General features: G+C 69.8%; 53 protein-coding genes (2 of these 53 running past the window's edge). 11 read left to right on the top strand and 42 right to left on the bottom strand.

The window, feature by feature from the left end; all coding sequences use genetic code 11:
* Both CUT39_RS03790 and CUT39_RS03785 read left to right on the top strand, forming a co-directional pair.
* On the top strand, positions 1-172 hold the 3' end of the coding sequence (locus CUT39_RS03790) for a DEDD exonuclease domain-containing protein (RefSeq protein WP_100444636.1). The gene continues 1526 nt to the left of window position 1, outside the view; only the last 172 of its 1698 coding nucleotides appear in the window; its start codon lies beyond the left edge, outside the window; it ends in the stop codon at positions 170-172.
* A gap of 107 nt (positions 173-279) precedes the next feature.
* Positions 280-2013: a RelA/SpoT family protein gene (locus tag CUT39_RS03785; protein WP_100444635.1), complete on the top strand. Its 1734-nt coding sequence runs from the start codon at positions 280-282 to the stop codon at positions 2011-2013.
* Between the two features lie 55 nt (positions 2014-2068).
* On the opposite strand, the gene qcrB is transcribed toward CUT39_RS03785, so the two are convergent.
* The 4 genes from qcrB to ctaE all read right to left on the bottom strand — a co-directional run bounded on the left by qcrB (position 2069) and on the right by ctaE (position 6346).
* Positions 2069-3640, bottom strand: coding sequence for a cytochrome bc1 complex cytochrome b subunit (qcrB, locus tag CUT39_RS03780; protein ID WP_100444634.1), 1572 nt, complete (start codon positions 3638-3640; stop codon positions 2069-2071).
* Complete coding sequence (qcrA, locus tag CUT39_RS03775) at positions 3637-4746, bottom strand: cytochrome bc1 complex Rieske iron-sulfur subunit (RefSeq protein WP_100444633.1); 1110 nt, start codon at positions 4744-4746, stop codon at positions 3637-3639. Before qcrA ends, qcrB begins: the two co-directional genes overlap by 4 nt.
* Positions 4743-5549, bottom strand: coding sequence for a cytochrome bc1 complex diheme cytochrome c subunit (gene qcrC, locus CUT39_RS03770; protein WP_100444632.1), 807 nt, complete (start codon positions 5547-5549; stop codon positions 4743-4745). Before qcrC ends, qcrA begins: the two co-directional genes overlap by 4 nt.
* 152 nt (positions 5550-5701) lie before the next feature.
* Positions 5702-6346 (bottom strand): aa3-type cytochrome oxidase subunit III, encoded by a 645-nt coding sequence (gene ctaE, locus CUT39_RS03765; protein WP_198586857.1) that lies wholly within the window; start codon positions 6344-6346, stop codon positions 5702-5704.
* A gap of 234 nt (positions 6347-6580) precedes the next feature.
* Here ctaE and CUT39_RS03760 point away from each other — a divergent pair, with 234 nt between their 5' ends.
* Both CUT39_RS03760 and trpD read left to right on the top strand, forming a co-directional pair.
* On the top strand, positions 6581-6940 hold the full coding sequence (locus CUT39_RS03760) for a hypothetical protein (protein ID WP_408611099.1): 360 nt from the start codon (positions 6581-6583) through the stop codon (positions 6938-6940).
* A 57-nt stretch (positions 6941-6997) separates the two neighbouring features.
* A complete protein-coding gene (gene trpD, locus CUT39_RS03755; protein WP_100444629.1) occupies positions 6998-8059 on the top strand; it encodes an anthranilate phosphoribosyltransferase in 1062 nt (353 codons plus the stop codon).
* Between the two features lie 47 nt (positions 8060-8106).
* Here trpD and CUT39_RS03750 read toward each other — a convergent pair whose 3' ends face one another.
* The 4 genes from CUT39_RS03750 to CUT39_RS03735 form a co-directional block, all read right to left on the bottom strand.
* Entirely contained in the window at positions 8107-8892 is a 786-nt protein-coding gene (locus CUT39_RS03750; protein WP_100444628.1) for a zinc ribbon domain-containing protein, read from the bottom strand.
* On the bottom strand, positions 8882-9715 hold the full coding sequence (locus CUT39_RS03745; RefSeq protein ID WP_100444627.1) for a Nif3-like dinuclear metal center hexameric protein: 834 nt from the start codon (positions 9713-9715) through the stop codon (positions 8882-8884). Before CUT39_RS03745 ends, CUT39_RS03750 begins: the two co-directional genes overlap by 11 nt.
* 78 nt (positions 9716-9793) lie before the next feature.
* A complete protein-coding gene (locus CUT39_RS03740) occupies positions 9794-11032 on the bottom strand; it encodes a helix-turn-helix domain-containing protein (RefSeq protein ID WP_100444626.1) in 1239 nt (412 codons plus the stop codon).
* A 412-nt stretch (positions 11033-11444) separates the two neighbouring features.
* Positions 11445-12524, bottom strand: a complete 1080-nt coding sequence (locus CUT39_RS03735; protein WP_198586852.1) for a metallophosphoesterase — start codon at positions 12522-12524, stop codon at positions 11445-11447.
* A 148-nt stretch (positions 12525-12672) separates the two neighbouring features.
* On the opposite strand from CUT39_RS03735, the gene CUT39_RS03730 reads away from it, so the two are divergent.
* On the top strand, positions 12673-14718 hold the full coding sequence (locus CUT39_RS03730) for a M3 family metallopeptidase (protein WP_100444625.1): 2046 nt from the start codon (positions 12673-12675) through the stop codon (positions 14716-14718).
* On the opposite strand, the gene CUT39_RS03725 is transcribed toward CUT39_RS03730, so the two are convergent.
* The 3 genes from CUT39_RS03725 to CUT39_RS03715 form a co-directional block, all read right to left on the bottom strand.
* The gene (locus CUT39_RS03725; protein ID WP_100444624.1) at positions 14618-15106 is read right to left on the bottom strand and encodes a DUF6188 family protein; all 489 of its coding nucleotides are present in this window, start codon (positions 15104-15106) and stop codon (positions 14618-14620) included. The two genes, CUT39_RS03730 and CUT39_RS03725, sit on opposite strands and share 101 nt — an antisense overlap.
* Positions 15107-15179: 73 nt before the next feature.
* Entirely contained in the window at positions 15180-16871 is a 1692-nt protein-coding gene (locus CUT39_RS03720) for a stealth family protein (RefSeq protein ID WP_100444623.1), read from the bottom strand.
* Between the two features lie 239 nt (positions 16872-17110).
* On the bottom strand, positions 17111-17728 hold the full coding sequence (locus tag CUT39_RS03715) for a 2'-5' RNA ligase family protein (RefSeq protein ID WP_100444622.1): 618 nt from the start codon (positions 17726-17728) through the stop codon (positions 17111-17113).
* 217 nt (positions 17729-17945) lie between these two features.
* Here CUT39_RS03715 and proC point away from each other — a divergent pair, with 217 nt between their 5' ends.
* Both proC and CUT39_RS03705 read left to right on the top strand, forming a co-directional pair.
* Entirely contained in the window at positions 17946-18752 is an 807-nt protein-coding gene (proC, locus tag CUT39_RS03710; RefSeq protein ID WP_100444621.1) for a pyrroline-5-carboxylate reductase, read from the top strand.
* A 50-nt stretch (positions 18753-18802) separates the two neighbouring features.
* Positions 18803-19246: a GNAT family N-acetyltransferase gene (locus tag CUT39_RS03705; protein WP_198586851.1), complete on the top strand. Its 444-nt coding sequence runs from the start codon at positions 18803-18805 to the stop codon at positions 19244-19246.
* 375 nt (positions 19247-19621) lie between these two features.
* Here CUT39_RS03705 and bfr read toward each other — a convergent pair whose 3' ends face one another.
* The 4 genes from bfr to CUT39_RS03685 form a co-directional block, all read right to left on the bottom strand.
* Positions 19622-20104 carry a bacterioferritin gene (gene bfr, locus CUT39_RS03700; protein WP_100444619.1) on the bottom strand — a complete coding sequence of 161 codons (483 nt, stop codon included), beginning with the start codon at positions 20102-20104 and terminating at the stop codon, positions 19622-19624.
* A 168-nt stretch (positions 20105-20272) separates the two neighbouring features.
* Complete coding sequence (locus CUT39_RS03695; protein ID WP_100444618.1) at positions 20273-20461, bottom strand: (2Fe-2S)-binding protein; 189 nt, start codon at positions 20459-20461, stop codon at positions 20273-20275.
* An 84-nt stretch (positions 20462-20545) separates the two neighbouring features.
* Entirely contained in the window at positions 20546-21556 is a 1011-nt protein-coding gene (locus CUT39_RS03690; RefSeq protein ID WP_100444617.1) for a threonine aldolase family protein, read from the bottom strand.
* Positions 21557-21573: 17 nt separating this feature from the next.
* On the bottom strand, positions 21574-22647 hold the full coding sequence (locus CUT39_RS03685; protein WP_157930462.1) for a TY-Chap domain-containing protein: 1074 nt from the start codon (positions 22645-22647) through the stop codon (positions 21574-21576).
* A 77-nt stretch (positions 22648-22724) separates the two neighbouring features.
* Between CUT39_RS03685 and CUT39_RS03680 the strand changes: the two genes are divergently transcribed.
* Positions 22725-23381: a DUF3159 domain-containing protein gene (locus CUT39_RS03680; protein ID WP_232805564.1), complete on the top strand. Its 657-nt coding sequence runs from the start codon at positions 22725-22727 to the stop codon at positions 23379-23381.
* 32 nt (positions 23382-23413) lie between these two features.
* Here the strand turns inward: CUT39_RS03680 and CUT39_RS03675 are convergent, their stop codons facing one another.
* The 10 genes from CUT39_RS03675 to CUT39_RS03630 form a co-directional block, all read right to left on the bottom strand.
* Positions 23414-24013 (bottom strand): hypothetical protein, encoded by a 600-nt coding sequence (locus tag CUT39_RS03675; protein ID WP_100444614.1) that lies wholly within the window; start codon positions 24011-24013, stop codon positions 23414-23416.
* Positions 24014-24069: 56 nt separating this feature from the next.
* Entirely contained in the window at positions 24070-24297 is a 228-nt protein-coding gene (locus CUT39_RS03670; protein WP_100444613.1) for a hypothetical protein, read from the bottom strand.
* Positions 24294-24974, bottom strand: a complete 681-nt coding sequence (locus tag CUT39_RS03665) for a Crp/Fnr family transcriptional regulator (RefSeq protein WP_198586850.1) — start codon at positions 24972-24974, stop codon at positions 24294-24296. Before CUT39_RS03665 ends, CUT39_RS03670 begins: the two co-directional genes overlap by 4 nt.
* A 98-nt stretch (positions 24975-25072) precedes the next feature.
* Complete coding sequence (locus tag CUT39_RS03660) at positions 25073-27043, bottom strand: beta-galactosidase (protein ID WP_100444611.1); 1971 nt, start codon at positions 27041-27043, stop codon at positions 25073-25075.
* A complete protein-coding gene (locus CUT39_RS03655) occupies positions 27044-28057 on the bottom strand; it encodes an ABC transporter ATP-binding protein (RefSeq protein ID WP_100444610.1) in 1014 nt (337 codons plus the stop codon).
* A complete protein-coding gene (locus CUT39_RS03650; RefSeq protein WP_100444609.1) occupies positions 28054-29064 on the bottom strand; it encodes an ABC transporter ATP-binding protein in 1011 nt (336 codons plus the stop codon). The genes CUT39_RS03655 and CUT39_RS03650 overlap by 4 nt, the downstream gene beginning before the upstream one ends.
* 8 nt (positions 29065-29072) lie before the next feature.
* Positions 29073-30245, bottom strand: a complete 1173-nt coding sequence (locus CUT39_RS03645; protein ID WP_100444608.1) for an ABC transporter permease — start codon at positions 30243-30245, stop codon at positions 29073-29075.
* A gap of 7 nt (positions 30246-30252) precedes the next feature.
* Positions 30253-31248 carry an ABC transporter permease gene (locus tag CUT39_RS03640; RefSeq protein ID WP_100444607.1) on the bottom strand — a complete coding sequence of 332 codons (996 nt, stop codon included), beginning with the start codon at positions 31246-31248 and terminating at the stop codon, positions 30253-30255.
* A 15-nt stretch (positions 31249-31263) separates the two neighbouring features.
* Positions 31264-33234, bottom strand: coding sequence for an ABC transporter substrate-binding protein (locus CUT39_RS03635; protein ID WP_157930461.1), 1971 nt, complete (start codon positions 33232-33234; stop codon positions 31264-31266).
* A 296-nt stretch (positions 33235-33530) separates the two neighbouring features.
* Positions 33531-34130 (bottom strand): hypothetical protein, encoded by a 600-nt coding sequence (locus tag CUT39_RS03630; RefSeq protein WP_100444605.1) that lies wholly within the window; start codon positions 34128-34130, stop codon positions 33531-33533.
* A gap of 112 nt (positions 34131-34242) precedes the next feature.
* On the opposite strand from CUT39_RS03630, the gene CUT39_RS19960 reads away from it, so the two are divergent.
* Positions 34243-34686 (top strand): PH domain-containing protein, encoded by a 444-nt coding sequence (locus CUT39_RS19960; RefSeq protein ID WP_157930460.1) that lies wholly within the window; start codon positions 34243-34245, stop codon positions 34684-34686.
* Here CUT39_RS19960 and CUT39_RS03620 read toward each other — a convergent pair.
* From CUT39_RS03620 to CUT39_RS03540, 17 genes are all read right to left on the bottom strand, one after another.
* The gene (locus CUT39_RS03620) at positions 34683-36242 is read right to left on the bottom strand and encodes an AMP-binding protein (protein ID WP_100444603.1); all 1560 of its coding nucleotides are present in this window, start codon (positions 36240-36242) and stop codon (positions 34683-34685) included. The two genes, CUT39_RS19960 and CUT39_RS03620, sit on opposite strands and share 4 nt — an antisense overlap.
* A gap of 62 nt (positions 36243-36304) precedes the next feature.
* Entirely contained in the window at positions 36305-36577 is a 273-nt protein-coding gene (locus CUT39_RS03615; protein WP_198586848.1) for an acyl carrier protein, read from the bottom strand.
* A 25-nt stretch (positions 36578-36602) separates the two neighbouring features.
* Entirely contained in the window at positions 36603-37574 is a 972-nt protein-coding gene (locus CUT39_RS03610) for a 3-oxoacyl-[acyl-carrier-protein] synthase III C-terminal domain-containing protein (RefSeq protein WP_157930459.1), read from the bottom strand.
* Between the two features lie 40 nt (positions 37575-37614).
* A complete protein-coding gene (locus tag CUT39_RS03605; RefSeq protein WP_100444601.1) occupies positions 37615-38817 on the bottom strand; it encodes a sulfotransferase family protein in 1203 nt (400 codons plus the stop codon).
* Positions 38818-38897: 80 nt separating this feature from the next.
* Positions 38898-40691, bottom strand: coding sequence for an ABC transporter ATP-binding protein (locus tag CUT39_RS03600; RefSeq protein ID WP_100444600.1), 1794 nt, complete (start codon positions 40689-40691; stop codon positions 38898-38900).
* Positions 40692-40762: 71 nt separating this feature from the next.
* On the bottom strand, positions 40763-42583 hold the full coding sequence (locus CUT39_RS03595) for an ABC transporter ATP-binding protein (RefSeq protein ID WP_100444599.1): 1821 nt from the start codon (positions 42581-42583) through the stop codon (positions 40763-40765).
* Between the two features lie 38 nt (positions 42584-42621).
* Positions 42622-43974: a condensation domain-containing protein gene (locus CUT39_RS03590; protein WP_100444598.1), complete on the bottom strand. Its 1353-nt coding sequence runs from the start codon at positions 43972-43974 to the stop codon at positions 42622-42624.
* Between the two features lie 11 nt (positions 43975-43985).
* Entirely contained in the window at positions 43986-45155 is a 1170-nt protein-coding gene (locus CUT39_RS03585; RefSeq protein WP_100444597.1) for a cytochrome P450, read from the bottom strand.
* A gap of 12 nt (positions 45156-45167) precedes the next feature.
* Positions 45168-45830, bottom strand: coding sequence for a 4'-phosphopantetheinyl transferase family protein (locus CUT39_RS03580; RefSeq protein ID WP_157930458.1), 663 nt, complete (start codon positions 45828-45830; stop codon positions 45168-45170).
* A complete protein-coding gene (locus CUT39_RS03575; RefSeq protein ID WP_100444595.1) occupies positions 45827-46999 on the bottom strand; it encodes an acyl-CoA dehydrogenase family protein in 1173 nt (390 codons plus the stop codon). Before CUT39_RS03575 ends, CUT39_RS03580 begins: the two co-directional genes overlap by 4 nt.
* Positions 46996-47610 (bottom strand): hypothetical protein, encoded by a 615-nt coding sequence (locus CUT39_RS03570; RefSeq protein WP_100444594.1) that lies wholly within the window; start codon positions 47608-47610, stop codon positions 46996-46998. The genes CUT39_RS03575 and CUT39_RS03570 overlap by 4 nt, the downstream gene beginning before the upstream one ends.
* Entirely contained in the window at positions 47607-48455 is an 849-nt protein-coding gene (locus tag CUT39_RS03565) for a beta-ketoacyl-[acyl-carrier-protein] synthase family protein (protein WP_100444593.1), read from the bottom strand. The genes CUT39_RS03570 and CUT39_RS03565 overlap by 4 nt, the downstream gene beginning before the upstream one ends.
* A gap of 4 nt (positions 48456-48459) precedes the next feature.
* Positions 48460-48732: an acyl carrier protein gene (locus CUT39_RS03560; protein ID WP_100444592.1), complete on the bottom strand. Its 273-nt coding sequence runs from the start codon at positions 48730-48732 to the stop codon at positions 48460-48462.
* Between the two features lie 10 nt (positions 48733-48742).
* Complete coding sequence (locus tag CUT39_RS03555) at positions 48743-50020, bottom strand: type III PLP-dependent enzyme (protein WP_198586847.1); 1278 nt, start codon at positions 50018-50020, stop codon at positions 48743-48745.
* A gap of 10 nt (positions 50021-50030) precedes the next feature.
* Entirely contained in the window at positions 50031-51356 is a 1326-nt protein-coding gene (locus CUT39_RS03550) for a preATP grasp domain-containing protein (RefSeq protein ID WP_100444590.1), read from the bottom strand.
* Positions 51357-51369: 13 nt separating this feature from the next.
* Complete coding sequence (locus tag CUT39_RS03545) at positions 51370-52341, bottom strand: 3-oxoacyl-[acyl-carrier-protein] synthase III C-terminal domain-containing protein (protein WP_100444589.1); 972 nt, start codon at positions 52339-52341, stop codon at positions 51370-51372.
* Between the two features lie 633 nt (positions 52342-52974).
* Entirely contained in the window at positions 52975-53886 is a 912-nt protein-coding gene (locus tag CUT39_RS03540; protein ID WP_100444588.1) for a 2-hydroxyacid dehydrogenase, read from the bottom strand.
* A 71-nt stretch (positions 53887-53957) separates the two neighbouring features.
* Here CUT39_RS03540 and CUT39_RS03535 point away from each other — a divergent pair, with 71 nt between their 5' ends.
* Both CUT39_RS03535 and CUT39_RS03530 read left to right on the top strand, forming a co-directional pair.
* Positions 53958-55112, top strand: a complete 1155-nt coding sequence (locus CUT39_RS03535) for a PQQ-dependent sugar dehydrogenase (RefSeq protein ID WP_100444587.1) — start codon at positions 53958-53960, stop codon at positions 55110-55112.
* Positions 55112-56524: the 5' portion of a metallophosphoesterase family protein gene (locus CUT39_RS03530; protein ID WP_100444586.1), read on the top strand. 159 nt of this gene lie beyond the right edge of the window; only the first 1413 of its 1572 coding nucleotides appear in the window; it begins with the start codon at positions 55112-55114; the stop codon falls past the right edge of the window. The genes CUT39_RS03535 and CUT39_RS03530 overlap by 1 nt, the downstream gene beginning before the upstream one ends.

Here is a 56524-nt window from a genome sequence, read left to right as displayed (position 1 = left end):
GCGGACCGTCGAACCGGCCCGCGACGTCACCGACGCCGCGCACGCGGCCGAAGCGAGGCTCCTGCTCGAATGGCTCGCCCGGCCCGAGGTCCGGCTGGTGTCGATCGAGGACGAATGGGCCTGCCCGATCGACGGCGCCGAGCGGTGGACCGGAGCGATCACCGCCTCGTAGACCGGATTCGAAACGAGTGCCGAAATCCGACAGTGGCAAGTGTCGATTCTCACGCCGGATCGTTGTACATCTAGAATGCGATCAACCTTGGGCATCGGAGGCTTTCCATGTTGCGCGCATTGCTCTCGGCTACTCGGCCTGCCAAGCAGGACGATCCGTGGGACCTGGCCGGACGCGTCGCGCGGCTCGAGTCCGCCCACCGGGCGCGGTGGGAGACTCCCGACCTGCTGCTGGTCCGCCGGGCCTACCGGATCGCCGAGCAGATGCACCGCGGCCAGGCCCGCAAGTCGGGCGAGCCCTACATCACCCACCCGATCGCGGTCGCCACCATCCTGGCCGAGCTCGGCGTCGACACCGCCACCGTCGCCGCCGGGCTCCTCCACGACACCGTCGAGGACACCAGCTACTCGCTCGAGGCGCTGCGCAGCGACTTCGGGACCGAGATCGCGGTCATGGTCGACGGGGTCACCAAGCTCGACAAGATCCACCTCGGCAGCGACGCCGAGGCCGAGACCTTCCGCAAGCTGGTGCTCACCGCCGGGCGCGACATTCGCGTCATGGTCATCAAGCTGGCCGACCGGCTGCACAACATGCGGACCATCAAGTTCAAGAAGCGCGCCAGCCAGATCCGCATCGCCGAGGCCACCAGGGACGTGCTCATCCCGCTGGCCGACCGCCTCGGCCTCTACGTCATCAAGCGCGAACTCGAGGACATCGTGCTGGAGACGCTCGAGCCGGAGACGTTCCAGCGCATCACCGAGCACCTCGGCTCCGAATCCGACCGGCACCGGCAGGTCGCCCAGATCGTCCCGCAGGTGCGGCGGGCGCTGCGGAGCTACAAGGTGTCGGCCAAGCTGCTCGACCGGCCGCGGCACCCGTACTCGGTGTACCGGGAGATGCAGAAGCACCCCGGCACCGGACCGGCCGACCCGCCGCGCATGGTCGTGGTCGTCGACGGGGAGGTCACCGACTGCTACGCCGCGCTCGGGGCCATCCACGGGGTGTGGAAGCCGATCGGCGGGAAGTTCCGGGACCTGATCGCGGCCAAGAAGTTCAACCTGTACCAGTCGCTGCACACGGCCGTGAACGGCCCCGGCGAGACGAGCGTCGAATTCCTCATCCGCACCAAGGAGATGCACGACACCGCCGAGATCGGGATCATCGCCGGACTCAAGGAGCCGGGCGCCGACCCCGCCAAGGTGCAGTTGCCGTGGCTCCGGCGGCTGCTGGACTGGCAGAAGGAGATCGCCGACTCCGGCCAGTTCCTCGACTCGCTGCGCTGCGACCTGGCCGACCAGGACATCCTGGTGTTCGCCGGGGACGGCCGGCAGGCGATGGTGCCCAAGCACGCCACGCCGGTCGACGTCGCCTACTGCTCGGGGCCGTCGACCGGACACCGGCTCATCGCCGCCAACGTCAACGGGGAGATCGCACCGCTGTCGCAGCCGCTACGCGACGGCGATTCGGTGGAGCTGGTGCTCACCAACGAGCAGCCGTACGGCCCGTCGAAGCAGTGGCTCGAGCACGCCAAGACCCCCGAGGCGCAGCTCCACATCAACGACTGGTTCGACTCGCACGCCGACGGCGACCCCGACGGCACCGGCGAGCTGCCGGTGGTCCCGATGCAGGCGTTCGAGGACGAGCTGAAGTCCGGGAAGAACCGCCTGTGGCGATCGCTCATCCGGCGCGGCAGGGGCCTGGCCGGGGACCAGCCGCTGCACGGGGTGGCCTCCTCGCTCGGCTACCCGGACCTGGACTCGATGTACCTGGCGCTGGCGCGGGAGAAGCTCGACGCCGACGAACTGGCCGAGAAGCTCATCACCACCGTCGACCGGTACTGACACGCCGAACGGGGCGGCACCCGGAGGGTGCCGCCCCGCCGTGCGTCCGGGCCGGTCAGCGGCCGGCCTCGAGCTCGTCGCGCCGGTCGTCGTCCGAGGACTCGACGGACTTGAAGAATCCCTTCTCGGCCGGCGGGAGCGCGCCGACGCGGTTCATCTTCTTCGGCACCGGGGCGCCGGAGTACTCCAGGTCGGTGTGGCCGTGCTCGTCGGGCTCGGCCAGCGGCTGGTGGACCTCGTAGAAGCGGCCCTCCGGGTCGCGCATGAGCACGCCGGTCTCCAGGCCGTGCGCCAGGATCTCCCGGTCGTGCTGCTGGAGTCCCAGGCAGATCCGGTAGGTGAGGTAGTACGCCACGATCGGCAGCACGACGATGCCGATGCGGCCGGCCCACGTCATCGCGTTCAGGCTGATGTTGAACGCCTGCGCGAACACGTCGTTGCCGCCGGAGACCACGCCGATGACCCAGAAGACGATGACCATGACGCCGACACCGGTGCGGGCCGGGAAGTCGCGCGGGCGCTGGAGCAGGTTGTGGTGCGCCCGGTCCTTGGTGAAGCGCCGCTCGATGGCCGGATAGGCCAGCGGCAGCAGGACCGACAGCCCCATGGCGACGATCCCGGGCCAGAACACGCCCGGCAGCGTGAAGTACGGCGGGATGCGCAGCTCCCAGGCCGGGAAGAGGCGTATCAGGCCGTCGAGGTACATGACGTAGAAGTCCGGCTGGGAGGCCGAGGACACCACCGACGCCTCGTAGGGCCCGAACAGCCAGACCGGGTTGATCTGGAACAGGCCCGCCATCGCCGCCACGACGCCCCAGACCACCAGCATGAAGCCGACCTGCTTCATCACGTAGTTGGGGAACATGCGGAAGCCGACCACGTTGTGCTCGGTCCGGCCCGGCCCCGGCCACTGCGTGTGCTTCTGCGCGAACACCAGACCGATGTGGATGGTGATGAGCGCCAGCAGCGCGAGCGGCAGCAGGAACACGTGGATGATGTAGAACCTGGCGATAACCTCGTCGCCCGGGAACTGGCCGCCGAACAGCGCCGCCGAGACCCACGGCCCCAGGAACGGCAGGGACTCGGTCATGCCCTCGGCGATGCGCAGGCCGGTGCCGGACAGGCCGTCGTCGGGCAGCGAGTAGCCGATGAAGCCCTCGAAGAACCCGAGCCAGAACAGCAGGATGCCGATGAGCCAGTTGGTCTCGCGCGGCGCGCGGAACGCGCCGGTGAAGAAGATCCGCATCATGTGGACGAGGATCGAGGCCATGAACAGCAGCGTCGCCCAGTGGTGCATCTGCCGCATGATCAGGCCGCCGCGCACCTCGAAGGAGATGTCCAGGGTCGACTCGTAGGCCTTCGACATGCCGACGCCCTGCAGCGGGACGTAGGAGCCCTCATAGGTCACGTGCGCCATCGACGGATCGAAGAACAGCGCCAGGAAGGTGCCGGTGAGCAGCAGCAGGACGAACGAGAACAGCGCGATCTCACCGAGCAGGAACGACCAGTGGTCCGGGAAGACCTTGTTCATCAGGACCCGGGTCGGTCCCGCGAGCTTGAAGCGGTCGTCCAGCTCGCCGCCGGCCTTGGTCATCATGCTCTGGCTGGTGCCTTTGCGGCGTTTCACTGTTCATCCTCCTCTGGGAGGGACGGGCGGTTCCAGTACGCCGGCCCCGGGGGCACCAGGAAGTCCGAGGTGGCGATGAAGTAGCCGTCCTCGACGTCGAGCGGCAGCATCGGCAGGTGCCGAGTCGCCGGGCCGAAGATCGGGGCGGCGTTGTCCACCACATTGAACTGCGACTGGTGGCACGGGCACAGCAGGCGCTGGCTCTGCTGCTCGTACAGGCTCGCCGGGCATCCGACGTGCGTGCAGATCTTGGAGTAGGCGACGAAATTGCCCCAGAGCGCGTCGACGTCCTGGTACATCGGGTAGAGGTTCTCCCGCAGCGTCGCGGCGTCCTGCTCCCGCAGGTGGATCAGCAGCGCCGGCGCGGTCGGGTACTCGTTGCTCGCCCCGGCCTCGATGGCCGGGAACACCGTGATCTGGCCGCCGACCGAGACCATGTCGGGCCGGACCATCGCGCCGTCCTTCAGCATCAGACGCACCGGGTTGCCGTCGTTGTACCTCTCGGCGTTCCAGCCGGTGACGGTGAGCATGTCGCCGGGGTCCTTGATGAGGCCGCCGAGCGGCGCCACCGCTGCCAGGCCGAGCGGGGCGGCGCCCAGCAGGGCGGCCTTGACCAGGAAGGGCCGGCGCTTGAGGCCCATGTCGTCGGCGACGGTGTCGACCGTGGATTCGGCGATGCGGCGGTCGTCCCGGGCGGAGCCGCCGTCGTGGCGGTCCTGGACCAGTTCCTCCACCGGCAGCAGCTTCTTGGCCCAGGTGAGCACGCCGAAGGCGAACAGCAGCAGCGACAGGCCGAGCGTGATCCCGAGGATCGGCGTGTACCAGGTCTCGGGGTCGCTCAGGGTGGCGGCGCCCTCGTACTCCCACGGCCAGAAGATGTAGGCGGCCACGAACAGGGTCGCGAACAGTCCGGCACCGAGGAACATGCCGCCGACGATGCGCTCCATGCGCTTCTCGGCGCCCGTGCCGGGCCGCCCGAAGCGGGGCTCGTAGTGGATGATCTCGATGCCGTCGCGGCGCAGACCCTCGCGGTAGACCTCGAAGCGGGAGAGCTTCGGGTCGTTCAGATCCGGCTCGCCGGGCTGATTCTCGTTGTGGGCACTCACGATTTACCTGCAATCCAGAGCGTGGCGAGCAGCAGTGCGCTGATGCCGACCAGGAAGATGGCGAGTCCTTCGGTGGACGGGCCGAATCGTCCGAGGTTGAACACCCCGCCCCGGTCCGCGTCGTCGTTGACGATGTACTGGACGTAGGCGATGACGTCGGCCTTCTGCTCGGGCGTGAGCTCGTTGTCGGCGAAGACCGGCATGTTCTGCGGGCCGGTGAGCATCGCCTGGTAGAGCTCCTCGTCGGTGGTGCCGCCGAGCGCGGGGGCCTCGGCACCGGAGGACAGGGCCGCGCCGCCGCCGGCGTAGCCGTGGCAGGACGAGCAGTTGACGCGGTAGAGGTCGTTGCCCGAGCCCACGTCGGCGTTCTCGACCAGGGCGTCGAGGTCGTCGGGAACCGCGCCGCCGCCGCCGAGGTGCTCGATGTAGGCGCCGAGCCACTCGGCCTCCTCCTCGGTGAACACCGGGTCGCCGGGTATGGCCATGGCGCCCTGGTTGGCCAGTGGCATGCGTCCGGTGTTGACCTGGAACTCCACGGCGGCCGAGCCGATGCCGATCAGGCTCGGCCCGCGGCCGTCGACGCCCTCGCCGTTGTCCCCGTGGCAGGTGATGCAGCTCGTGTCGTAGAGCTCCTGGCCCTTGACCACCTCGGAGTCGACGGCGTTGTCATCGGCTTCCTGGGCGTACAGGCTCGGCGCGAAGGCCGAGTAGAGCCCGCCGACTATGACCAACGCGCCGGTGAACCTGGCCAGCGCGCCGAGGCGCTTGCGCCAGCCTCGCCGGCGTTTCGCTGATGCAGCCACGGTTGTTCGCCACCTTTATCTAGCTCGCTGCCGGGGAGGGCTGTGGGGTCCTCGCCCGGCCGGGTGACCGCCTCCGGGTGGCGGTCGCCGTTTCTCTCGGGTTGTCTATCACGGCCGGTTCCGTGATGTGGTGTTCCGGGGCAGCGACTGCCCTACGTGAAGTAGATCGTCAGCGGGTAGATCATCGCGAACAGCGCGATCCACACCACGTCGACGAAGTGCCAGTAGTAGGACACGACGATCGCCGCGGTGGCCTGGGCCGGGGTGAACCGGCCCATCGTCGTGCGGATGAGGAAGAAGATGAACGCGATCAGACCGCCGGTCACGTGGAGGCCGTGGAAGCCGGTGGTGAGGTAGAACATCGACCAGAAGCCGTCGGCTGCGATGGTGTGGCCCTCGATCACCAGGTTGCGGTACTCGTTGGCCTGGCCGAGCACGAAGATCAGCCCCATGACGAAGGTGATGGCGAACCAGCGGCGCAGGCCGTAGACGTCCCCGCGCTCGGCGGCGAAGACGCCGAGCTGGCAGGTGATCGAGGAGGCCACCAGGATCACCGTGAAGACCAGGGCGTACGGGAAGTCCAGGTGGTGGCCGGCCTCTACCCAGAGGTCGGGGGCGGCGGCTCGGATGGAGAAGTACATCGCGAACAGGCCCGCGAAGAACATGAGTTCGCTGCTCAACCACACGATGGTGCCGACACTGACGACGTTGGGCCTCGTCAGCGAATGAATTCGGCTGGGGTCGATAGTTGCTTCGGCGGCAGTCACGCGCACATTATTACGGCCCGCCGGCCGCATCCTGTGCATGGGGTGTGTTTCCGCCACGTGCCGGGGCGCGGTAGGCTCGCCCGGCTTCGGCATCGAGTCCGCAGGTCACCACCGGTTCAGCCACTGTAGGCGATGTCCAGAGCGGAAGTGGCGGCGGCGGGCTGGCTATTTCAGTGTGGCCGGTTTAATATGCGAGGCGTGAGTACCTCAACGACGGAGTACGCGGTCCTGCTTTACAGCCATCGACCCTCCGTGATCGAACAGATGCGATCGGCCATCGGCGAGGCACCGGCCGAGGGCGTGACGGTCGAGTTCGCCGCGACCGGCGACTACGACGAGGCGGTGGCCCTCATCGACGAGTACGAGATCGACCTGATCCTGCTCGACGGGGAGGCCCAGCCGGCCGGCGGCCTCGGGATCGCCCGGCAGATGCGCGACGAATTCGACGAGCCTCCGACGCTCGCGGTGGTCCTGGCCCGGGCCGCCGACCGCTGGCTGGCGGCGTGGTCGCGGGCGGACGCGGTCCTCAGCCACCCCCTCAACCCCGTAACGACGGCGAAGACGGTTGTAGACTTGCTGGTCGAGCGCCGTTCGGCCGACGTGCCTTCGCAGCGTGCCGCCTGAGTCCCGCGGTTCGGCCACGGCCGGGCTTGCGGGCCGCAAATTTGCACTGGAGTTTCCATGATTGATACGACCTGGCCCGATGTCCTCGCGCGCCTCTCGGGCGGCGACCACCTCGACGAGGCCAGTGCCGACTGGGCGATGGCGCGGATCATGGCGGGCGAGGCCGATCCGGCGCAGTTGGCGGCGTTCGCGGTGCTGCTGCGCTCCAAGGGCGAGACGGCCGAAGAGGTGGCCGCGATCGCGGGGCGGATGCTCGCCGAGACCACCCGGCTCGACCTGTCGGACCTGGGCGTCGCGGTGGACGTCGTCGGCACCGGCGGTGACGGTTCCAACAGCGTGAACATCTCGACGATGGCGGCGGTGGTGGTCGCGGCCGCGGGCGTGCCGGTGATCAAGCACGGCAACCGCGCGGCCTCCTCCAGCGTCGGTTCGGCCGATCTGCTCGAGGCGCTCGGCGTCGACCTGGCGGCTTCGGCCGACCGGGTCGAGGCCGCGGTCCGGGAGGTCGGCATCGGCTTCTGCTTCGCCAAGTCCTTCCACCCCGGGATGCGCCATGCCGGCCCCGTGCGGGCCGCGCTCGGCATCCCGACCGTGTTCAACCTGCTCGGGCCGCTGACGAACCCGGCTCAGCCGCAGGCGGGCCTGATCGGCTGCGCCGATCCGAAGCGGGCGGCGCTGATCGCACAGGTATTCGCCGCCCGCGGGGCGTCGGTGTTCGTGGTGCGCGGCGACGACGGCATGGACGAGATCTCGACCTCCTCGACGACCACCGAGTGGGTGGTCTCGGGTGGTCGGGTCTCCGAGGGCACGATCGACACCGAGGAGCTCGGCCTGGTCAAGGCCGATGCGGCGGCGCTGCGCGGCGGGGACATCGAGTTCAACACCAAGGTGGCGCGCGACGTGTTCGCGGGTAAGACCGGACCCGTCCGCGACGCGGTGCTCATCAACGCCGCCGCGGCTCTGGCCTCGCGCGAGGGCCTCGTCGAGGAGGTGGACATGCACGATGTGGCGCGCCGGCGCGCGATGCTGGAGGCGGGCCTGGAGCGGGCCGCCCGAGCGATCGACGGGGGCGAGGCCACGGCCCTGATCGACCGCTGGGCGGAGTTCAGTCGGTCTTGAGGCGAATGTGCTGACGGGGGCGGGGCGCCGCGGTGCCCCGCCCCCGTTCACCTGGTGTACTTGTCGAGCTCCTCGTCGGAGACGACCTCGGTGTCGGCGCCGGGGCCGACGTCGGTGCGGATGAGGATCGCTCCGCACTCCTCGCAGCGCAGGACCTCGTTGATCGCGGCGGCGCGGATGGGGGCCATGTCGGCCGGCGACTTCTCGATCCGGCACGAGCCGCAGCGGCGGCCGACCAGTTCGGCGGCGGCGATCGGCTGGCGGGCGTGGATGCTCTCGTAGAGTTCGACCAGGCGCGGCGGGATCGAGCCGGTCAGGCGGTTCCGCTCGCTCGCGGCCGACTCGGTCTCGGAGTGCAGCTCGCCGAGCCGGCGGTCGCGGTCGGCCTCGGCGTCGGCGAGGGCGGCCTCGGACTCCTCGGTCCTGCGCTCGGACTCGTTCAGCTCGGTTTCGAGGCCCTCGCGGCGCTCCATGAATTCGAGCTCGTCGTCCTCGAGGCTGGACTGGCGCCTGGCGAGGGACTCCAGCTCGCTCTGGAGCCCTTCGAGCTCCTTCGGCGGGGCCGAGCCGGAGGCCATGCGGCGGCGGTCGGCCTCGGCGCGCTTGGTGACCAGTTCGACCTCCTGCTCGATGCGCTTGATGTCGCGGTCGGCGTCGGCGATGTCGGCCTTGAGGGAGGCGGCGCGGTCCCGCAGCACCTGGAGGTCCCGACGCGCGGTCGGGATCGCCTGGTCGTCGTCGAGTCTCCGGCGCCGCTGGTCGAGCTGCGTGAGCGTGGTGTCCACGGCCTGCAGTTCGAGCAGGCGGCGCTGATCGAACAGGTCAGCTTCCAACTCGGTTCACCCCGGCATTCTGATGGATGGTCCACGGATCGGTGTCTAGATCGGACACGGCGATGTCGTCGATGTGCTCCGAAAGCTGTTCTGCAACAGTATCGAGCCAGGGCCGCTCCGTCGCCCAGTGGGCGGCGTCGATGAGCGCCGGCCCGCCGCGGGCGGCGTGCTCGCCGGCCGGGTGGTGGCGGAGGTCGGAGGTGAGGAAGGCGCCCGCCCCGGCGGCGACCGCGTCGGCCAGATAGGAGTCTCCGGCGCCGCCGGACACGGCGACGACGCTGACCTGCCGATCAGGGTCCCCCGTGGAACGCAGCCCCCAGACGGTCCGCGGCAGGGCTCCCGCGGCGCGGTCGACGAGTTCGGCGAGCCGCATCGAGGCCGGCAGGCGCCCGACGCGCCCGATGCCGCGGCCCGAGCCTTCGTGCTCGGGCCCGGTCAGGGGGCGCAGCGGCCGGAGGTCGACCAGGCCGAGGCGGTCGGCGAGGGCGTCGGAGACGCCCGGGTTGGCGACGTCGGCGTTGGTGTGGGCGACGTAGAGGCCGATGCGGCGCTCGATGAGGGTGTGGAGGAGATCGCCCTTGTATTCGGCCGGATCGAGGCTGGAGACGCCTCGCAGCAGCAGCGGGTGGTGGGCGACGATGAGGTCGCAGCCGAGCTCGATCGCCTCGGCGACGGTCTCTGGGACCACGTCGACCGTGCACAGGGCCTTGCCGACGGCGATATCGCCTCGGCCGCAGACCAGGCCGACGCGGTCCCAGTCCTCCGCCCAGTGGCGCGGGTATATCCGGTCGAGTGCGGCGGTGAGCTCGCTGAGCGTTGGCATGACCGGGAGTCTATGGGGAGCGCGATCGGCCGCGCGGGGTGCCCGGAACCCGGGGTAGCCGGGTTCCGGGCGGGTCGTCTAATTGAGCGCCCCCACCGATTCGGCCAGCATGCGCACCTGGGGCACGGGTTCGCCGCGGGTGCGGTGGAGGATCTGGTCGATGAGCTCGATGGCCATCGGGCGGCACCGGATCTCGGCCGGGGCGGCCTGTTCGGCGGTGGCCAGGGCGCGGCCGGCGCGTTCGATGTCGCCGGTCTGGATGCAGGCGCGCGCCATGTCGAGCCAGTGGCGCGCGCGGCGTTCGGCGACCAGTTCGCCGAAGGCGCCCCGGTCGATGCGGTCGTGGACGGACAGGGCGTCGGCGCCTTCGCCGAGCTCGACCAGCGCGGCAGCGCGGTGCAGTTCGACGTTGGTCGGGCCGAACGAGGTGTAGTAGTGGTTGGCGTCGCGGCCGAGGATGGCGGCGGCGCGTTCGGCGCTCTCGAGCAGATCGGAGCTGGTGGCGGCCTCGCCGGCCAGCGCGGCGGCCATGGCGCCCTGCAGCAGGAGCGCCCCGTAGACGCTGATGGCCTCGGGGCCGGCGGACTCGCCGCCGGTCTCGCTGATCAGGCCGTGCGCCACTTGGACGTTGAGGTCGAGGGCGGCCTGGTAGCGGCCGAGGGCGCGGAGGGCGCCGGCGACCCTGGTGGTGGCGATGCCGGCCAGTAGCGGGTCGTTGCCGCGCTGGGCGGCGCTGATGGCGCGGTCGGCGGCGAGCCAGGCGAGTTGGGCCTCGCCGAGCTTTCTGAGCACTGTGGATGCTATCTGGTAGACCTGCGTCATGAGTTCGGCGGCTTCGGCGGCGGTGCCGTCGACCGGGTTCTCCTCGGCGACGGGAGTGTCGCGCAGGAGTTGTATGAGCGAGCGGGCCACGATCGGGTAGTGGCCCTTTTCGAAGGCGATCCATGCATAGCTGACCGCTCCGCGCAGCCGCGGAATCGGGATCGGGTCTATCGGGGCGGCCTCGAGGAAGATCCCGAGGCGTTCGTACCGTTCGAGGGATTGGCGGATCGATTCGACCTCGGACTGGTCGAGGCATCCGCCCAGTCCGGGTCGGCGCTTGGGCTCGCGGCCGAGCAGCTGCCCGGCGTCGATGCTCAGCGCTTCGGCGATCTCGGTGATGACCGAGTATTTGTCGAGGCGGCGCACGCCGCGTTCTATCTTGTCGACCCAGCTTTTGGATTTGCCGATCTGATCGGCGAATACCTGCTGGGACATACCGCGGCGTTGGCGCCAATACGCCACCCGCCGCCCTGTTGGCTGCGTTACCGACTCCATCAGACCCCACCGTCCTTATAGGAGTTACACTTCTTCTTTTGGCACTTCGCGTTCCGAAGCGATGCTCTTGCCGTCGGCGGCGGCCGCTCCCGCGGCCAGACGGTCGCGGCCGCCGCCTTCCTTGGGGAACCGCGGATTCCGGAAGCGGCCAGAAGCCGTCTATCTCACCCACACGATTGCTTCCGGTCGGCCTCGGCGCGTTCGGCGAGGCGTTCGCCCGCGGAGCCCCCGACAGATATGTATCTACAGGTTTTCGGCCCGTCGCACAACGGCCGCGGACTGCCGTTCTCACTCTCCGCCGACGGGATCCTCACAGTATCGCCCCTTGATCCCGAAATGCTGTCGCATATTGACCCGTTTGCCGTGTTTCGACCACCCGAAGGCGGGAAATATGCACATGCAGCGTGTCTCTTCAGGGCGGCGGATCGTTGTGTCGGATATGAGACACAATCGAGTTCACGGACGCCGTCGGATGCGGCACCCGTTCCTCGCGGCCGCCGTGAGCGCGGTCGCCGTGACCGCCGCCGGGACCGGGACCGGCGTCCTGATCGCGTTCTCGCCGCTCGCCGGGTGGGTGGTGGTCGGCGTCGGCGCGGCCGCCGCGCTGAGCCTGTGGCTGGAGGCGCGGCCGGACCGGCATGCCGCTCCCCCGCCGGCCGGGCCGGGACACCCGCTGCCGCACCAGCGGGACGGCGCTTAAGTCGAGCCGCGCCACCAGGCACTTGCCGCCCTGGTAGACGCCGCCGTCGACGTTGAGCACGAGACCGTCGCAGTAGCGGCGGGCCTCGGTCACCCGGCCCGGTTCCAGGCCGGTGGTGTCGGGGATGGTCGAGTGGCCGTGGACCAGCTCCTCGCCGCCGTAGGCGCGCAGCATTCCGCGCACCCTCGCCGGGCCGGCCTCGCCCATGAACTCGTGGCGGCGGGTCAGGTCGCGGAACAGGCGCCACCACCGCTCGGGCTCGCCGGAGGCCAGCACCTCCCGCGCCGCGGAGTTGACCGACTCCTCGGTGTCCCCGTAGTCGAGGTAGCCCTCGGTGTCGGAGTGGACCAGCAGCGACTTGCCGGCCAGGTGGACGATGCGGCGGCTCCGGAGCCAGTCCGCCTCCTCGTCGGTCAGTTCCCCCATGTCGTCCTCGAATCCGCCGTTGAGGACCCACCAGTGCAGGAACTGCCGCTCATGGCCGTCGGCGTCGGTGAACGGCTCCCCGCCGAACCGCCTGGACCCGAGCATCAGCACCTCGTGGTTGCCGATGAGGGTGTCGACCAGCCCGCCCTCGGCGGCCGCCTGGTCGGCCAGGCGGCGCACCAGCCGCAGCGCCGGGACCCCCTGGGGACCGCGGTCGAACAGGTCGCCCAGGACCCAGAGGCGAGCGCCGCCGCCGCACCACGCGTCCTCGCCGTCGACCAGTCCGCGTCCGCGCAGCGCCTCGGCGAGCGCGTCGCGATGGCCATGGACGTCGCTGGCCACGAACAGCGGGCTCGCATCAGACATGGACTCGATGGTAATGCGGCGCGGCCGCATTCGGTGAGGTTGCGGTCCGCGAGCGGTTTGCGGGGCTCTCGGAGCCGGGAATAGGATTCGGCGACCGCCACCCGAACCGGTGCGCGGTTCGCCGCCGGCCACGACGAGAGGGACCCCAGTGACCGAGAACCCGCTGCTGAGCGCATCCGACCTCCCCCACCGGCTTCCCCGCTTCCAGGACATCGCCGCCGAGCACTACCGGCCCGCGTTCGATGCCGGGATGGCCGAGGAGCTCGCCGCCGTCGAGGCCATCGCCTCCAGCGGCGAGGAACCGACGTTCGAGAACACCGTCGTGGCCCTGGAGCGGGCCTCCAGCGGGGTCCTCTCGCGGGTCACCATGGTCTTCTACAACCAGAACGCCGCCGACACCGACGACGAACTCCAGGCCATCGAGGCCGAGTACGGCCCCAAGCTGGCCGAGCACCACGACCGGATCCTGCTCGACGCCGCCCTGTTCGAACGCATCGAGTCCCTGTGGCGGCGGCGCGACCGGCTCGGCCTCGACGAGCAGGACCGGCGCCTGCTCGAGCGCTACCGCAGCGAGTTCGTCCGCGGCGGGGCCGCGCTAGACGAGGCGGGAAAGGCCCGGCTGGCGCGGATCAACGCCGAGCTGGCCGACCACTCGGCGAAGTTCAACCGGCAGCTCCTGACCGACTTGAACGACTCGGCGCTCCTGGTCGCCGAACGCGACGAGCTCGACGGGCTCAGCGACGACCGGATCGCCGCCGCGGCCGAGGCCGCATCCGAGCGGGGGCTCGAGGGTTTCCTGATCGCCCAGAGCAACTTCAGTTGCCACCCGATGCTGGAGAAGCTGCGCAACCGCGACGTACGCGAGCGGCTGTGGCGGGCCACGACCTCCCGCGGGGCCGACAACGCCGGCACGCTGCTGGCGATGGTGCGGCTGCGCGCCGAGAAGGCGCGGCTGCTCGGCTTCGAGCACCACGCCGACTACATCGCCGCCGACCAGACCGCCGGCAACGCCGACGTCATCTCCGAGCGCCTCTCGAGGCTGGCCGCCGCCGCGGTCCGCAACGCCCGCGCCGAGGCCGAAAGGCTCCAGCTCGCCGTCGACGCCGACGGCGGCGGTTTCGAGCTCGCCGCCTGGGACTGGTCCCACTACGCCGCGAAGGTCCGCCGGGCCGAGTTCGGCTTCGACGCCGACGAGCTCAAGCCGTACCTGGAGCTCGACCGGGTCCTGTTCGACGGCGTGTTCCACGCCGCCGAGAAGGAGTTCGGGCTGACCTTCCGCGAACGCGGGGACCTGGCCGGCTACCACCCCGAGGTGCGCGTGTTCGAGGTCTTCGACGCCGACGGCGCGGCACTCGGACTCTTCCTCGGCGACTTCTTCACCCGCGACTCCAAGCGGGGCGGGGCCTGGATGGTCCCGCTGGTCGTCCAGTCGGAGCTGACCGGAGAGCCGCCGGTGGTGGTCAACAACCTCAACATCGTGCCGCCCGCCGAAGGGCAGGCGGCGCTGATCACTCCCGCCAACGTGGTGACGATGTTCCACGAGTTCGGGCACGCCCTGCACGGGCTGCTGTCGGCCTGCCGCTACCCCAAGACGTCGATGACCTCGACGCCGCGGGACTTCGTCGAGTATCCCTCGCAGGTCAACGAGATGTGGATCCAGTGGCCCGAGGTGGTGGCCGCCTACGCTCGCCACCACGCCACCGGGGAGCCGGCGCCGACCGAGCTGCTGGAGCGGTGGGAGGCGGCCGAGAAGTTCGGCGAGGGCTTCGCCTCCACCGAGTACCTCGCGGCGGCCCTGCTGGACCAGGCCTGGCACCGGCTGGCGCCGGAGGAGGTGCCCGAGGGCGGGGACGACCCGGCCGCGGCGGTCGAGGCGTTCGAACGGCGGGCGCTCGAGGAGGCGGGTGTCGCCATGGCCGAGATCGCGCCGCGCTACCGCTCGGGCTATTTCGCGCACATCTTCGCCGGCGGATACTCGGCCGGGTACTACTCCTACATCTGGTCGGAGATCCTGGACGCCGACACCGTCGAGTGGTTCACCGAGCACGGCGGACTGAACCGGGCCGCCGGCGACCGCTTCCGCGAGCACCTGCTCAGCAAGGGCGGCTCGATCGACCCGATGGAGTCCTACCGGCGTTTCCGCGGACGCGACGCCGACATCGAACCGCTCCTGGAGCGCCGCGGCCTGAAGTAGCGGCTAAGGCGGACCTGGTTGCCGGCTCGACCGAGACCTCGCCGCCCGCGGCGCACGCGAACCGCTGACCCTCGGGTCCGGCGAGCCGCCAGGCCCGTTCGTTCGGATCCGGCGGCGCCTCCAGCGTCGAGCCGTCCTCGAACCGGAACCGGAGGTCGCCGGCGTCGCCGACCTCGACCCGGTCGATGATGAGGCCCGACAGCTCCCGGTAGGCGGTCTCGGGCGAGACCTTGTCGTCGCCGGGGTACGTGACGCGGTCGCCGCCGGCGCGGGTCACCGTCATCTCCGAATCGACGGTGAGGACCCAGCCACCGCCGGTGCGCAGTGTCACCGGGGGCTTCCAGGAGACCTCCGTGACAAGCTGGCCGTTCAAGTCGTCGATGCGCATCTTGCTTCCCCCCTGTGCTCGGCGGAGCCCGTGCGGGTGGGATGCCCGCTCGGCCGCCGCGCCACACCTCGGCTCACGGGGCCGCGCGGCGTTCGAACGGCGACGGGACCGGGAAGTACGACTCCAGGAACGACCGCAGCATCGTCGAGCGCTCCCGGGCCAGGTCCGCGGTCAGGCCCGCGTCGTTGATGCAGAAGGTCTCCCGGTCGCGTCCCTCCAGCAGTTCCGCCAGCCGCTCGGCCAGGTCCGGGCGGCCGAGCTCCAGGTAGGCGTGCCGGCTCGTGCCCCAGACGGCGCGTCCGGTCAGGAACGCGTAGTAGTGCTGGAGCGTCACCACCGAGATGTCGGAGATGTCGCGGAAGACGCTGCCGGCGGTCCGGGCGTGGAGGTCGCCGAACTCCTTCTCCACTTCGGCGAGGACGCTGCGCTGCAGCGGATACGGCACGTGCTGCACCATCCGGGTGATGGTGCGGCCGAAGGCGTGCTCCAGCAGCGACCGGTCGTTCTTGAACGCGGCGTTCGGCGGCGTGTCGGCGGCGCTGACCGGGTCGAGGTCGATGAAGGTGTCCGAGGGGAAGAAGCGGGCGAGCCCGCCGGGTTCGAAGAACAGACGCGGCGCGACCGGCCGCCCCAGGAACATGTCGTCGTTGAAGTACAGGAAATGCTCGCTGAGCCCGTCGATGCGGTGGAGCTGGGTCTCGATCGCGTGCGAATTGAACGTCGGCAGGCACTCGGGGTCGTCGAACAGCTCGCGGTGGTCGACCACCGTGACGCCCGGGGCGTCCGAATCGAGCCAGTGCGGGCACTGGGCGTCGGTCACCAGGTACACGTGGCGCACCCAGGGGGCGTTCAGGTACAGCGAACGCAGCGAGTAGCGCAGCTCCTCGCGGTCGATGAAGCGGGACTCGTTGGCCGACTCGGCGTGGTAGGGCGATTCCGCGGCCTCGGCGCGGCGGCGCAGCCAGGCTCGGTCGTCGCCGTCGACCCAGGTGTAGACCACATCGATCGGGAAGCCCACCTCCTCCGGGCCGGTGGCGCCGAACTCGGGGCGGGTGGCCACGGTCGGCAGGCCGGCCCGAGAGCCGGCGGCGAGCGGGGTGAACAGGCGGCCCGGCGCGGCGACCGGTGCCGAGTCACGGCGGACGACCTGGCTGATCCGGTTGCGGCGCGGCGCGACCAGGCGGCCCCCGCCGTCCTCGGTCCAGAACTCGACCTCGCAGCCGTATTCGGCGCCGAAGACGAGATTGCGGGTCGGCTCGGTCCACAGCCAGTCGGCACGGACGACCGTGACGTCGCCCAGGTCGGTGCGCGGTCGCACCGGTGTACCGACCGGCGCCGACTCGAGGCGGGGCGGTTCGGCAGCGGTCAGGCGCCCGCCGGTGGAGTCGCAGAGCACCGCCAGCGCGGCGATCACCCGCCGGCGGTCGGCGTCGGCCACGCCGACCACGGGCCGGGTGAGGCCGAAGCCCGGCACGGCGAAGCAGTCGACGCCGATGGCGCTCAACAGGGCCGTGACGATCTCGAGGTTGCGACGCCACACCTCGAGCGGGGTCGGCTCGGGCAGGGCGTAGGCCGGGCGGACCTCGAGGGCGTGGAGGATGTGGCTGGAGACCAGGTCGGAGAAGTAGCGGTAGGGCTCGGGGATCTCGCCGACGGCGGGGGGAGGGTCGAAGGGGCGGGGGACGCTGCGGTCGGCCGCTTCTCGGAGCGGCGGCCCGAGCTCGGTCTCGCGGGTCGCGATCCGACGCTCGTCGTCTGCGAACATTCGACACCTCCAGACGTTTGGCATGTCGCCGCTCCGGCGCGGGGCCGGAGAATCGAATCAGTGCTGCGGGGCGCGGTTCGCCATCGGTCCCCCGCTTGAACGCCGTGTGGCCGGACGCTGACGCACGTCCCAACAGTAGGCCACAGGGCGGTGACGTAAGAGTGTCAGAAAAGCGTCTCCGGCGCCAGCCGAATGAGGTTTCATTCGGTGTTAACCCGGACTCGTCTGCGAACGTGCCGCTAACGCAACGGGATTCGGGCGATGTGCTCCCAGGTGTAGGCGGCGGCGTTCTCGGACTGCATCACCCGTACGAGGTCCACTCCGGTCACGGTGAGGTCGACCCGGCCCGGGCGGACGTCCCGAAGGTGGTTCTGGATGCTGCCGCGGAGACCGTCTCCGTCGGTCGCCTCTGGACGGTAGGAGAGGGAGACGTGGCCGGGTCCGCCGCAGGGCCGGCCGACGTCGCCGCCGACGATCTCGTTGACGGCTTCGACGCAGGTGTCGACCAGGCGCCGGAATTCGCCGTCGGGGTAGGTGTCGAGCATGATCGCGCTCATGGAGGCGAGGGCGGGTCCGACGGTGAGGTCGAACGGCGGCAGCGCGCCGACGCGTTCGCGGAGCCGTTCGACGAGGGCGGCGCGGGTGGCGGCGGGGATGGCGGCGGCGTCGCATTCGACCGAGGCGACGGTGGCGTGGAGCCACTCGTGCGGTACCGGGACGTCGCCGGCGGCTTCGTCGATGACCGGCCGGTAGGAGTCGGCGACGGCCTTGACCTCCTCGAGGTCGGTCAGATAGACGTGGAGTTTGGTCCAGCCACGGGGCCAGAGCTGCCCGGACGCGGGCGCAGAGTCGTTCACCGCAGATGTGCCTTCAGCGCGTGTCAGGAGGTGCTGCCGCCGGAACGGGCGGCATCGATGTCGTGGGGCACCGTGGTGCAGAGGTGACCATCGTCAACGGAGTCTACACCGGTGCGGCCCCGCATCGACCGGCGACGGCGGCGGAGGCCGCTGGGAGGAGGCGGCCGTGGGTGCTGCTGGCACAATCGGTAGGGCATCCGACGACGAAGGGGGCGGCATGAGGAAGGTCGCGGTACTGGGAGCGGGGAAGATCGGGCAGGCGATCCTGTCGGGGCTGCTGCGAGCCGGCTGGGAGGCCGGGTCGGTGGTGGCCACCGCGCGCAGTGCCGAGCGGGCCGGGGCGCTGCGCCGGGAGCACGGCGTGGAGGTCGCCCCGAACGCCGAGGCGGTGGCCGGTGCGGACGTGGTCGTGGTGGCGGTCAAACCGCAGGACGCGGCGGCGCTGCTCGACGAGCTGCACGGGGTCTTCCCGGAGGGGGTGCCGGTGGTGAGCATCTGCGCCGGTCTGCCGACGTCGTTCTTCGAGAAGCGGCTGCCGGACGCGACGCCGGTGGTGCGGGCGATGCCGAACACGCCGGCGCTGGTGGATGAGGCGATGACGGTGATCTCGCCGGGCTCGCACGCGGACGCCGAGTGCCTGGCGGCGGTCGAGCAACTGTTCAAGCCGCTGGGCCGCACGCTGGTCGTGGAGGAGAAGCACCAGGACGCGGTCACGGCCATCTCGGGGTCGGGGCCGGCCTATTTCTACTACCTCACCGAGGCGATGACCGAGGCGAGCGTCCTCATGGGTCTGCCGCGGGCGGTGGCGTGCGAGCTGGTGGCGCAGACGGCGCTGGGGGCGGCGCGGATGATCGTCGAGGCCGACGCGACCCCGGCCGAGCTGCGCGAGGCGGTGGAGTCGCCGGCGGGGACCACGATCAGCGCGGTGCGGCGGCTGGACGACCACCGGGTGCGTTCGGCGGTCAACGACGCGGTCGAGGCGGCTCGGGACCGGGCGCGACAGATCGCCGACGAGTGGGCTTGAGCTAGACGCTCGCTGGCCGGAATAAACGCTTTCCTGTTGTAATGGCGGGCATGCGCGAGATTCGACAGGGCCGCTTCGCCGAACTCGACGGCGCCACGGTGTTCGGCATAGTCCGATTGCGGCAGGACGTGTTCGTGGTCGAGCAGCACTGCGCCTATCCGGACCTGGACGACAACGACACCGACCCGGCGACGGTGCATTTCTGGGCCGGCGACGGCGCCGCGCCGGTGGCGTGCCTGCGGCTGCTGCGCGACCCGGAGGGGCGGCGGATCGGGCGGGTCTGCTGCACGCCGTCCGAGCGGGGGCAGGGCCTGAGCGGCAAGCTCCTGACCGCCGCGCTGCAGGAGGCGGGCCCGGAGGTCGAGATCGTGCTCGATTCGCAGACGTACGCGGCCGGGTTCTACCGGCGCTTCGGGTTCGTCGAGGACGGCGAGGAGTTCCTCGAGGACGGCATCTTGCATGTGCCGATGCGCCGGGCCGGGAAGCGGGACTGAGCCGGCCGACGCGGAGGGGCGGAGCATCCCGGCTCTGATGCTCCGCCCCTGTTTCCCTCTTCGCGAAAAGTATCGGTCGGGGTCCGGAGGAGTGCCGCCGGACCCCGATCGGAGCGGCACTCGGCCGCACACTTCCGGAAATTTTACTACGCCTCCGGTGGCATCACCCTGGCATCGGCGCGGTCCTGGGGCGAGTCTGATAAAATTTGAGCTGAAACTTTCGCGAAACTTTCATTCGAAGTATCGATATGTTACGATCCTGACGTCGACGCTGTCAAGACCAGCGGCGGCATACCACTGTGGTGGAGATGTGAGGGGCTCTACCGCAAACGAAGAGGGGGCCGACCTGGTCGGCCCCCTCTTCCACCTCCGGGTCTATTCGGCCTCGGGCTGCTCGATGAGCGACTGGAGGTACCGCTCCTCGCCGATCTTGTCGATGACCTCGAGCTGGGTGTCGAGGTAGTCGATGTGGTGCTCCTCGTCCTTGAGGATGCTCTGGAACAGCTCCCGGGAAACGTAGTCCTGGACCGACTCCATGTGCTCGATGCCGCGCTTGAGGCGGTCGATCGCCTCCACCTCGATCTCCCGGTCGCAGCGGAAGGCCTCCGGCACGGACTGCCCGATCCGCAGCGAGAAGAGCCGCTGGAAGTTCGGCAGCCCCTCCAGGAAGATGATCCGGTCGGTGAGGACCTCGGCGTGGCGCATCTCGTCCAGGGACTCCGCCCGGGTGTACCTGGCCAGCTTGGGATAGCCCCAGTTCTCCTGCAACTTGGCGTGGAGGAAGTACTGGTTGATGGCGGTGAGCTCGGCGGTGAGCTGCTCGTTGAGGAACTCGATGACTCTCTCGTCGCCCTGCATTTCGATGCGTCCTTCCCACGGTTCGTGTGCGGCCGGCCGCGCGGACCGGCGAACCCCAGCGTAGGGCGGGACCGGGGCCGGTTACCAGTCAGGAATGCCTAAAGTAGGACAAGCTTGCCTAACCACGGGCAGGCGCATACAGACACAAATGTGGTTGCGGGGCGGGAATCAGGCGGCGGCGGAGACGGCGTCGCCGGAGAAATAGCTCTCGATCATGTCGGCGAGGCGGTCGCGGCAGTTGCCGCAGCCGGTCCCGGCCTGGCAGGCCTCGCCGATCGCGTCCTCGGAGTGCGCGCCGTCGCGGATGCACTGGTCGACCTCGTGGTCGGGCACTCCGTGACAGATGCAGGCGTACATCCGCGCACCTCCGGTAGGTAAGGCTGGGCTCATATAGGTATGCCTAACCTACATCGATGCGCGGATGTTCGGCAAGCTTCGGACCTACCGCACCAGGTCGACCAGGACCTCGATGGCGCGGTCGACGGCGTCGTCGTCGACGTCCAGGTGGGTGAGCAGGCGGCCCCAGTCCGGGCCGAGCACCGAGATCCTCACCCCGCGCTCGGCGGCGGCCTCGGCGATCTTCGCGATGCCGCCGGTACGCAGCAGGACGACGTTGGTCTCCACCTGCGAGGCCTCGCACACGCCGTAGGGCTCGAGGGCCTCGGCGAGGCGGACCGCGCGGGCGTGGTCGTCGGCGAGCCGCTCGATGTGGTGGTCGATCGCATAGCGCCCGGCCGCGGCCAGAAATCCGGCCTGGCGCATGCCGCCGCCGAGGCGCTTGCGGAGGATGCGGCCGCGCCGGGCCCGCTCGGCGTCGGTGATGATGAGCGAGCCGACCGGCGCCCCGAGGCCCTTGGACAGGCAGACCGAGACGGTGTCGAACAAGCGGCCGTAATCGGCCAGCGGCACTCCGGTGGCGACGTGGGCGTTCCAGATGCGGGCCCCGTCCAGGTGCAGCGCGAGACCGTAGGCGTCGGCGAGCTCCCGCAGGGACTCGAGCTCCGGCAGCGGCTGCACGGTGCCGCCGCCCACGTTGTGGGTGTTCTCGACCTCGATCGCGCGGGTGGTGGTCACATAGGGGTTGGGGCGGTTGATCATCGGCTCGACCAGCGAGAGGTCGAGGCGTCCGCCGGGCGCGTTCCAGGTGCGCGTGGAGACCCCGCCGAACGCCGCCGCGGCGCCCATCTCGTAGTTGACGATGTGGGCCTTGGAGTCGCACAGGATCTCGTCGCCGCGGTCGGCCAGGAGCTGCAGGGCGATCTGATTGGCCATGGAGCCGGTGGGGGTGAAGATCGCGGCCTCGTGACCGAACAGCGCGGCGGCCTCGGCTTCCAGGGCGTTGACGGTGGGGTCCTCGCCGTAGACGTCGTCGCCGACTTCGGCGGCGGTCATGGCCTCGAGCATGGCGGGGGTGGGGCGAGTGACGGTGTCGGAGCGAAGATCGGCGACCATGCCCAAACCCTAACGCGTCAGTAGGCGTTCACTCCGCCGCCGATGCCGAGGACCGGGAGGTACATGCGCTCGCCGTCGGCGGTGAACCCGTCGTAGACGATGTCGAACAGGTCCTGGATGCCGAAGGCCCGAAGGGCGTCGACCATCATGTGGGCGGCCTGGGTGGTGGCGGCCCGGTCGGTCGAGGGGAACGAGCGGGACCAGTTGGGCTGGCCGCCGCTCGGAGCCCGGAAGCCCATGCTGGGCAGGTTGGAGAGCCCGGCCCGCCAGGTGCCGTTGACCGCCGCCGAGGCCTCGACGCGCAGGTTGCCGCCGTCGAGGAAGGCCGCGACGTACCGGGCCGACCAGTCACCGGTGCGCAGGAGGACGATCCCGGAGGTGTCGATGGTCGGCACGTCGGCGGCCATGTCGCCGAGCAGGGAGCTGAGCCGCTCGGTGAACTCCCCCATGTCGTGGCAGGCCGGCTCGGGCGGCAGGTTGGACCTGCGGGCGAAGGCCTGCCACCCGGAGACGTCCCCCTTGCCGACGGCGTGGGACTCGAGCTGCTCGAACAACTGGGGCGAGAGCAGCCGCAGCGTGACACCGCCGTGGAAGCGGCGCAGGTGCAGCTCGAAGATGAGGCCGTCGCGGTACCAGCGGACCCACGGGCCGCCATCCCCGCCCCGCACCTCCGGGGCGCCCATCTCGTCCAGCATGACCCGGAGCACCTCGCGGAACACCATCGTCCGGTGGTTCTCGCCCTGCCGACCGCGCTCGGCCGACCGCAACACCATGACCTCGATCGAGTAGAAGTCGGCGTGACCAGTCACGGGGGTCTGCGGCGGGATCGAGTCGGCGATGGCGTTGCCGGTGTCGTAGCCGGTCTCGGCCCGCCACATCCCGATGTCGACCTCGGCGGATCGGACCTTCCAGCCGAGGCCGGCCATGCCTCGCGACAGGTCCTCCTTGCTCCAACGCCCGAAATCGGTCTGTCGGGCACGGCGGAGGAGCTCAACGAGTTGCGATTCGCTGATCCGATGTGTGCCGAGCATCCGGTACTGCGCCAATCCGTCCGTGGTGGGGCCTGGCTGGGCGTCGCCCCAGCGGCTCACTTCGATTAGGGTAGCCTTGCCTTGTCGTAGCGGCTCTCTCGGGTAAGGGTTGGCAGTTGTCTACAGCGTCCGATACTGTGCGGCAAGACACGCTTGTCAGCCTACTAGGCGGCAAGCGCGGCGCGTTCGATGCCACCGCCCCGCTTGTCGTGTTCATCCTCACTTGGATGCTGACCGGCCGCTCCATCCCCTGGGGCGTGGCGGCCTCGCTCGCGGCGGCGGCGGTGATCGCCGCGGTCCGCCTTCGGCAGGGCACGAAGCCGCGCGCGGTGATCCTGGGCCTGCTGAGCGTCTGCGCCGCCGGGTTCATCGTCCTCTACACCGGCCGGGCCGCCGACATCCTGCTCCCCCGCATCCTCTCCAACGCCGCCAGCGCCCTGGTCTGGGCCGGCTCGATCGCCTTCCGCCGCCCGCTCCTGGGCCTCATCGTGGGCGCGGTCCTGGGCCAGCGGACGCGCTGGCGCGCGGACCCGGCGCTGCTGCGCGCCTACGCTGCGGCCTCCTGGGTCTGGGTGGCGATGTACGCCCTGCGCGTGGCGGTCCTGACCCCGTTCTGGCTCACCGACAGCGAGTCTCTGGCGGTCCTCGGTGGAGGCGCGGCCCAGATAGCCCTCTCCTGGCCCTTGCTGGTGGCCTGCCTGGCGGTCTCCGGTTCGGTCATGAAACTGACCCTGCCGAGGGATCACCCCGGCCTCCGCCATCCGCGGATCGCCGAGTGCAACGGGAATCGGTGAACCCTCACTCTGCGATCGCCGTGCGACCGTGGTCAAGGCCGATCGGCGCTCGCCGCGGGTGCGGCCGCCGGAGCACGCTCGACCAGGGATCGATCCCGGAGCCGCTCGATCGGGACCGCGTGCTCGAACTCCGGGGGCGCCTGCTCCGGGCGCTGCGGGGACTCGACGCTTCCGAAGGCCCTGTGCCGCAGTCGCCGCAGGTCTCCGCGGTCCTTCGGCCGGTCCAGGACGCTCTTGTACGCCACCACGTCGGCCAACGTCATGTGGGGCAGGTCGCTGATGATCTCCGCGTGGTCGATGAGGGCGTCGGCGTCCTTGGAGAGGCAGGGCCAGGATCGGCACACGTCGATGCGCCGACCGTAGAGCTGAGCGACGGGTTCGCCGGTGTTCTCGCCCTGGTATATGCCATTGTGGAGGGTTCGGTTCTCCGCCAGCCTCAGGGCCCGCTGCCAAGTCCCGCCGCGGGCGACGATGTCGATGTCGGCGAGGCGCGGAATGACTCCTTCCAGCCAGAGTCTGGCGCTTCCCGCGAGAACGAAGTCCCGCGGATCGAAACCCTGGTCCCTGACCAGGCGCCATACCAGCTTGTAGAGCGAGACGCCATCGTAGGAGGCTGCCCGGTCGACGGCCACGCGGCGATTCCCCGTTTCTTCGGTGCTTTCAAGCGAAGGCGGCAGCGGTCGACCGATCAGGAATGATCATCTTTCCGCTGTTGGCCGAGCGCTCGCAGAATCTCGGCTCGGGACTGCGGGTCGGTGCCTTCGAGACTGCGGGTCAGTCGCTCGAGCCTGGACCGCTCCCGGTTCCGCTCGGCCAGGTAGGCGAACAGGTGCTTGGTGACCACCACCAGCGGGATCACCGCTAGGAAGTAGGTCAGGTGAGGGAGGAGGTGGGGTAGGATCTCCGCGGCGTTCATAAGGGCTCCGCGGTCCGGTAATTGCGCTGCGAGACCCGCTCGAGATCGTCCAGATCGTGAACGAGGATTCTCGACCGCCCGGTGGTGACGGCGCCTCGCTCGCGGAGCGAACGCAGGCCGATCGACACGCTCTCGCGCGACATCCCGTTGAGATACCCGAGGTCCTGCTGGGTGATCCCGCAGATCAGGTGGCCGTCGGTTCCGGACTCGCCGAGGCCGCTCTTCAGCAGCAGCAGCAGGCTCGATGCGACCTTCATCTCCGCCGTGGGCACGGACTCGGACTTCGACGGATCGCGGGATTCGAGGCGGTTCAGCGAGTCGGCGTAGAGCCTCAGCAGCATGCCGGGGTGCCTCTGAATGAACTCGTACCAGTCCCGACCGCTCACCATGATCGCTTCCACCCGGTTGACGGCGACGAGGTCGGCGCTGCGCGGGTGGCCGGTGACCGCGGCACGTTCGCCGGCCACCGAACCGGGCCGGTACAAGCGGACGATCGCGGGCGGGCGACCGGTGACCACCTTGAGGTGCCCCGACAGGAGGTAGAGCACGAAATCGGTGCGCTCCCCCTCCCGCACCAGCACGGACTTCGGCGGGTACCCGACGCGATGGCCCAGGGCCACCAGCTCTTCCAGCTCGGCCTCGTCGACCAGATCCGGTTCCCGTGTAGCGATCTCCATAGACCTAAGTGTATTTCTACACACATGATCATTGCGAACCCGACGCGCTGTCTGTCGGGAACCCGACTCCATGGGCGGTACTCGACGGTACCGCCCGATCACCGCTCGCGGATCACGGCGGCGGAGTTGCTGTGCAGGTGGGTCCTCGGGGTCCAGGGGGTGCCGGTCAGCAGGTCGGTGCCCTCGGACGGGATGGTCACGGCCTTGTGGGTGTGGTTGATGGCGAACAGGTACGTGCGGCCGTCCTCGTGGTCGCGGCGGACGGCTTCGACGCCCGCCGGGAGGCCGGGGACCTCCGGGGCCAGATCGAGCCGGTCGAGGAACGGGTCGAGGTCGGTCGGGCGGGTCGTGAGGTACCAGACGGCGCCGTCGCCGAGCTCGCGGCGGAAGATCGCTCCGGTGGAGGGGTAGTCGATGTAGCCGGCGACCACCTCGGCGCCTTCGGCGTGGGCGGCCTCGGTCCAGACCGCTCCCTCGGTGCCGTCGTCGAGCGCCGCCCGCTCGCCGTCGCGGAGGGGGTGGAACTCCTCGATGCGGACGCCCAGCAGGTCGCGCAGGGCGCCCGGGAGGCCGTCGTGGACGTGGTCGTTGCGGTCGACGATGCCCGAATTGGGGCCGACGACCAGCGTGCCGCCCTGTTCGACGTATCGGCGCAGGTTCGCGTCGTCCTCGAGCATGTACAGCGACGGGGCGAAGACCACCGACCGGCCGGCGAGGTCGTCGGTGGGGTGGGCGACGTCGCAGACGACGCCGCGGCGCCACAGGGCCGCGTGCCAGCGGCGGATCTCGGGGTAGGGGTCAATGAACGCCGACATCTCGCCGGGGTTCGCCGAGGCCCAGACCGATTCGTGGTCGAGCAGGATCGCCGCCCGGGAGCGGACCCGGGAGCCCTTGATCTCGGCGAGCCGACGGAACCAGCCGCCCAGGGTCTTGACCTCGCGCCAGGTCTTGGTCTCGGTGCCGCCGTGCGGCAGCATCGCCGAGTGCCAGCGCTCGGCGCCGGCCTTGGAGGCGCGCCACTGGAAGTAGAGGGCACCCTCCGAGCCTCGTGCCACATAGGACAACGAATGGCGGAGCTGCTCCCCCGGCTTCTTGGCGAAGAAGCCCTGGCGCCAGGCCGAGGAGTTGGCGGCCTGCTCCATCAGCAGCCACGGGCCGCCCCGGGCGAGGCCGCGCGACCGGTCGGCCGCGAAGGCGACCTGGGCCTCGGCCTCGATCTCATCGGCCGGCAGGACGTAGTGGTCGACCGCGATCAGTCGGCGATCGCCGTTCATGTGCTCGGCCCAGCGGTGGTAGTCGAGCATGGTGAAGTTGCCGGTGACCATCAGGTTGGTGGTGATCGGGGCCTCGGAGTGGGCCTCGATCGCGGCCGCCTCGGCGCGGAACAGCCCCAGCAGGGCGTCGGAGCAGAACCGCTGGAAGTCGAGGATCTGGCCGGGGTTCGGGGTGCTGGTGGCGACCCGGGACGGCAGCACCTGTTCCCAGTCGGTGTAGGTCTGGGACCAGAACGCGGTGCCCCAGGCGTGGTTGAGCCCGTCGAGGTCCCCGTGGCGCTCGGTCAGCCAGGTCCGGAACGCCGCGGCGGTTTGGTCGCAGAAGCAGCGCTGGAAGAACTCGTTGCCGACGTGCCACATCGCCAGCGCCGGGTGGGAGGCGTAGCGCTCGGCGAGCTTCGAGGCCATCTCGACGGCGGCCTCCTGGTACACCGGCGAGGAGGGGCAGTACTCGCCGCGGGAGCCGTAGTTCTTGCGGCGCCCGTACTCGTCGACCGGCAGCGTCTCGGGGTGCGCGACCGAGAACCACGGGGGCGGGGCGGCGGTCGGTGTGGCCAGATCGACCTGGACGCCGGACTCGGCCAGCAGGTCCATGATCTCGTCGAGCTGCCCGAACTCCCACTTGCCCGGCGCGGGGTTGACGCTCGCCCAGGAGAAGACGTTGACGGTCGCCAGATTGACCCCGGCCTCCCGCATGAGTTCGACGTCCTCGTCCCAGATCCGGCGCGGCCACTGCTCAGGGTTGTAGTCGCCGCCGAAGCCGAGTCCTTCGACGGCGGGCACGATATCGGTCATCTACACGTCCGCCTTGACTATGCCTTGGAGGTCCAGCTCGTTCTTGCGTACGCAGCGTACGCCGTCCACGAGGTCGACCGGATCCCGGTCGCACCGACCGGCCTCGGCATAGCCGCACCGGGAGGCGAAGGAGCATCCCGGGGGCGGGTCGGTGGGGTCGGGCAGCTCGTCGGGCAGGAGGATCCGGCCCTTGCGGCCCCGCTGGGCCGGGTTCGGGATGGGCGCGGCGGACATGAGCGCCTCGGTGTACGGGTGGGCGGGCTTGTCGTACAGGTCGGCGGTGTCGGCCACTTCGACGATCTTCCCGAAGTACATGACCGCCACGCGGTCGGCGATGTTCTCGACCACCGACAGGTCGTGGGAGATGAACAGGTAGGTGAGCCCGTACTCTTCCTGGAGCCGGCGCATCAGGTTGAGGATCTGGGCGCGCACCGACACGTCGAGGGCGCTGACCGGCTCGTCGGCGACCACCAGCTTCGGCTCGACGATGAGGGCGCGGGCGATGTTGACCCGCTGGCGCTGCCCGCCGGAGAAGGCGTGCGGGTAGCGGTCCATGTAGTCCGGGGACAGCCCGACCCTGCGCATCATCTCGGCGATCCGGTCCTCCAGCTCGGTGCCGCTCGCCTCGCCGGTGGCGACCAGCGGGTCGCCGATGACCTGGCGGAGGGTCATGCGCGGGTTGAGCGAGGAGAACGGGTCCTGGAAGACCATGCGGATCTGGCGCCGGTAAGGGCCCTTCTCGCGGTTCTTCAGCTTCGTGAGGTCGCGGCCGCCGTAGACGACGGAACCGCTGGTGGCCTTCTGGGCGCCGACGATGGTGCGGCCCAGAGTGGTCTTGCCGCAGCCGGACTCGCCGACCAGCGCGAGGGTCTCCCCGGGCATGAGCGACAGATCGACGCCGGAAACGGCGTGGTTCTCGACCGCTATCCGTCCGAACATATTGCGCCGCACCGGGAAACGGACGTGCAGGTCGTTGATCTCGAGCATTGGTTCGCTCGCCTGCGTGTCGTTCATGCCTGGGCTCCTTCGCGGTCGTCGTAGAGCACGCACTCGGCGGTGCGGCCGTCGTCGAAGACGACCTCGGGCGGCTCGTCGATGTCGCAGCGCCCGGCGATGGCGTCTCTGCAGCGGGGGTGGAACGAGCATCCCTTGGGCCGGTGCAGCGGGTTCGGGACGGTCCCGGGGACGGTGGGGAGGTCCCGGCCCCGGTCGCGGCCGAGGACCGGGACCGATTCGAGCAGCGCCCGGGTATAGGGGTGCTTCGGGTCCGCGAACAGCTCTTCCACGCCGGCGCGTTCGACGACCCTGCCGAGGTACATCACGGCGACCTCGTCGGCCAGTTCGGCCACGACGCCCAGGTCGTGGGTGATGAACATGACCGCCATGTGGTGGCGTTCCTGCAGGTTCCGCATCAGGTCGAGGATCCGGGCCTGCGTGGTGACGTCGAGCGCGGTGGTCGGCTCGTCGGCGATCAGGAGGGACGGGTCGGCGCAGAGCGCGATCGCGATCATCGCCCGCTGGCACATGCCGCCGGAGAGCTGGAACGGGTAGGCGTCCACCCGCTCGTGCGGCTTGGGGATGCCGACCAGTTGGAGCAGATCGATCGCGCGCTCGCGAGCGGCCTTCTTGTCCAGGTCGGTGTGGTTGCGGATGGTCTCGATCAACTGGGCGCCGATGGAGCGCAGCGGCAGCAGGGAGGCGGCCGGCTCCTGGAAGATCATGCCGATGTCGCCGCCGCGCAGCTTCTGCAGCCGCTCGTCGTCGTGGTCGAGCGAGAGCACGTCGAACGGTTCGTCGTCGCCGTGCCAGGTGACGGTGCCGGCCTCGATCCGCCCGGGCTCTTCGACGAGCCGCAGGATGGACCGGGCCGTGACCGACTTGCCGCAGCCGGATTCGCCGACCACGCAGAGGGTCTTCCCGGCATGGACGGTGAGGTCGACGCCGTCGACGGCCGGAACCGTCCCGTCGTGGGTCTCGAAGCCGGTTCGCAGCCCCGAGATCTCCAGTAGTGGTTGAGCCATGAACGCACCTAATGCTTGTACGGGTCGGCGGCGTCGCGCAGGCCGTCGCCGACGAAGTTGAACGCCAGGACCGCGATCACCACGGCGAGGCCCGGTATGAGCAGCCAGGGCGCGCCGGAGAGCACGCTCCACTTGCTCGCCTCCTGGAGCTGGACGCCCCAGGACACTGCCGGGGGCCGCAGGCCCAGGCCCAGCCAGGACAGCGCGGTCTCGGCCAGGATCATGGTCGGGATCGACAGGCTGAGCGCGGCGATGATGTGGGAGGAGAACGAGGGCAGCATGTGCCTGAACATCACCCGGCCGTGGCCGGAGCCGTCCAGCCGGGCGGAGGTGACGAACTCCTCGGACCGCATCGCGAGGAAGCGGCCCCGCACTTCTCTGGCGAGGCCCGTCCAGGCCACCACCGCCAGGATCGTGGTGATGATGAAGTACCGCATCACCGGCCCCATGTCGGTCGGCAGCGCGGCGGCGAGTCCGAGCCACAGCGGGATCGCCGGCACGGCCATGACCAGTTCGATCAGGCGCTGGATGCCGTTGTCGATCCAGCCGCCGAAGTACCCGGAGATCGCGCCGAGCACGATGCCCATCAGGAAGGCCAGGGCCACGCCGATGATGCCGACCGAGGTGGACACGCGGGTGGCGTAGACCAGGTCGGTGAGCAGGTCCTTGCCGTCGGTGGTGGTGCCCAGCAGGTACATCGGGTCCTCGGGGTCCTTGGGGCCGATCAGGTGCCGGTCCCACGGGATGAAGCCGAAGAGCTCGTATTCCTCTCCTTTGACGAAGAAGCCGACCTCGACCCGGTCGTCCGGGTTGGTCTCGTAGGTGATCCGAAGGCTCCGTTCGTCCTGTTCCGAGGTGTAGCCGTCGACGTGGAGCCCCCACCGCCAGCCGTCCCCGCCGTCGGTGTCGACGATCTTGAGCACCTGCGGCGGGGCGGTGGTGTACTCGGAGTCGCGGTGGCGGACGTCGTAGGGGGCGAGGAACTCGGTGAAGGCGACCACCACCAGCAGGCCGATCAGCAGCCAGGCCGAGACCAGGGCGAGGCGGTGCTTCTTGAACGACCACCACACCAGTTGGCGCTGGGAGGCGGTGGCGGGCTTGCCGTCGGCTTCGGGATCGGCGGCGCCGGTGGAATCGAGGCTCGCCGAATTCGCGTGGGGGGCGTCGGAATGATCGGTCATCGGCGGTTCACCTCAGGTATCCGAGTCGGATGCGGGGATCGAGCCAGCCCAGGAGCAGGTCGGAGATCAGGGTGCCGATCACCGTGACCAGGCTGAGGACCATGATGATGGAGCCGGCCAGGTACATGTCCTGCCCCTTGAGGGCGCCCAGCAGGATCGGCCCGAGCGTCGGAAGCCCCAGGATCTGCCCGACCACGATGTCGCCGACCAGCAGGATCGGCAGCACCCACCCGATCGTGGAGACGAACGGGTTGAGCGCCACCCGGAGCGGGTAGCGGCGCAGCAGCCGCCCCTCGGGGACGCCGCGGGCGCGCGCGGCGGTCACGTAGGGCCGGCGCAGCTCGTCCAGCAGGTTGTTGCGGATGATGCGCACCAGCCCGGCGACCCCGGCGGTGCCGATGACGATCATCGGGATCCACAGGTGGCCCAGCAGGTCCAGCACCTTCCCGAGGTTCCAGGACGCGTCGCACCATTCGGGCGAGCACAGGCCGGACGGGACCGATCCGAACCAGTTCACGCTGAAGTAGATGAAGATCAGCGCGATCAGGAAGTTCGGAGTGGCCAGGCCGAGGAACCCGATGGTGGTGGCGGCGTAGTCGCCGATCGAGTGCTGCTTGACCGCCGAGTAGGCGCCGATGGGGAAGGCTATCGCCCAGGTGACCAGCAGGGTGGCGATCGAGACGCCGAGCGTGGCGCCCAGCCGCGAGGAGATGACCTCGCTGACCGGCTTCTGGTGTTCGAAGGACATGCCCAGGTCGCCGTGCAACACGATCTGCGTGATCCAGTGCAGATACTGCTGGAGCAGGTTGCCGTCCAAGCCGTACCGGGACCGCAGCTCCGCCACGTCCTCGGGCGTGAGCCGCTGGCCCTGCACGGCGTACCTCGCTTCGAGAGCGGTCACGAAGTCGCCGGGCGGCAAGCTGATGATCACGAACACCACCAGCGAGATCGCCAGCAGTGTCGCTGCCATGTAGATCGCACGGCGACCCAGGTATTGAAACACTGTCGCTTCCTCGGCCTATTCGTCCTCGGTGATGTACCACTGCTCGGGCGCTGCCGGCCCGGGCGTCCCGTAGGTGGGGTTCTGCGGCATGGCCCCGCCGACGTTGCGGAGCCGGTCGGAGACGAGCGCCCATCCGCCCTGGCCGCGGACGGTGCCGATCGCGTAGAACTGCTCCTTGGCGATCTCGATGATCTGCTTGAAGAGCTCTTCGCGGGTCGCCCTGTCGGGTTCGGTCTGGTACTGGTCGTACAGGTCCCACTGCTCCTCGACGTGGGCCGGGGGCTCGGCGACCAGCTCCTCCTGGGTGTCGCCGTTCGTGTAGAGCTCCGACCACTGGCGGGCGAAGAAGGCCCCGCCGCCGGGACCGGCGGGCATGTACCAGTAGCACGAGGTGGCCTCGTCGATGTTGCCGCCGTCGCCGGTCCAGACCGTCGCGTCGTACTCGAACTCGTTGACCGCGTTCTGCCAGTTCTCGCGGGGCTGGCTGTTGATGTGGATGGTGACGCCGACTTCCTCCCACATGCCCTTGATCATGTCCAGCGCGTCGATCCAGACGCTTCCCAGGAGGGCGTCGTCGGCGACGATGACGGCGAACTCCAGGGGCGTGCCGTTCGGGGCCGTGCGGGTGTCGCCGGACAGCTCGTACCCGGCGTCGTCGAGGATCTCGTTCGCCAAGTCGGTGTCGAACTCGAGGTACTGGGTGGCGAACTCCTCGTCGTAGTACTTGGACTCGGGCCGAGGCGCCGCCTGCGTGGGCTCGCCGACGCGGTTCCACAGCACGTCGATCAGTTCCTGCCGGTCGATCGCGTGCGACATGGCGATTCGGAACTGCTTGTCCTGGAAGACCTCCCGCAGCCCCTCGTCGCGGTGGTTCATGTTGAACGCGATGTTCATGTCGCTGGAGTAGCTGGACTCGAGCTCGATGACCGTGTAGCCGCCGCTGGCCTCGTTGTCGACCGCGTCGGCGCGGTGCGCGTTGTCGTTGAAGTGCCTGGAGTGGAACTCGTAGTCACCGTTGATGGCGTGGGCGAACATGGTCTCCACGTCGGTGGTGATGTCGTAGCGGACCTCGTCCATGTAGGGAAGCTGGCTGCCTTCCTCGTCCACCTTCCAGTAGTACGGGTTGCGCTCGAAGAGCGCGTGGTCGGAGTCCGAGACCGGCCTGACGCACTTCCACGGCAGCAGGGTCGGCAGGTCCGGGTTCTCCCACATGAAGTTCCACAGGTGCCCCAGGTTGGTGAAGCGGGCGACCCAGCCGTCGAAGCCCTCGTCGATCGCCTCGTCCTCGGCGTTCTCGTTGTAGTCGATGTGGAACTGCTCGAGGTAGTGGCGCGGGTACATGGTGAAGCGCTGCCCGGAGACACCCTTGGCCATGTCCTCTCTGAACAGCGGCTTGGGGGTGTTGAAGCGGACGATGAAGGTGTAGTCGTCGACGATCTCGAGCTCGATCGGGGTGCCGTCGGGGCTGCTGAGCTCGGTCGGGACGGCCGTGGTCAGTTCCTCGTTGAGCGCCACGTCGTTGAAGGCGAAGTCGACGTCGGCGGTGGTCAGCGGCTCACCGTCGGACCATTTCACGCCCTCGCGGAGGGTGATGGTGAACTCGGAGGCGTCGTCGTTCTGCTCGAAGGAGGAGGCGATGTTGGGCCGGATCTCCTCCCAGTCGCGGGAGCGCTCGAGCAGATGGCCGTCGTTGGCGGTGCGCCACAGCCACGGGCCGTCGGAGGCCCCGGTGATGACGGTGTTCCACGTGCCGCCGTAGACGCCCATCGATTCGGTGACGTTGACGACGAGGGGTTCGTTCGGGAGGCGCTCGTCGACCGGCGGGAGGTCGCCGGCCTCGACGCGCTCGGCGAGCATCGGGGCCTCGGGACCCTTGTCGCCGCCGCCACCGCCCTCGGAATCGGCGTCGGTCGAGAACCAGCCGCAGCCGGCCGCCGACGCGGTCAGTGCGGTGCCGCCGGCGACGACGAGGCCGCGCCTGGACATCGTGGGGTCCGGCCACGGGGCCGACCGAGATTGCTTAGTGAAAAGAGTGGACTGGGGGTTGTGAGAGCTCATCGGTGAGCACTCCTTCCGTGATCGGTCACGGCCGTGGAGCGGCCAAGGGGCTGTGCACTTGCTCGGCTCGCAGAGCGTCGCCAAGGTGATGGGGCCCGACTCGGCCCCACCGCCTGCCGAAAGCGTTTACAAAACTTCCGGAAGTAATCCGAAAACTTTCGGCAATAGCGGTGAGACTACGGCAACACAAAAACGGCGTCAAGGCAGGTCGGCTCCCGCAAGTATCACGATCGGGTCACGATCGGCAATCGCATTCCGGGCCCAGGTTCACATTCATGTTCGAAACTTTCGAGGTCCCCGCGTAACAGGCTGCGCGGATCGCCGCGGGGCGCCTCGCCGCCCTTGTAGCTCTCCCAGAGACTCCGCATGACGAAGATCTTCATGTCCAACTCGTCGTCGGCCGCCAGCGCACGACCGGAGTAGGGGGCGCGCAGCCGCCAAGGCGGTTGCGCGGGGTCGTGCAGGTAGACCACGGGGACGGTACGGCCGCCGCGCCGCTCGGCGCGGATGTCGGTGATGCGGGTCCAGCGGGCGTAGCGGTCGGGCCGGCCCGCGATGGGGTGGACGCCGCTCCGGTCGAGCACCACCCCGACGCGGCGAGCGCCCCGGAGGGCCACCAGGACCGCCAGCGCGACCACGGCCAGGCCGATCCCGCTCAGCACCGCCGGGTGCCAGCGGCCGGTGGCGGACATGTAGGCCACGGCGGGCAGCAGCGCCACGGCGCAGGCGAGCGCGGCGATGAAGAGCGCGCGGCCGAGCACCTGGCGCGATGTCGGCCGAAATGTGATCTTCACGGCCACCCCCACCAGCGCCGGACTCGACATGCGGCTTCTGAGCCGATCGTGCCACGTGCGCGGCCTGCCGCAAGCGGCATTCCGACAGAAACCGGACCACACTGGAGTCGGTCCCCCGGGCGGGGTGTGTCAGGATCGGGGCATGAGTCCCGCTGAGCCCGCTGCGTCGCCGCGTCTGCGCATTCGCCGTTCGGCGGCGGTCACCGTGGCCGCCTTCGTCTCCTGGCTGACCGCCGGGCCGTTGGCGCTGGCACTCATCGCAGAGCGGCCCCTGTGGGGGTGGCTTTCGGTGGCGCTCGGCCTCGTGCTTCTGGTCGCACCGGTCGCGGTGTCGCTGTGGGCGTGGCGCTCGGGCCTGGACGTGACGCGCCGGGGCATCACCGTCCGGGGACTGCTGTCGAAGCGCTCGATCGAGTGGGAGCACATCGAAGGCTTCACCACCGGTGCCGACGGCGTGGCGGCCATCCTGGACGACCGGAGTCAGGTGCCCCTGAAACCGTTGCGCGCCGAGAACCTTCCGAAGCTCCTGGAGTTCGGGGGTCAGGAGCTTCGCGACGGGGCAGGTCGTCCGGCTTCCGCGCCTTAGGAGGCCGACCGGTCCACTCCCCTCCGCGCCAGTTGCCGCACCCGTTCGTGGTCGGTCTTGCCGTTGGGGTTGAGCGGCAGTTCGTCGACCCAGAGGTAGGCGTCGGGGAACATGTAGGAGGGGATCGTCCGGGCGAGCGTGCCCTGGAGGTCGGCCTCCGGGCTCCGGTCCCCGGTGAGGACCGCGCACAGGCCGTCGGTGCGGTCGAGTTCGATCACCTCGACCACCGCTTCGGTGACGCCCGGATGCCCGCGGAGGGCCGCCTCGATCTCGCCGAGTTCGATCCGGTAGCCCCGCACCTTGACCTGCCGGTCGAGCCTGCCGAGGTGGACCAGCAGGCCCGATTCGCTCCGCACCCGGTCCCCGGTCCGGTACCAGTGGTCGGCGCGGGGGGCGAGGGTGGTCGCGGGCCGGGCGGAACGCCCGTCGAATTCGAGGAAGCGCCCGTCGTTCTCGGCCGGGTCGAGGTAGCCGTCGAATCGCTGGACCCCTCGGACGCAGAGCTCGCCTTCGTCGGCGGCGGCGCCGGTCTCATCGATGAGGACGGATTCGAGGTGCGGGTAGATGCTCCCGATGGGAGTGGTGCCGTTGGAGGTTCGGGGCCAGGATTCCCGGTCGGCCGGCAGTTCGAACTCGGCGCACGCGACGGTGAGCTCGGTCGGTCCGTAGGTGTTGACGATGGCGCTGCCCGGGGCCGCCGTACTCCAGGCTTCCGCTTGACCGTAGGTGAGCTGCTCCCCGATGAACTGGCTCCGCCGCAGGTTCGGCATGGAGCCGGGCGGGAGGCCGCCTATCTGCTGCGCCGTGGAGACGACCGAGGGCACCGAGAACCAGTGGGAGATCTCGCGCTTGTTGACGTACTTGACGGGCATCACCATGTCCATGGGGCCGGGCACCACCATCGTCGCGCCGCATCCCCAGGCGCAGAACAGGTCGAAGACCGAGGGGTCGAATGTCAGCTCGAAGGCGTGCGAGAGCCGGCTCTCCTCGGTGACGTCGTGGACGGCAATGGCGCGCTCGACGTAGGCGAGCGCGTTCCGGTGGCTGATCGGCACGCCTTTCGGCACGCCGGTCGATCCGGAGGTGAAGAGGATGTAGGCGCGGTCGTCAGGATTCGCGGATCGGATCGGGGCGGGCGCCTCGGCGGCGGAGTCGTCGATCGGCATGCACGGCGCGTCGTGGCCCTGCATCGCCGCCGTCGGGTCCGCGCTGAAGGCGAGCTTGACGCCCGCCGCGGCGAGGACCGTGGCGGCGCGGTCGGTCGAGGTCTCCGGGTCGAGCGGGACCACGGCGCAGCCCGCTCGGAGGATCCCGAGGTAAGCGGCGTAGGTCCGCACGTCGCGGACCGTATAGAGGACGACGCTCTCCTTCCGGTCGACGCCGTGCCGCACGATCCGTGCGGCAACCGCCCCGGCCATGCCGCCGAGCTCCCGGTAGGTCAGGGTCCGGGAGCCGTGCTCGACGGCGATCCGGTCGGGATGGACCCGGAGGCTCCGTTCGAACAGTTCGTACAGGTTGCGGGGCCGATCGGCGTCGGCGCTCGGTATCGAGTTCATGGGATGCTCCGTTCCAGCCGTGGGGTGGTCCTGTGCATTGCCGGCCTCGGGCGGCGGTCGGTCTAGGATTCGCGGGCGGTCGCGAGGACGCATTCGACCAGGCCGCCGAGGGTGGCCAGGTGGTCTTCCGTGATCGTCTCCGGATCGACGCTGATGCCCAGCGACTTCTCCAGCGAGACGAGGACCATGAGCACGCCGGTCGATCCGATGGACAGTTCGTCGAACAGTCGCGTGTCGTCGTCGATCTCGGAGAGGTCTCTCCGGAGCGTCTCCTCCATTGCCGTCACGATCACCTGCTTGATCGTCGAGGGGTCGATCTCGTTCGTCTCGATCACAGTCACTCCTAATTCGTGCGGTACTTCATCGCTGGAACACCATGGCGGCGAAACTGCCGGTGGTTCCGACGGCGACGATCATGTAGTGGTCGCCGGCCTTGATCCGCTGCCGGCGAAGCGCCTCGGCGTAGTTCAGGAATCCGTCGGCGCTGTAGCAGTGGCCCGTCACGGGCATCAGGTCGGTCATCACCCGCTCCAGGGGAAAGCCGTAGGTGCGGCAGATCTTGACCCAAGGCACGCGGTTGACGTTGTGCGGCAGGATCAGCGCCAGGTCGTGCAGGCTCAGCCCCGCTTCCTCGGCGGCCTCGTGGATCACCGCCGAGAGCTCGTCGACATAGATCCTCGCCAGCGGCTCGAACTCGACGTCGGAGTACGACATGACGACCTCCTCGTACTCCGGGAAGTGCGCGACGGTGATCTCCCGGATCTGGTCGAGGCTGGAGTTCATCCGGAACGCGTACGAGCACAGCCGGTCGCGGTCGCCTCCCGAGCTGATGAGGCAGGCCGCGGTGCTGTCGCCCATGAAACCGGCTCCGGGCAGGTAGAAGCGCTCGAGCGGGGGGATCTCGCCGGAGAGGAGCAGGGCCAGCGCACCGGGCTCCTCGTCGCGCAGCAGGCATCCGCCGAGCCACAGGGCGAGCAGTCCCGAGGCGCAGGCGTGGTCGGTGACCGAGAACCCCACCGCGTTCTCCAGTCGCAGTTCCTCGACCAGAACGTCGATGAAGTCGGTGTCGACCTGGGCGATGTCGCGGAAGCTGCGGGGCAGCAGCAGGTACTTCACACGTGACTCGTTGCCGTGCAGCGCCTCCAGACCCCGCGCAGCGTCCAGGAGCCGATCGGTGTAGCTCCGCCCCGGCGCGACCCGGACCTCGCGGAGTCCGAAGACCCGCGTGAGCATCCGCATCTCCCCGGCGCCGACGCCGAAGCGTCGGCCCATTGATTCGACGGTCTCGGTCTGCGCGGGAATGTGGTCGGCGACTTCGGCGATCGAGATCATGTCACTGTCTCCTTCGGCGGGATGGCGGGGCGGGCGATGTTCATTCGAGCGCTCCGACGGTCGCCGCGTAGTCGCCGAACGCCCGTCGGACGTCCGCGTCGGCGAGGCCGTACCGGTCGAGTCCGTGCCGACGGCGGCGCGGGGGCGGCCGGGTCCGGCGGTGCTCGCCGAGAACGGCTGCGTCGGCATCGGTCCACTGCGATCCGATCGCGCCGTACAGGCGCCGGAAGGTGGCCTCGGGCTCGCTCATCAGGCGCCGGTACGGGACGTCGGCGAACCTCCCGGCCGGAAGCCGGGCTCGCTGCGAGCGGCCGGCCGCGATCACGTTCGTCAACATGTCCAGCCAGAACGGTCCCGACCGCTCGGGGCGGACCGGCTCGGCGTACGCGCGGGACAGGGATTCGGCCAGGTTGCAGAAGGACGCCACCGCCTCGCCGGGGTCGCGGTGGGTCCACACGAACATCGCGTCGGGGAACGTTTCGGCGATGACGCCGAGCCGCATGGCGTGCCAGGGGGATTTGAGTATCCAGCGCCGGGGCGGTCGGCCATGCTGCAGGACCTGCAGGGCGCGCTTGAGGTACCGGTAGTCCTCGGCCGCGTCGCGGGAGTCGATCCACTCGCGGTACCGCTGCGCCGGCGCGAAGCACAGAGCGGTGTAGGTGCCGGGGAGCAGCCAGTCGCATTCGTCGGGCAGGTCCGCGCGTATCCGGTGCATCCGGTCGATGCCGGCGGCGCGGTCGAGCGTCGGCTCGAGCTGCGCGGCGACCTCGTCGACGGCGGCGCGGCGCTCCGGCTCGGTCGGTTCCAGGCCGGTGCGGCGGTACTCCCACAGCAGCGGTCCGCGGTGCGCCTCGGAAGCGGAGAGCACCCGGTGCGTCAGGGTGGTGGCGGTGCGCGGGAGCCCCACGATGAAGACGGGTGATTCGATGCGTTCCCGCTCGATCTCGGGGCATTCGGCGACGATCCGATTGACGCCGATCCGGTTCTCGAGGCGCGCCAGCGCGTCCCGGAAACCGTTGAGCCACCCGGCGGCGGTCAGGCCCGGTACTTCCGCGAGGTATTCGAGGTGGACGGCGAGGGCCTCGGTGAAGTTCCCGTCCCCTTCGGTCAGTCCTCCCCCGCCGGCGCGGTCGAGCATCCCGACCGCTTCAAACCACGCCGTGCGGGCGGTCTGCGATCGTCGGTTCGGGGACGCGAACGCCCGGAGCGCGACCTTCGTGATCGACGCGGCCGGGGTGCGCACGGCGGCTCCCCCGCGTTCGCCCGTGCGGGGTCGGTGGATCGGCGGTGTCACTGGACGGCTCCCGTTCTGATCGGTGTTCGCTACCGGTAGGCGGAGGACTGAAGCTCGTAGAGCTCGGCATAGGTGCCGCCCCGGTCCATGAGTTCGGCGTGGCTGCCGCTCTCGGCGACCCTCCCGTCCTCCATGACCACGATCAGGTCGGCCATCGAGACGGTGGAGAACCGGTGGGAGACCAGTACGGTCGCGGTGCCCCGATCGCGGCCGTCCCTGACCGTGCGGGCGAACCGCTCGAACAGGAGGTGCTCGGTCTGGGGGTCGAGGGCGGCGGTGGGTTCGTCGAAGACGACCAGCAGCGGGTCCTCACGCATCCGGCCCCGCCCGACCGCGATCTTCTGCCACTGTCCGCCCGAGAGGTCCGCCCCGTCCTCCCAGCGGCCGCCCAGGCGGGTGTCGAGGCCGTCGGGCAGGTCGTCGATCAGGTCGGACGACCCGGCGCGGTCCATCGCGCCCCGGACGCGGTCCTCCTCGAACCCGGCCCCGAGGTCGCCGACGCCGACCGACTCTCGGGCGTCGAACTCGAACCGGGTGTAGTCCTGGAACGTCGCGCCGATGCGCGGGCGCCAGTCCGCCGCGGCGATCCGGTCCAGGTCGATGCCGTCGACCAGGATGCGGCCCTCGGTCGGGGGGTAGAAGCCCGAGAGGAGCTTCACCAGCGTCGTCTTGCCCGAACCGTTCTCGCCCACGAGGGCGACGACCTTGCCGGCGGGCAGGTGGAGTGAGACCTGCCGGAGCGCGGGGCGCTCGGACTCCGGATAGGAGAAGTCGACCCGGTCGAACCGGATGCCGTCGGTCAGGCGCTCGGGGACGGGGGCCGGATCGAGGGGGTCCCGGGCGGATTCGGCGTATCGCTTCAGCCAGGCGATCCGCCTGCCGAGCCGACCGGTGCGCACCAGCAGGACGGTGCGGACCGCCAGCCCGCCCGCCTGGCCGGCGACCATGCTGACCAGACCGACCAGGAGGACCACGTCGCCGGCGGTGGCCTGCCCGCGGACGGCCAGGAACAGGACGAATCCGATCCCCAGCGCCATCGCCACCGCCATGAGCGGCCCTTCGGTGCCCGCGGCGAACGCCGCCCGCCACTGGGCGCGGTTGCGCTCGGCGACCACTTCGCGTCCGGTCTCGAGGTGGCGGCGCGCCACCTCGTCGGCGGATCCGAATATGCGCAGTTCCTTGCCCGATTCCGGAGCCGTGGCGACCTCGAACAGGTGGCGGCGGCGGCGCTCGCGCTCACTGGTCGCCTCCATGGCGTTGATCTCGATGATGCTGGCGCGCCTCGCCACCGCCATGGCCACCAGCGCCAGGGCCGGGAACAGCAGCATCAGCGGATGGACCTGTGCGAGCATCGTGCCGCCGACGACGAGGATCATGAACGACCGCAGCCACTGCGAGGTCCAGTTGACGGCGCTGCCCAGCAGCCAGCGCTCTTCCCTGATGCGCTGCACCTCATCGAGGTACTCGGCGCGCTCGTGGTGGTCGAGTCCGGGCGGGCGGCCCATGAGGTCCATGAGCGCCCGATCGGCGGTGCGGTTGGCGTGGAACAGGACCAGGAACACCAGCTTGATGAAGGCGAACATTCCCGTCCAGATGGCGGCCACCGTGCCGGTCAGCACCGCGGCGGCGACGTAGGCCCGGGTCTCGTCGCCGGACTGCACCGAGTCGATCAGGAGCTTCATCGCATAGAGCGCGCACGGCATCAGCAGCGCCTGGAAGCACGCCAGTGCGATCTGGCCGATGGCGGCCTTCCGGTGGGCCCGGAAGCCGATGGCCAGCGAGTCCCAGTAGCCGCGCCAGCCGGCCGCGAGGTTCTTCAACATGGCCTTGCCTTTCTTTGTGGTGGGAGGTCCGTTCGTGGCGTCGGTTCGCGCCCGCCGGGGCGTCCGGTCGACTATCGGGCCAGCCGGGCCGCCTGGATGCCGAACGCCTCCGCGTACCGTCCGCCGACCGCCATGAGCTCGTCGTGCCCCCCGTCCTCGACGACCCGGCCGCCTTCGAGGACGACGATGCGGTCGGCGCGGCGGACGGTCGAGAACCGGTGGGAGATGACGATGGTGGTCACGCCCGCGGTGATGTCGAGGAACTGCTCGTAGAGCTCGGCCTCGGCGCGGACGTCCAGTGCCGCGGCGGGCTCGTCGAGGATGAGGACCTTCGCGCCGGCTTGGACCGAGAACAGCGCACGTGCCAGGGCGATGCGCTGCCATTGGCCGCCCGAGAGGTCGGTGCCGCCCTCGAACCCTCCGGACAGGACGGTGTCGAGCCCCTCGGGGAGGGACCGGATGAGGTCGGCGATGCCCAGGGGTTCGCAGGCCTTCCAGATGAGGTCGGTGCGGTCGGAGAGGTGGGGGGCGCCGAGGGTGATGTTGTCGCGGACGGTCAACCGGTATCGGGTGAAGTCCTGGAACAGTGCCGACAGCCGGGTGCGCCACAGATCGGGGTCGACGTCGGCGAGCCTGGTCCCGTCCACCAGGATCGATCCGGCGTCGGGGCTGTACAGGCCGGCCAGCAGTTTGGCCAGGCTGGTCTTGCCGGCCCCGTTCTGGCCGACGATGGCCAGCGACGTGCCGGCCGCTATCTCCAGGTCCAACCCCTCGAACACCCGCTGACCGGCTCCGGGGTAGGAGAATTCGACGCCTTCGAAGCGGATGGCGTGCTCCGGGGCAGCGGCCGGCAGCCCGGCGGTCGTGTCCGGCACGGATGCCTCGAGTCGCCGGTCGAGTTGGGTGATCCTGGGGATGGGCATGGCCCCGAAGGAGATGAAGGCGGCCTCGTCGTCGAACGCGGAGAATTCGAGCATCGCCCGGAGCGCGAACAGGTACACCCCGAGCGCGCCGAATCCGACGGCACCGGACAGCCCGGCGCCGACCAGCGAGACCGACGTCGCCGCGGTCAGGGCCAGGAGGGCCAGGACCACGCCGACGGCGGCGGGCTTGCGGACCCGCTCGGTGGCCCGCGCCTGTTCGAGGCGGCGGCGCCAGGTGTCGTCGTACCGGTCCAGCAGCCACGGGAGGAGCCCCCATACGCGGAGCTCCTTCGCCGGGCCCGAGCTGATGACCAGATCGCGCAGGTACTCGGTCTCGCGCATCTCCGAGGAGCGCAGATAGGCGGTCCGGCTCATCCGCGTGTACTCGCCCTGCATGGCCATGAAGACCAGGGGCCAGGTGACGAACCAGGCCAGGCCGATCCAGGGGTTGAAGAACGTCAGCACGACCGAGGCGCCGGCCGCGGTCAGGAACTGGGGGGCGATGGCGGCCAGGCCCTCCACCGCCCGTTCGGGTCGGATGAAGTCCATCCCGAGCTGGCGGGTGATGCGGAGCAGGGCGAGGACGCCCTCGTCTTCGAGGTGCGCGATGCCCTTGGGGCGGGATACCGCCTTGATCAGCCGGCCCTGGAGCAGCAGTTCGAGGTCGCGTCCGAGGTTGCGGGCGCAGGCGCGGTGCAGATGGTCGACCATCCTCTGGAGCAGCAGCGCGAGCGTGCCCCAGGCGAGCAGCAGGTAGGCGTGGCGCGCTTCGGCCGATCCCGGTCCCGCGTCGGCGGCATCGGGCACGGCGCCGATCAGCAGGCCGATGGCGATGGTCGCGGCCAGGGGCAGCGCGGCCGAGGCGAGGATCGTGCCGATGAACAGGATGGTCCGCGGCAGGCTGATGCGGGGCAGCAGCCTGGTCAGTTCGAGCAGGCCGCGGGCGGCCGGGAACCTGGGTGGTGGCATCGTTCTCCGTTGGCGGTGTTCCGACATTTCGACTCCCCTCAGCGCGGTCCGGCCCACAGGGACCGGTCCATCAGGGACGCCAGCAGCGCCGTGCCCTCGGCGCCGCTGATGAGGTGGGTCCCGGCGCGCAGCTCGAAGGTCAGTTCCTCGTCGGTGGAGTAGACGTGGAAGTTCAGTCCGCGGCAGGGCCGCTCCACCAGCCAGCGCTGCAGGGTCAGGTCGCCGTCGCGGGACTCCTCCAGCGGCGGCTTCCGCGGTGGCGGTGCGTCGTAGTTGAAGTCGATGCTCGGCAGCGACACCGGCGAATCGACCGCGAAGCCCTCGAAGGAGGCGGTGTGGTCGGCCAGGTCCTCGCCGTTGTAGTGGGCGCGCCGCATGGCCTGGACGATGCTCCGCATCGCGGCCGGTACCGCCTGCTCGGGATCGCGGTCGGGCGCGGCGTCGACCGCGACCAGACCGGCCTGGACCACCGAGGCGACGCTGTTCTTGAGTCCGGGCAGGTGCCGGTTGTTCACCAGCATGTACATCGGCACGGTTCGGTGCCCGATGAACGCTGCGAGGGCCTTGGCCACCGCCGCCAGCGCCACGGCGGCTTTGCTCGCCTGCTTCGCGGCGGCGAGGCGGCCGAACCTCTCGGACGCCGTCTTCGAGGTCGCTCGGAGGACGTGCATGTCCGGGTCCGGGGTGTCGAATCCGGCCCGCAGCGAAGTGAGAACCGCCTCGAGGTCGTCCCGGTGGCTCAACCAGTGTTTCAGGGCCCGCTCGTTGGTCCTGCGGCCCTCGTCGGAGGTTTCGAAGGCGGCCAGTTCCAGCGGCTGGCGGCCGGGGGGAGGCAGCCGGGGCTCCTCGCCTCGCGCACCGGCGGTGATGATCTCCCGCAGGTCCCGCAGGAGGGCGGCGAATCCGAAGCGGTCGGTCGCGATGTGGTGCGCGATGATGAACAGGCCGGTGGTGTTCGGGTCTGGGTTGCCCATGACGATGCGGAGCGGCCACTTCCGCCGGATGTCGATCTCGAGTTCGGGGGGCCCTTCGTCGTCGACGTGCTCGCCGACGTCGATGAGTTCGAACATGTCCGCATCGGGCGGCCAGAGGTTCTGGACCGGTCGCCCGTCGTCGACGGAGTAGGTGGTGCGGAGGGATTCGTGGCGTGCCACCAGGGTGCGGACCGCCGCGCGGAGGTCTTCGGGGCTCAGGACCAGGCCCGGGAAGACGAGGGTGTCGTCGAACAGCAGGGCGGGTGATCGCAGCGTCACCGGGCGCTGCTGCTCGGTCCATCCCCACTGCTGCCCCCAGCACACCGGGCCGGTGGCCACCGGTTCCGGGGGCGTTTCGGAGTCGGGCGGCCGCGGCGCCGTTCGCTGTGGCGGGTCCGTCTCGTCGGTTCTGGTCATTGGAAGGCTCCTCACGAGCTCGGCGGGTTCGGGGGACGGTTCGGAGTTTCGCCTCGCCCGGTGTCGACGAGGATTCGGCCGAATCCGTTGAGGAAGGGGTGGGGTTCGGGTTCGGGTTCGGCGGCGAGCCGCGAGTCGGGGAAGCGGCGCCAGAATGCGGGGAGCACCGAGACCGCCTCGGCTTTTCCGAGTGCCCAGCCGGCGCAGTAGTGGGCGCCGTATCCGAAGCTCAGCGCGCGGCCGGCCCGGCGGTCGGCCCGGTACCGGTCGGGTTCGTCGAACTGCCGGGGGTCGCGGTTGGCCGCGCGCAGGTCGAATTCGATCAGGGAGCCTGCGGGGATCGTGGTGCCGGCGGCGTCGACGTCGACCGCGGTGTTCCGCACGACCCGTGCCACGGGCGGGTCGAGCCGCAGGGCCTCCTCGATCGCGTCCTCCACCTCCGACCGGTCCCGGAGCCGTCGCCGCAGTTCGGGCTCGCGGCACGACCGGACCAGGGCCGAGCCGAGGAAGTCGCCGGTGGTGAAGGTCGCGGCCATGACCAGGAAGACCAGGTTGGCGACGATCTCGTCGTCGCTGAGGCCGACCGTGTCGGCCAGGGCCGTGATGAGGTCTGTCTCGGACTCGCCGGCGCGGGACCGGCGTATCTTGTCGTGGAAGTAGCGGTCGAGCTGGATCGCGGCGGCGTCGGCCCGGATGAATTCGTCGACCGCGTACCACATGGTGTCCATGATCGTCTTGGTGCGGCGGGCGATTCGGGGACGATCCGCCTGGTCGATGCCGATGATCTCGCCGATGACCGCCAGCGGCAGGGCCCTCGCGATCCGTGCCGCGAAGTCGATCGGACGCCCGCCTTCGTCGGCCGCGTCGATGAGCCCCTCGGCGAGGGTGTCGATCCGGTCCCTCATGCCGGTCACGGCCGAGACGGAGAACCGCTCGTGGATCGCGGCGCGGACCGCGCCGTGGCGGGGCGGCACGTCCAGCAGGATCATGTCGGCGAGCATCCGCAGCGACCGGCGGCGGCGCCATTCCGGGTTCAACCGGTCGATCACACCGGTCGTCGCCGGGCGGAGCCGCTGATCGCGCAGGAGCGCGGCGGTGAGCTCGTAGGAGGAGACGGCGTAGACGCCGTCGTCGCGCAGTTCGATCGGTTCATCGAGGTCGGATGGGATGGCTGTGGTCAATCAATTCACCCTTCACGAACCGGGCCAATGCCAGGCGTGTTCGACGGTTTTGAACGGCGCGTCCCGGCCCAGGGCCACCGCGGCGGCCCAGCCGGCCGGGACGTCGAGGTCGCGCACTCGCAACCTGCCGCCGGGATGCTCGATGGCGGCGTCGACGGCGTCGACGTCGATGGCCAGGCCGGCGAACAGCCGGATGCCGAGCGCCTTGATGCAGGCTTCCTTGCGGGACAGCAATTGCGCGCATACCGAACCGGTCCGGTCGACGCCGCCGGCCCGAACGGTGCGGCATTCGCGCGGGGTGAGGAATCGCTCGGCCACGCGGTCCGGATAGGACACTTCTCCGATCCGGACCACGTCCACGCCCACCGGCGCGGCGTCCGATACCGCCAGGAGCGCGCGGTCGGACGCATGACTGAGGTTCCAGTGGGTGCCGCCGCCGATCGGACCGGGCTTGCCCGACGGACCGACCGACCACCGGAGTTCGGACCGCTCGCACCCCAGACGTTCGGCGAGGATCGTCCGGACGGCCGCGTGGGAGGTCAGGAACTCGTGGCGGCGCCTGCCGACCAGTCGCCTGGACCGGCGGCGTTCGGCGGGGCCGAGGGCCGCTTCCGCGACCCTCGGCGGGGGTGCGCCGGCGCCGAGGTCGATGCTCCACACTTCGACCACGCTCACGGGTGCAATCCGGTGGGCGCGGTCCAGAACCGGTTGGTGAGGTACCCCTGGGCCGCGTTCTGGCGCTGGATGTCGGTCATGCCCTCCATGTATTCGAAGCCCTGAGCGTCGCGCCGGAACTTGTCCAGCAGCGGGTGCTCAAGGCGTGCGCAGGGTCCGAGCAGCCGGAGGGCCTCCACGGTCGCGTCCTCGGCGAGCCGTACGGCCTCCAGTTTGGCCGCCGAGGAGAGCGGCCCGCTCGGCTTTCCGGCGTCCACGGCGCGGGCGGCGGCGGCGATGAGCGACCGGGTTCCCAGGATCCGCTGCCGGATCGATTCCATGCTCGCTTCCTCTTCGGCGCGCAGCGCTCGGCGCTCGGCGCGGACGTAGTCGTACGCCGCCCTGGCCACACCCAATGCCATCGCTCCCACGCCGGGACGGAGCATGTCGAAGGTGTGGGAAGCGCCGAACAGGCCGCGCCTGGTGGACTTGCCCTGCTGCCCGAGCACGTGGTCGTCGGGCACGCGGACCGAGTCGTAGTTCAGTTCCGAGAGCCCGGCCCCGCGCAGTCCGATCGTCTGGAGCGGCGCCGAGGTGAATCCGGCCGTTTCGGAACCGACCAGCACCACCTCCAGGCCCATCGGACCCGAGGTGCCCTCCCGGCGGCAGAAGACGAGCCCGGTGGTGCCCCGGTGCCCTTGTCCGACATAGCGCTTGGTGCCGTTGATCACCCAGCCTTCGTCATCGCGGGACAGCGTCGTCTCCATCGAGACCGGGTCCGATCCGTGTTCGGGCTCTGTGACCGCGAAGTACGTCCATTCGGCGTTGTTCGCAAGCCGGCTGTAGTGCGATTCGCGGATCTCGGGTCCCGCCATCTGGTCGATGACGAACGCCGCCAGCGACGCCCAGGGCATGGCGAGCATGAGGCCGGCGTCGCCCCACGACAGTTCCTCCTGGACGATCACCGATTCGCTGATCCGCCTCACGTAGAGCGGATCCGACCCGATCATCAGCGGCGTGTCGTTGAACTCCTGCGGAAGGCTGAAGCGCAGCAGCTCGAGGTCGAGCGATCGCACCACGTCCTCGACGGCGACCTCGCCGTCGTGCATGGGCAGTGCGGTCTTCCGGAACTCGGCCGCGTATTCGCCGATCAGCGCTCGGATCCGTTCGGGGCGGTGTTCGGCCGTCATAGCTCGCCTCCGGTCTCGATCGAGTACACCTCGCCCAGGATCGAGAGGGCCTGGGCCAGGTTCGACGGGGCGTCGACGATGTAGCCGGAGGCGCCGAACAGCTTCCAGGTCGCACGCAGCGCCCGATCGATGTCCCGCTCCACGAGTGCCGCCGGCGGTTCCCCGTCGTCGGCCGCCGCCTCCAGTAGGGCGAGGGCCTCCCCCAGCCAGGCCGCGATGTCGCCGACGGTCGCCCGGACCAGCGGCAGGGTGATGGTGGCGCTCTTGCCGACCCGGCGCCGGGTCAGCCGGTCGGTCGCTCGCCGGTTGAGCCGCTCGACCGCCCCGATCCGGATCCAGGCCACCCCGAGGCGCCAGGACGGGTCGGCGTCGCCGAGCGCGGCCTCGGCCAGGAGGAGCTCTCCGGTGTCGGTCGGGTAAGCGCCGGTCGGGTCGGCGTCGGTGACGCGCTTGAGCAGGGACTCGGGCAGCATCGCTCGCGAGCGGTGGCCGACCGTGCTCGCCGGAGGGAACTCGAGGGCGAGCCGTTCGAGCGCGGACTCCAGCCCGCTCTCGATGGCGGTGAGCCGGCTCGTTCGAAAGTGGTCGATGGGAATGGCGGTTCGGGTCACGGGGTCCGCTCCTCTGCGGTCGACTCGGGGTCGGCGGTGAACTCGGCCAGGCACCGGTACGGCAGGTGCGGGTCGGCGTCGGCGAGCACGATCCGGGGCCATGCGGTATCGCCGAGCGCCGCGGCGAGCCGCTCCCAGACACCGGTGCAGGCGTAGGTGGTCTCCGGTTTCCGGATGTCGGAGAACCGCTGCGCCTCGAGGAAGTCGCCCCCGGCGCCCTGCACCAGCAGCGCGTCGGAGGGCTGGTCGGGCGCGGGTTCGGGCCGGCGGTTGCGTTCGACCGCCAGGCGGTCGATCCGCATCCCGCCGCGCAGCGAGACCACCATCGCGACGGCGCTGTCGTTGGGTACGCGCAGTTGGCCGGGGAGGATCGGCAGCATCCCCTGCTCCATGGCCAGGACGAGCGCCCGTTCGGCCAGGCCGTTGCGCAGGTGGTTGACGACCAGGCGGAGGGCGGTGAACGGTCCGGCCACGCCGTGGTCGCCGATGCCCATGATTCCGGCGCCGTCGGGCAGTTCCTCGTCGAAGCGCGGACCCGCGAAGTGGGTGAGCTGGCAGTCCGGCGTCGCCGTCACGAACACGACCAGATCGAAGTCCCGGTCCGGTGCCAGAACCTGGAGGGACAGTCCGGCCATCTGGAAGTACGAGACGCCGCGGGGGCCTTCGGGCCAGCGCACCTCCTCGGCGGTGACGTGGTTGCGGTAGGCGCCGCGCAGCAGGCTCTCCTGGTGGAACCTGCGGGCCTCCTCGCTGATCTCGATGAGGTCGACCGGCAGTGATTCGATCCGCTCCAGGTAGATCGGGGTATCGGCCTCGAGCGGGCGGGGTGAGACGATGGTACGCACGGGGTTATCCGTTCTGTGCGGTGGCGAGGACGCAGTCGATCAGGCCCCCGAGCGTCGCCAGGTGTTCGTCGGTGATCGAGTCGGCGTCGATCTCGATGTCGAGCGAGTCTTCAAGGGAGATCAGCACTCCGAGCACGCTGGTCGAGTCGAGGCCGAGCTCGTCGAACAGGCTCGTCCCCTCCTCGATCTCGGGCAGTTCGCGGCCCAGCGTCTCCTCGAGCGCGGCGACGGTCGCCTTCGACACGGTCTCTCGGTTGAGTTGGTTGGTATCGGTCATCTGTGACTCCTCAGCTCTGGTCGGTCGGTTCGGAACGCCCGAAATCGGGAAGCAGTTGTCGCCGCAGCATCTCTTCGGGGGTGTCGCGCATGCGTATCAAGTGAATTTGTCCATTATGGATCAGCACTTCCGCGGGGTAGCCGTGGCTCAGGAAGTGCACCGGCGAGGCGGTGGGTCCGTAGGCGCCCGATCGGTACACGCCCACCAGGTCGCCGGGGCCGAGATCCGCGGGGAGGTCGACGTTCTTGCCCAGCTCGTCGGCCGGCGTGCACAGGGGCCCGGTGAGGTGCCAGGGCACCTCGGCCTCGCCGGACTTCCTGCCGATCAACCCGATCGGGAAGTTGCGCTTGACGATCGAGCCGATGCCGACGGCGGCCATGTGGTGGTTGGTCCCGCCGTCCGCAACCGCGAACCGCTCTCCGAAGGACTCCTTCACGTAGCGGACGCCGAGCACGTACACGCCGCATTCGGCCACCAGGTACCGGCCCGACTCGAGAATGAGCCGGGTGCCGGGATGACGGTCGACGAACCGTTCCACCGCGGCGCCGACGCCCTCCGACAGTGCCGCGAGGTCGAGCTCGGATTCCTTCGGGAAGTAGGGCACGCCGAGGCCGCCGCCGATGTCGACCACGTCGAGACCGATGCCGGTCCGCTCGGCGATCTCCTCGGCGAGGCGGAGGATCCGCTCGGTGTTGTCGACCACGGTGTCGGCGTCCAGGATCCGGGTGCCCATATAGGCGTGGACACCGATCACCCGCACCGCCCGCAGGTCCGCGAGCACGGACCGGGCGCCGAGGACCTGGTCCTGGTCGATGCCGAACTGCCTGGCCTTGCCGCCCATGGACAGGCCGCTGCGCTTGACCTGGAAGTCCGGGTTGATCCGGAGCATCACCGGCTGGCGCACACCCAGTTCCCGCGATATCCCGTCGAGCCGGGCCAGCTCGTCGAGCGACTCCACGACCACGGCGCGGACGCCGGCCTCGCAGCATGCCTCGAGTTCCGCTCGGCTCTTGCCCGGGCCGAGGAAGATGATGCGGCCGGGGTCGGTGCCGGCCCGCAGGGCGGTGCGCAGCTCGGTGAGCGACGAGACTTCGGCACCCGCGCCTTCGCGCTCGAGGAGCGCGAACAGCGCGATGTTCGGGTTCGCCTTGAGCGAGTAATACACGTCGACGGCCTCGGGCAGCGACTCGCGCAGTCCCCGGTACTGCCCGACGAGGGCGTCGCCGTCGTATACGAAGGCGGGCGATCCGTGTTCGGCCACAACGTCGCCGATCGGGATCCCTTGCATAGTGAGGTTCTCAGACACTGGCTTCCCCCATCGCTCCGAGTCGTTTGCGCACCTGCCGCTCCACCTCCGCCGCGTCGGCGGCGTCGCGTCCGGCCACGAGGCCGTGGAGCCGTCCTTTGAAACGGTCGCCGGCCGACGGCGCCGCCGCATTGAGGGTGGCCGCGCACGTCACCAGGAATCCGCGCCGCCAGTCGGCGTCCAGCGCGAGATCGGCGAGCGCGCCGCCGACCTCCCGATACGGCACGCGCCTGGTCAGCGGCAGGTCGATCTGGACCGCGACGCCGGTCGATCCGGCCGCCTCGAGCCTGGTGGCGATGCCGGCCAGGTAGGTGGACATGTTGTTGCGGGCGTTGATCTCGATCACCGGATAGAGCGTGCCGTCGCGGCAGATGATCGCGTCGACCCCGACCGGACCCCGATAGCCCTCGCCGGCGAGCCGCGCTCCGATGCGGTGCGCGCACTCGGTCAGGGCCTCGCGGATCCGCCGAGGCTGCGAATCCGGCAGCCGGTGTCCCCGGTGGGTGCCGTTCTCGGTGATCGCCTCGAGTACGAAGTCGAACTCCACCGTGCCGTCGTCGGCGACGGTGAAGTGGTAGTTGAGGTCGGTCTCCTTGTCCTGCCAGGACTCGATCACCGCCTCGATCCGGCCGTCGCCGCTGCGCTCGGCGCGGCGGGTGAGCAGCCGCAGCAACTGGTCGAAGCGGCCGGAGTGCTCGCAGACCATGATGCCCTTGCCCGAGACCCCGTAGGAGGCTTTGAATCCCACCGGCCGGCCGGCGTCGAGATGCGAGCGGACCTGGTCGGCCAGGCCCGTCAGCTCGTCGATCGTCTCGCACTCCCATCCTGGCGGGCTGGCGATGTCCAGCTCCGCGCACAGGCGCCGGCTGAACACCTTGCCGTTGACGCGCTTGGCGATGTCCGGATCGCGCATCGGGATCCCGAGGCCCGTGGCGTCGCACAGCCGCGCTTCGTCCTCGGAGTAGCCGTGCGGGTTGAGGCGCGCCCCTCCGGTCGCCTCATCGCTCAGCCGGCCCAGCAGGTCCGGCGAGTCCAGCGCGTCCAGGGTGACCGGACGCTCCGGTTCCATGGCCTCCGGAACCGCGATGCGCGGCGGAGCGAGCCCCACGTGTTCGAGCTGCTGGAGCATCTCCGGCTCCGGGGCGTGTTTGAGTACCGCCAAGTCCGATTCGGCGGCGATGAGCAGGGCGAGCTCGCCGGTGGCGGCCGCAACGGCGGCGGCCCCGCGGGTGGAGGGTGCCGGCAGTCCGGGCTCGCCGCGGGCCCATTGCTCCTCGACGTCGAAATTGCCCAGGTACACCTGGCTCAGATCGTCCATGTCGGGCCGCCCCTCACCGCTGGAAGACCATGGAGGCGAAGCTGCCGTGCGTACCGACGCCGACGACCATGTAGTGGTCGCCCGGTTCGAGGTAGTCCTGCCGCAGGGCCTCGACGTAGTTCAGGAAGCTGTCGGCGGTGTAGCAGTGCCCGGTGATCGGGATGAGGTCGGTCATCACCTTGTCCATGGGGAACCCGATCCGCTTGCAGACGCGCCGCCAGGAGATCCGGTTGACGTTGTGCGGCAGGATGAGCTTCATGTCCTCCAGGGCCAGGCCCGACCGCTCGGCCGCCTCCTGCAGCACCTCGGACAGCTCCTCGATGTAGATCTTCCCGAGTTCCTCGGTGGCGTGCCCCATGTGCTGGCTGAACGCCTCTTCGGTGGACTTGTACCCGGCGACCGCTTCGGCCAGGGCCTGCTCGCAGCTCGGGTTGAGTTTGAACGCGTAGGAGCACAGCCGGTCGCGCTCCCCGGAAGCGCTGACCAGGCACGCCGCCGTGCTGTCTCCCATGACGGCGGTCCCGGGGAGGTAGAAGCCCTCCATTTCGGGAACCTCGCCCATGAGGACCAGGGCGAGCGAGTCCGGATCCTCGTCGCGCAGGAGCCAGCCTCCCATCCAGATCGCGTACAGGGCCGAGGCGCAGGCGTGCTCGGTGACCGCGAATCCGATGGCGTTGTCCAGGCCCAGCCGTTCCACCACTTCGTGGACGGGGTCCTCGGTGGTCGTGGACAGGTCGCGAGCGGTGCGAGCGATGAGCACATATCGAACTCGCGATTCGTTTCCCTGCAATTGTCCGAGGTTTCCGGCGGCATCCACCAGGCGGTCGGTATAGCTCCGCTCCGGGGCTACCCTGACTTCTCTGAGTCCGAAGAAACGCGTGAACAGCTCGATATGCCGCTTGTCGATGTCGAGCTGTTCGCCGACCTGTTCAATCGTCTCGGACTTACTGGGTATATGACTTGCTACTTCTGCGATGGCGGTCATGCCTGAGCGATCCTCCGTTGATCGGCTACGTTTCCGGCCTACAAGAAAAAGCCGGTCACATGGGTCAATATAAGTTGACAATGGCCGACTATCCGAACAGCTCCGAGAACTATTAGGTGGGTTTATCGAATTTGACCGGGTGATAGTTGGACAGCCTGCGATAAGGGCGCGACAACAGTTCCGAGGGCACGTTCAAGCCTCGGTCATTGCGCACTGCCGCAGTCGGGAACGAGAAGGGGTGGGCTCCTATTGAACTCCTTCGAGAGGTTCGGATGCTGATCGTTTTGGACGCAGACGGAATGCTAGCGAATAAGTTTCGATCACGCCAGCATCACAGTAATCACATTGATATCCGTCAACCTCAAAGAACCTGCCACTTACGCGCAGTACCGAAAAGATCGCAAAAGTTCCGGTATTGTGACCTAATTCATAGGATCTATTTTACCACATTTGCCCTAATTATCATGAAACACTTCCACCACTGCGGCCCGGAATGACGGGGGATCGCCCGTTCGTGACCCGATCGGCGCGGGCAGTTCTCGCAACACGCTCCGAAACTTTCGGACGCCTCGGGCCGATCGGTCTCGCCCCGTACGGCCGCATCCGGGCACGGCGCGGCCCGGCGGCCGCCGACTAGTAGCCGTCGGCCACCACGTTCTCCAGCGGCTCGCCGGCGGCGAAGCGGCGGATCTGGGGGCCCACCGGGGCATAGGCGCGGTCGATCATGCCGTCGACCGACGCCCCGACGTGCGGGGTGACCAGCGCGCCTTCCAGGTCCCACAGCGGGTGGCCGGCCGGGAGCGGCTCGGGGTCGACCACGTCCACCGCGCACCGCAGCCGGCCGGAGGCGACCTCGGCGACCAGGGCGTCGGTGTCGACGATCGGGCCGCGGGCGGCGTTGACCAAAAGCGCGCCGTCCCTCATCCGGGCCAGGAACTTCGCGTCGACCATGCCGCGGGTGGCCTCGGTCAGCGGAAGGAGGAGCACGACGACGTCGGCCCCCGGCAGCAGCGCCTCGAGATCGGCGACCGGGTGGACCCCGGGGCGGGCGCGGCGGGCGACCTTGGTGACCTCGGCGCCGAGGGCGGTCAGCACCCCGGCGGTCCGTTCGCCGATGTCGCCGGCGCCGACGACGAGGACGCGCTTGTCGCAGACGGTGGTGGTCCATTCGACCTTCCACTCGTGGCGCTCCTGCTGCCGGGCGAAGTGGTCGAAGCCGCGCATCGAGGCCAGGATCGCGCCGACCGCCCACTCGGCGGTCACCCCGGTGTGGACGCCGCGCGCGTCGCAGAGGACGACCCCCTCCGGCACGACCGGAGCCCAGACCTCGGCGCCCGCGCTGAGGAGCTGGATCGCCTTCAGCCCGGTCATGTCGTTCAGGGGCGTGGTGACCTTCGACTTGGCCAGGAACGGCGGAACCCAGAACTCGACGGTCGCCGGATCGGACGGGTAGTCGCCCCGCCCCCCGTAGACCTCGACCCCGACTTCCTCCGGGAGGGCCCCGAGCAGGTCGCGGCCCTCGTCATGAGCGATCCATACCTTCACGGGGCAAAGCCTAATCCACCTCGGGGCACTGGCGGGCGCGCCCGCGGCCCGGCCGCACTACGCTGGGTCTCATGCGCCGATCGACCTCGGCGGCACTGGCGGCCGCTGCGACGTTGACCCTCGCCTCGTGCTCGTTCGGGGAACCGCCCGAGCCGACCGGCGGCCAGCCCCCGGACCTGCCGACGCCCTCGAGCCGGCCCCAGGAGCCGGCCACGTACATGGACGTGGTGGCCGAGGACCTCGAGATTCCCTGGGGCCTGGACTTCCTGCCCGACGGAACCGCCCTGGTCGGCGAGCGCGACTCCGGTCGCATCCTGGCGATCGAGTCGTCCCCGGACGGCTCGACCGCCTCGCCCGAGGAGGCCTACGTCGTCGAGGACGTCGACCCCGCCGGCGACGGCGGGCTGCTCGGCCTGGCCGTCTCCCCGGAATACGACGAGGACTCGACGGTGTACGCGTACTACACGACCGAGGCGGACAACCGGGTCGTCGCGATCGACCTGGAGGCCGGGTCCGAGCCCGAGCCGGTCCTGACCGGCATCCCCGCCGGAACCGACCGCAACGGCGGCGCGCTCGCGTTCGGCCCCGACGGGTTCCTGTGGGCCGCCGCCGGCGACGCCGGCACCGCCGAGCGCGCCCAGGACGACCGGTCCCTGGGCGGCAAGATCCTGCGATTCGACACCGAAGGCGAGCCGGCCGAGGACAACCCCGACCCCGAGTCGCCGGTCTACTCGATGGGCCACCGCAACGTCCACGGCCTGGCCTGGACGCCGGACGGCGACCTGTACGCCACCGAGTTCGGCGCCGACCTGGCCGACGAGGTCAACCTGATCGAGCCGGGCGCGAACTACGGGTGGCCGTTGTACGAGGGCCTGGGCGGAGCCGAGGACTACCGCGACCCGGTCGCGACCTGGGAGCCGTTCGAGGCCTCCTGCGGCGACGCGGTGTTCGCCGAGGCGACCCTGGTGACGGCGTGCCTGCGCGGCCAGCGCCTCTGGGTGATCGAGTTCGAGGCCGGCGGCGGGGTGGTCGGCGAGCCGCAACCGGCGCTGGCCGGGCAGTTCGGTCGGCTACGATCGATCGCCATGGGTCCGGACGGGATGCTGTGGGTGACCACCTCGAACCGCGACGACCGCTGCGTCGCCGGCCGCGGCTGCACCGCGCACGAGTCCGACGACCGCATCCTCCGCTTCGCCACCGCCTACGCCGTTGAAGGAAGAGTCTGATGTCCGACCGTGCCGACGACCCCACTCGGTCACCGGGCGCCGGGCGAGTCCGCGGCGCCCTCGGCGCCGGTTGGCGCCGCACGCGGGCCGGTTCGGCGCGGGCGGGCCGCTCCCGCCTCGCGCGCCGCCTCGCCGTCGCCGTCGCGATCCTGCTGATCGGCGCCGCCTCGGCGGCCGGGGGGCTGGCGCTCGCCGGCGGCACCAAGGCCGACATCGGGCCGTTCAACACCACCATGACCGTCCAGCCCGACGTGTACGGCGAGACGGTCGTGACCATCCCGCCGCTCGGCAAGGTCGTGTTCGACAGCCACGAGGGCCCGGTCGGGCTCAGCATGCGGCTCGACTCGGTCGACCCCGACCAGGCGCAGGTCATCATCAACACCCCCGACGGCGTCACCACCGCCTCGGAGAACCTGGCCTCGGAGGTGACCGACGCCGTCGTGCGCGTCCTGGTCCAGGCCCTGGCCCTGGTCACGCTGTGCGGACTGGCGGTGGGGGCGCTGGTGTTCCGCAACGTGCGCCGCACCCTCCTGACCGCCCTGTCGTCGCTGGCGGTCACGGCGGCGACGATGGGGTACGCCGCCTCGACCCTCCAGGTCGAGTCGATCTCGCAGCCGCGCTACGAGGGCCTGCTCGCTTACGCGCCGTCGGTGGTCGGCAACGCCGAGGACATCGCGCGGGACTACGAGGAGTACGTGGCGAACCTGCAGAAGTTCGTCACCAACATCTCCTCGTTCTACGCCCTGGCCACCGACCTGCCGCAACTCGAGGTCGGCGACGACGCCATCCGGGTCCTGCACGTCTCGGACCTGCACCTCAACCCGTCGGCCTGGCACGTCATGGAGTCGGTGGTCGACCAGTTCGACATCGACGTGGTCGCCGACACCGGCGACATGAACGACTGGGGCTCGGAGCAGGAGGCCGAGGTCTACTCGCGCGGGGTGACCCAGATCGAGGTGCCGTACGTGTTCGTCAAGGGCAACCACGACTCGGCGACCACGGTCGCGGAGCTGGCCGCATACGACAACGTCGTCATCCTCGACGGCGAGGTGCGGTCGATCGCCGGACTGGACTTCGCCGGCGTGGCCGACCCGCGCTTCACCCCCGACAAGGGCAGCCAGCCGTCCAGCGACTACGCCCAGCAGATGCTCACCCAGTCCGGCGACCGGCTGCGGGAGGCGATCGAGACCGCCGGCGGCGCCGACCTGGCGCTGGTGCACGAGCCGCCGATGGCGGTGCCGCTGGTCGGCTCCGTGCCGCTGGTGCTGTCCGGGCACACCCACAAGCGGGCCGTGCAGGACCTCGGCGAAGGCACGACGCTGATGGTGGAGGGCTCCACCGGTGCTGCCGGGCTGCGGACCTTCGACACCGACACGCCGATGAAGATGGAGCTCGACGTGCTCTACTTCGAC

Source organism: Glycomyces xiaoerkulensis, assembly GCF_002798405.1.
Lineage (GTDB): Bacteria > Actinomycetota > Actinomycetes > Mycobacteriales > Micromonosporaceae > Glycomyces > Glycomyces xiaoerkulensis.
This window is presented reverse-complemented; position numbering and strand designations above follow the sequence as displayed.

Excerpts from the sequence above, each read along its gene's own strand:
- CUT39_RS03760 (WP_408611099.1), top strand. The coding sequence starts at position 6,581 with ATGCGATCGGCCATCGGCGAGGCACCGGCCGAGGGCGTGACGGTCGAG.
- CUT39_RS03610 (WP_157930459.1), bottom strand. The coding sequence starts at position 37,574 with ATGATCTCGATCGCCGAAGTCGCCGACCACATTCCCGCGCAGACCGAG.
- CUT39_RS03690 (WP_100444617.1), bottom strand. The coding sequence starts at position 21,556 with ATGGTCGCCGATCTTCGCTCCGACACCGTCACTCGCCCCACCCCCGCC.
- CUT39_RS03655 (WP_100444610.1), bottom strand. The coding sequence starts at position 28,057 with ATGAACGACACGCAGGCGAGCGAACCAATGCTCGAGATCAACGACCTG.
- CUT39_RS03665 (WP_198586850.1), bottom strand. The coding sequence starts at position 24,974 with ATGGAGATCGCTACACGGGAACCGGATCTGGTCGACGAGGCCGAGCTG.
- CUT39_RS03630 (WP_100444605.1), bottom strand. The coding sequence starts at position 34,130 with ATGTCGAGTCCGGCGCTGGTGGGGGTGGCCGTGAAGATCACATTTCGG.
- trpD (WP_100444629.1), top strand. The coding sequence starts at position 6,998 with ATGATTGATACGACCTGGCCCGATGTCCTCGCGCGCCTCTCGGGCGGC.
- CUT39_RS03555 (WP_198586847.1), bottom strand. The coding sequence starts at position 50,020 with ATGCAAGGGATCCCGATCGGCGACGTTGTGGCCGAACACGGATCGCCC.
- CUT39_RS03785 (WP_100444635.1), top strand. The coding sequence starts at position 280 with ATGTTGCGCGCATTGCTCTCGGCTACTCGGCCTGCCAAGCAGGACGAT.
- CUT39_RS03545 (WP_100444589.1), bottom strand. The coding sequence starts at position 52,341 with ATGACCGCCATCGCAGAAGTAGCAAGTCATATACCCAGTAAGTCCGAG.
- CUT39_RS03660 (WP_100444611.1), bottom strand. The coding sequence starts at position 27,043 with ATGACCGATATCGTGCCCGCCGTCGAAGGACTCGGCTTCGGCGGCGAC.
- CUT39_RS03600 (WP_100444600.1), bottom strand. The coding sequence starts at position 40,691 with ATGTTGAAGAACCTCGCGGCCGGCTGGCGCGGCTACTGGGACTCGCTG.
- proC (WP_100444621.1), top strand. The coding sequence starts at position 17,946 with ATGAGGAAGGTCGCGGTACTGGGAGCGGGGAAGATCGGGCAGGCGATC.
- CUT39_RS03535 (WP_100444587.1), top strand. The coding sequence starts at position 53,958 with ATGCGCCGATCGACCTCGGCGGCACTGGCGGCCGCTGCGACGTTGACC.
- CUT39_RS03695 (WP_100444618.1), bottom strand. The coding sequence starts at position 20,461 with ATGTACGCCTGCATCTGTCACGGAGTGCCCGACCACGAGGTCGACCAG.
- bfr (WP_100444619.1), bottom strand. The coding sequence starts at position 20,104 with ATGCAGGGCGACGAGAGAGTCATCGAGTTCCTCAACGAGCAGCTCACC.
- CUT39_RS03740 (WP_100444626.1), bottom strand. The coding sequence starts at position 11,032 with ATGGAGTCGGTAACGCAGCCAACAGGGCGGCGGGTGGCGTATTGGCGC.
- CUT39_RS03725 (WP_100444624.1), bottom strand. The coding sequence starts at position 15,106 with ATGCGCATCGACGACTTGAACGGCCAGCTTGTCACGGAGGTCTCCTGG.
- CUT39_RS19960 (WP_157930460.1), top strand. The coding sequence starts at position 34,243 with ATGAGTCCCGCTGAGCCCGCTGCGTCGCCGCGTCTGCGCATTCGCCGT.
- CUT39_RS03595 (WP_100444599.1), bottom strand. The coding sequence starts at position 42,583 with ATGCCACCACCCAGGTTCCCGGCCGCCCGCGGCCTGCTCGAACTGACC.
- CUT39_RS03645 (WP_100444608.1), bottom strand. The coding sequence starts at position 30,245 with ATGACCGATCATTCCGACGCCCCCCACGCGAATTCGGCGAGCCTCGAT.
- CUT39_RS03635 (WP_157930461.1), bottom strand. The coding sequence starts at position 33,234 with ATGTCCAGGCGCGGCCTCGTCGTCGCCGGCGGCACCGCACTGACCGCG.
- ctaE (WP_198586857.1), bottom strand. The coding sequence starts at position 6,346 with ATGCGGCCGGCGGGCCGTAATAATGTGCGCGTGACTGCCGCCGAAGCA.
- CUT39_RS03590 (WP_100444598.1), bottom strand. The coding sequence starts at position 43,974 with ATGACCAGAACCGACGAGACGGACCCGCCACAGCGAACGGCGCCGCGG.
- CUT39_RS03705 (WP_198586851.1), top strand. The coding sequence starts at position 18,803 with ATGCGCGAGATTCGACAGGGCCGCTTCGCCGAACTCGACGGCGCCACG.
- CUT39_RS03670 (WP_100444613.1), bottom strand. The coding sequence starts at position 24,297 with ATGAACGCCGCGGAGATCCTACCCCACCTCCTCCCTCACCTGACCTAC.
- CUT39_RS03720 (WP_100444623.1), bottom strand. The coding sequence starts at position 16,871 with ATGTTCGCAGACGACGAGCGTCGGATCGCGACCCGCGAGACCGAGCTC.
- CUT39_RS03575 (WP_100444595.1), bottom strand. The coding sequence starts at position 46,999 with ATGACGGCCGAACACCGCCCCGAACGGATCCGAGCGCTGATCGGCGAA.
- CUT39_RS03650 (WP_100444609.1), bottom strand. The coding sequence starts at position 29,064 with ATGGCTCAACCACTACTGGAGATCTCGGGGCTGCGAACCGGCTTCGAG.
- CUT39_RS03620 (WP_100444603.1), bottom strand. The coding sequence starts at position 36,242 with ATGAACTCGATACCGAGCGCCGACGCCGATCGGCCCCGCAACCTGTAC.
- CUT39_RS03745 (WP_100444627.1), bottom strand. The coding sequence starts at position 9,715 with ATGCCAACGCTCAGCGAGCTCACCGCCGCACTCGACCGGATATACCCG.
- CUT39_RS03735 (WP_198586852.1), bottom strand. The coding sequence starts at position 12,524 with ATGTCTGATGCGAGCCCGCTGTTCGTGGCCAGCGACGTCCATGGCCAT.
- CUT39_RS03560 (WP_100444592.1), bottom strand. The coding sequence starts at position 48,732 with ATGACCGATACCAACCAACTCAACCGAGAGACCGTGTCGAAGGCGACC.
- CUT39_RS03550 (WP_100444590.1), bottom strand. The coding sequence starts at position 51,356 with ATGGACGATCTGAGCCAGGTGTACCTGGGCAATTTCGACGTCGAGGAG.